General features: G+C 45.0%; 55 protein-coding genes. 32 read left to right on the plus strand and 23 right to left on the minus strand.

The annotated features are described in order from the left end of the window. Positions 1 to 442: 442 nt before the first annotated feature. The gene (locus tag QUB39_RS23835) at positions 443 to 3,595 is read right to left on the minus strand and encodes a PAS domain-containing protein (RefSeq protein ID WP_333211330.1); all 3,153 of its coding nucleotides are present in this window, start codon (positions 3,593 to 3,595) and stop codon (positions 443 to 445) included. A 580-nt stretch (positions 3,596 to 4,175) separates the two neighbouring features. Then, on the minus strand, positions 4,176 to 5,114 hold the full coding sequence (locus QUB39_RS23840; protein WP_333211332.1) for a glycosyltransferase: 939 nt from the start codon (positions 5,112 to 5,114) through the stop codon (positions 4,176 to 4,178). 308 nt (positions 5,115 to 5,422) lie between these two features. Here QUB39_RS23840 and QUB39_RS23845 point away from each other — a divergent pair, with 308 nt between their 5' ends. Beyond that, positions 5,423 to 6,631, plus strand: a complete 1,209-nt coding sequence (locus QUB39_RS23845) for an argininosuccinate synthase (RefSeq protein ID WP_333054600.1) — start codon at positions 5,423 to 5,425, stop codon at positions 6,629 to 6,631. Between the two features lie 360 nt (positions 6,632 to 6,991). After that, on the plus strand, positions 6,992 to 7,666 hold the full coding sequence (locus tag QUB39_RS23850; RefSeq protein WP_333054599.1) for a hypothetical protein: 675 nt from the start codon (positions 6,992 to 6,994) through the stop codon (positions 7,664 to 7,666). 249 nt (positions 7,667 to 7,915) lie between these two features. Here the strand turns inward: QUB39_RS23850 and QUB39_RS23855 are convergent, their stop codons facing one another. After that, on the minus strand, positions 7,916 to 9,364 hold the full coding sequence (locus tag QUB39_RS23855) for a GTP-binding protein (protein ID WP_333211334.1): 1,449 nt from the start codon (positions 9,362 to 9,364) through the stop codon (positions 7,916 to 7,918). Positions 9,365 to 9,740: 376 nt separating this feature from the next. Between QUB39_RS23855 and QUB39_RS23860 the strand changes: the two genes are divergently transcribed. After that, on the plus strand, positions 9,741 to 10,571 hold the full coding sequence (locus QUB39_RS23860; RefSeq protein ID WP_333211336.1) for a type II CAAX endopeptidase family protein: 831 nt from the start codon (positions 9,741 to 9,743) through the stop codon (positions 10,569 to 10,571). Positions 10,572 to 10,689: 118 nt separating this feature from the next. Here the strand turns inward: QUB39_RS23860 and QUB39_RS23865 are convergent, their stop codons facing one another. The 3 genes from QUB39_RS23865 to QUB39_RS23875 form a co-directional block, all read right to left on the minus strand. Then, a complete protein-coding gene (locus QUB39_RS23865; RefSeq protein WP_333141914.1) occupies positions 10,690 to 11,067 on the minus strand; it encodes a HEPN domain-containing protein in 378 nt (125 codons plus the stop codon). After that, the gene (locus QUB39_RS23870; RefSeq protein WP_333211338.1) at positions 11,057 to 11,521 is read right to left on the minus strand and encodes a hypothetical protein; all 465 of its coding nucleotides are present in this window, start codon (positions 11,519 to 11,521) and stop codon (positions 11,057 to 11,059) included. The genes QUB39_RS23865 and QUB39_RS23870 overlap by 11 nt, the downstream gene beginning before the upstream one ends. 420 nt (positions 11,522 to 11,941) lie before the next feature. Beyond that, on the minus strand, positions 11,942 to 13,717 hold the full coding sequence (locus QUB39_RS23875; RefSeq protein WP_333211339.1) for a bifunctional serine/threonine-protein kinase/formylglycine-generating enzyme family protein: 1,776 nt from the start codon (positions 13,715 to 13,717) through the stop codon (positions 11,942 to 11,944). A 56-nt stretch (positions 13,718 to 13,773) separates the two neighbouring features. On the opposite strand from QUB39_RS23875, the gene QUB39_RS23880 reads away from it, so the two are divergent. Beyond that, positions 13,774 to 14,139 (plus strand): S-layer protein, encoded by a 366-nt coding sequence (locus QUB39_RS23880; RefSeq protein WP_333211341.1) that lies wholly within the window; start codon positions 13,774 to 13,776, stop codon positions 14,137 to 14,139. A gap of 240 nt (positions 14,140 to 14,379) precedes the next feature. Here the strand turns inward: QUB39_RS23880 and QUB39_RS23885 are convergent, their stop codons facing one another. From QUB39_RS23885 to psbH, 6 genes are all read right to left on the minus strand, one after another. Continuing rightward, positions 14,380 to 14,709: a helix-turn-helix transcriptional regulator gene (locus tag QUB39_RS23885; protein ID WP_333211343.1), complete on the minus strand. Its 330-nt coding sequence runs from the start codon at positions 14,707 to 14,709 to the stop codon at positions 14,380 to 14,382. Positions 14,710 to 14,824: 115 nt separating this feature from the next. Beyond that, entirely contained in the window at positions 14,825 to 15,193 is a 369-nt protein-coding gene (locus QUB39_RS23890; RefSeq protein ID WP_333211345.1) for a type II toxin-antitoxin system RelE/ParE family toxin, read from the minus strand. Positions 15,194 to 15,369: 176 nt separating this feature from the next. Further along, positions 15,370 to 15,636, minus strand: a complete 267-nt coding sequence (locus QUB39_RS23895; protein ID WP_006633689.1) for a DUF3146 family protein — start codon at positions 15,634 to 15,636, stop codon at positions 15,370 to 15,372. Further along, on the minus strand, positions 15,633 to 16,295 hold the full coding sequence (pth, locus tag QUB39_RS23900) for an aminoacyl-tRNA hydrolase (protein WP_015176009.1): 663 nt from the start codon (positions 16,293 to 16,295) through the stop codon (positions 15,633 to 15,635). The genes QUB39_RS23895 and pth overlap by 4 nt, the downstream gene beginning before the upstream one ends. Beyond that, complete coding sequence (locus QUB39_RS23905; RefSeq protein ID WP_333211347.1) at positions 16,296 to 16,556, minus strand: TatA/E family twin arginine-targeting protein translocase; 261 nt, start codon at positions 16,554 to 16,556, stop codon at positions 16,296 to 16,298. A 151-nt stretch (positions 16,557 to 16,707) separates the two neighbouring features. Continuing rightward, on the minus strand, positions 16,708 to 16,911 hold the full coding sequence (gene psbH / locus QUB39_RS23910; RefSeq protein ID WP_015176007.1) for a photosystem II reaction center phosphoprotein PsbH: 204 nt from the start codon (positions 16,909 to 16,911) through the stop codon (positions 16,708 to 16,710). Between the two features lie 212 nt (positions 16,912 to 17,123). Here psbH and psbN point away from each other — a divergent pair, with 212 nt between their 5' ends. The 5 genes from psbN (at position 17,124) to QUB39_RS23935 (ending at position 21,073) form a co-directional block, all read left to right on the plus strand. Further along, positions 17,124 to 17,255: a photosystem II reaction center protein PsbN gene (gene psbN / locus QUB39_RS23915; RefSeq protein ID WP_190742515.1), complete on the plus strand. Its 132-nt coding sequence runs from the start codon at positions 17,124 to 17,126 to the stop codon at positions 17,253 to 17,255. A 247-nt stretch (positions 17,256 to 17,502) separates the two neighbouring features. Further along, complete coding sequence (aroC, locus tag QUB39_RS23920; protein WP_333054594.1) at positions 17,503 to 18,603, plus strand: chorismate synthase; 1,101 nt, start codon at positions 17,503 to 17,505, stop codon at positions 18,601 to 18,603. Between the two features lies 1 nt (position 18,604). Beyond that, the gene (locus QUB39_RS23925) at positions 18,605 to 19,516 is read left to right on the plus strand and encodes an MBL fold metallo-hydrolase (protein ID WP_333054593.1); all 912 of its coding nucleotides are present in this window, start codon (positions 18,605 to 18,607) and stop codon (positions 19,514 to 19,516) included. A gap of 413 nt (positions 19,517 to 19,929) precedes the next feature. Beyond that, a complete protein-coding gene (locus tag QUB39_RS23930) occupies positions 19,930 to 20,064 on the plus strand; it encodes a hypothetical protein (protein ID WP_333211349.1) in 135 nt (44 codons plus the stop codon). Between the two features lie 85 nt (positions 20,065 to 20,149). After that, a complete protein-coding gene (locus QUB39_RS23935) occupies positions 20,150 to 21,073 on the plus strand; it encodes a hypothetical protein (protein ID WP_333054592.1) in 924 nt (307 codons plus the stop codon). Here QUB39_RS23935 and QUB39_RS23940 read toward each other — a convergent pair. Continuing rightward, complete coding sequence (locus QUB39_RS23940; RefSeq protein WP_333054591.1) at positions 21,070 to 21,246, minus strand: hypothetical protein; 177 nt, start codon at positions 21,244 to 21,246, stop codon at positions 21,070 to 21,072. The genes QUB39_RS23935 and QUB39_RS23940 overlap by 4 nt on opposite strands. A gap of 825 nt (positions 21,247 to 22,071) precedes the next feature. On the opposite strand from QUB39_RS23940, the gene QUB39_RS23945 reads away from it, so the two are divergent. The 3 genes from QUB39_RS23945 (at position 22,072) to QUB39_RS23955 (ending at position 24,477) form a co-directional block, all read left to right on the plus strand. Next, the gene (locus tag QUB39_RS23945) at positions 22,072 to 22,683 is read left to right on the plus strand and encodes a class II aldolase/adducin family protein (protein ID WP_333054590.1); all 612 of its coding nucleotides are present in this window, start codon (positions 22,072 to 22,074) and stop codon (positions 22,681 to 22,683) included. 596 nt (positions 22,684 to 23,279) lie between these two features. After that, positions 23,280 to 23,834, plus strand: a complete 555-nt coding sequence (locus QUB39_RS23950; RefSeq protein ID WP_333054589.1) for an Npun_F5560 family protein — start codon at positions 23,280 to 23,282, stop codon at positions 23,832 to 23,834. Beyond that, a complete protein-coding gene (locus QUB39_RS23955; protein WP_333211353.1) occupies positions 23,827 to 24,477 on the plus strand; it encodes a hypothetical protein in 651 nt (216 codons plus the stop codon). The genes QUB39_RS23950 and QUB39_RS23955 overlap by 8 nt, the downstream gene beginning before the upstream one ends. Positions 24,478 to 24,521: 44 nt before the next feature. On the opposite strand, the gene QUB39_RS23960 is transcribed toward QUB39_RS23955, so the two are convergent. Then, entirely contained in the window at positions 24,522 to 24,866 is a 345-nt protein-coding gene (locus tag QUB39_RS23960) for an STAS domain-containing protein (RefSeq protein WP_333054586.1), read from the minus strand. A gap of 349 nt (positions 24,867 to 25,215) precedes the next feature. On the opposite strand from QUB39_RS23960, the gene QUB39_RS23965 reads away from it, so the two are divergent. The 7 genes from QUB39_RS23965 (at position 25,216) to QUB39_RS23995 (ending at position 28,990) form a co-directional block, all read left to right on the plus strand. Next, positions 25,216 to 25,839: a DedA family protein gene (locus QUB39_RS23965; protein ID WP_333054585.1), complete on the plus strand. Its 624-nt coding sequence runs from the start codon at positions 25,216 to 25,218 to the stop codon at positions 25,837 to 25,839. 271 nt (positions 25,840 to 26,110) lie between these two features. After that, positions 26,111 to 26,845 (plus strand): hypothetical protein, encoded by a 735-nt coding sequence (locus tag QUB39_RS23970; RefSeq protein ID WP_333211355.1) that lies wholly within the window; start codon positions 26,111 to 26,113, stop codon positions 26,843 to 26,845. A 254-nt stretch (positions 26,846 to 27,099) separates the two neighbouring features. Beyond that, positions 27,100 to 27,717 carry a Uma2 family endonuclease gene (locus QUB39_RS23975; RefSeq protein WP_333211357.1) on the plus strand — a complete coding sequence of 206 codons (618 nt, stop codon included), beginning with the start codon at positions 27,100 to 27,102 and terminating at the stop codon, positions 27,715 to 27,717. A gap of 32 nt (positions 27,718 to 27,749) precedes the next feature. Next, positions 27,750 to 28,178, plus strand: a complete 429-nt coding sequence (locus tag QUB39_RS23980) for a hypothetical protein (RefSeq protein WP_333211359.1) — start codon at positions 27,750 to 27,752, stop codon at positions 28,176 to 28,178. Beyond that, a complete protein-coding gene (locus QUB39_RS23985; RefSeq protein WP_333211361.1) occupies positions 28,179 to 28,307 on the plus strand; it encodes a hypothetical protein in 129 nt (42 codons plus the stop codon). A gap of 88 nt (positions 28,308 to 28,395) precedes the next feature. Then, entirely contained in the window at positions 28,396 to 28,596 is a 201-nt protein-coding gene (locus QUB39_RS23990; RefSeq protein ID WP_333211363.1) for a hypothetical protein, read from the plus strand. Then, the gene (locus QUB39_RS23995) at positions 28,580 to 28,990 is read left to right on the plus strand and encodes a hypothetical protein (RefSeq protein WP_333211365.1); all 411 of its coding nucleotides are present in this window, start codon (positions 28,580 to 28,582) and stop codon (positions 28,988 to 28,990) included. Before QUB39_RS23990 ends, QUB39_RS23995 begins: the two co-directional genes overlap by 17 nt. A gap of 108 nt (positions 28,991 to 29,098) precedes the next feature. Here the strand turns inward: QUB39_RS23995 and QUB39_RS24000 are convergent, their stop codons facing one another. Continuing rightward, positions 29,099 to 29,272: a hypothetical protein gene (locus tag QUB39_RS24000; protein ID WP_333211367.1), complete on the minus strand. Its 174-nt coding sequence runs from the start codon at positions 29,270 to 29,272 to the stop codon at positions 29,099 to 29,101. A gap of 56 nt (positions 29,273 to 29,328) precedes the next feature. After that, the gene (locus tag QUB39_RS24005; RefSeq protein ID WP_333211369.1) at positions 29,329 to 29,520 is read right to left on the minus strand and encodes a hypothetical protein; all 192 of its coding nucleotides are present in this window, start codon (positions 29,518 to 29,520) and stop codon (positions 29,329 to 29,331) included. A 214-nt stretch (positions 29,521 to 29,734) separates the two neighbouring features. Between QUB39_RS24005 and QUB39_RS24010 the strand changes: the two genes are divergently transcribed. After that, a complete protein-coding gene (locus QUB39_RS24010) occupies positions 29,735 to 30,568 on the plus strand; it encodes a pentapeptide repeat-containing protein (protein WP_333211371.1) in 834 nt (277 codons plus the stop codon). Between the two features lie 411 nt (positions 30,569 to 30,979). On the opposite strand, the gene purM is transcribed toward QUB39_RS24010, so the two are convergent. Next, positions 30,980 to 32,005: a phosphoribosylformylglycinamidine cyclo-ligase gene (gene purM / locus QUB39_RS24015; RefSeq protein WP_333211373.1), complete on the minus strand. Its 1,026-nt coding sequence runs from the start codon at positions 32,003 to 32,005 to the stop codon at positions 30,980 to 30,982. 494 nt (positions 32,006 to 32,499) lie between these two features. On the opposite strand from purM, the gene QUB39_RS24020 reads away from it, so the two are divergent. The 3 genes from QUB39_RS24020 (at position 32,500) to QUB39_RS24030 (ending at position 36,947) form a co-directional block, all read left to right on the plus strand. After that, positions 32,500 to 33,576, plus strand: coding sequence for a septal ring lytic transglycosylase RlpA family protein (locus tag QUB39_RS24020; RefSeq protein ID WP_333054576.1), 1,077 nt, complete (start codon positions 32,500 to 32,502; stop codon positions 33,574 to 33,576). Between the two features lie 325 nt (positions 33,577 to 33,901). Next, positions 33,902 to 35,518 (plus strand): bifunctional pantoate--beta-alanine ligase/(d)CMP kinase, encoded by a 1,617-nt coding sequence (locus tag QUB39_RS24025; RefSeq protein WP_333211377.1) that lies wholly within the window; start codon positions 33,902 to 33,904, stop codon positions 35,516 to 35,518. Positions 35,519 to 36,011: 493 nt separating this feature from the next. Continuing rightward, positions 36,012 to 36,947 carry a polysaccharide deacetylase family protein gene (locus tag QUB39_RS24030; protein ID WP_333211379.1) on the plus strand — a complete coding sequence of 312 codons (936 nt, stop codon included), beginning with the start codon at positions 36,012 to 36,014 and terminating at the stop codon, positions 36,945 to 36,947. Positions 36,948 to 37,462: 515 nt separating this feature from the next. On the opposite strand, the gene QUB39_RS24035 is transcribed toward QUB39_RS24030, so the two are convergent. Both QUB39_RS24035 and QUB39_RS24040 read right to left on the minus strand, forming a co-directional pair. Continuing rightward, a complete protein-coding gene (locus QUB39_RS24035; protein WP_333211381.1) occupies positions 37,463 to 38,530 on the minus strand; it encodes an FAD-dependent oxidoreductase in 1,068 nt (355 codons plus the stop codon). 64 nt (positions 38,531 to 38,594) lie between these two features. Then, on the minus strand, positions 38,595 to 39,347 hold the full coding sequence (locus QUB39_RS24040) for a class I SAM-dependent methyltransferase (RefSeq protein ID WP_333054572.1): 753 nt from the start codon (positions 39,345 to 39,347) through the stop codon (positions 38,595 to 38,597). A 101-nt stretch (positions 39,348 to 39,448) separates the two neighbouring features. Between QUB39_RS24040 and QUB39_RS24045 the strand changes: the two genes are divergently transcribed. From QUB39_RS24045 to QUB39_RS24055, 3 genes are all read left to right on the plus strand, one after another. Further along, entirely contained in the window at positions 39,449 to 39,571 is a 123-nt protein-coding gene (locus QUB39_RS24045) for a hypothetical protein (protein WP_333054571.1), read from the plus strand. A gap of 259 nt (positions 39,572 to 39,830) precedes the next feature. Next, complete coding sequence (locus QUB39_RS24050; protein WP_333054570.1) at positions 39,831 to 40,676, plus strand: YaaW family protein; 846 nt, start codon at positions 39,831 to 39,833, stop codon at positions 40,674 to 40,676. Between the two features lie 43 nt (positions 40,677 to 40,719). Continuing rightward, positions 40,720 to 42,255, plus strand: a complete 1,536-nt coding sequence (locus tag QUB39_RS24055; RefSeq protein ID WP_333211384.1) for an O-antigen ligase family protein — start codon at positions 40,720 to 40,722, stop codon at positions 42,253 to 42,255. 132 nt (positions 42,256 to 42,387) lie between these two features. Here QUB39_RS24055 and glmS read toward each other — a convergent pair whose 3' ends face one another. The 4 genes from glmS to QUB39_RS24075 all read right to left on the minus strand — a co-directional run bounded on the left by glmS (position 42,388) and on the right by QUB39_RS24075 (position 46,255). Continuing rightward, entirely contained in the window at positions 42,388 to 44,310 is a 1,923-nt protein-coding gene (glmS, locus tag QUB39_RS24060) for a glutamine--fructose-6-phosphate transaminase (isomerizing) (protein ID WP_333054568.1), read from the minus strand. A gap of 158 nt (positions 44,311 to 44,468) precedes the next feature. After that, positions 44,469 to 44,714: a photosystem I iron-sulfur center protein PsaC gene (psaC, locus tag QUB39_RS24065; protein ID WP_015175986.1), complete on the minus strand. Its 246-nt coding sequence runs from the start codon at positions 44,712 to 44,714 to the stop codon at positions 44,469 to 44,471. Between the two features lie 269 nt (positions 44,715 to 44,983). Beyond that, positions 44,984 to 45,889: a CoB--CoM heterodisulfide reductase iron-sulfur subunit B family protein gene (locus tag QUB39_RS24070; protein ID WP_333054567.1), complete on the minus strand. Its 906-nt coding sequence runs from the start codon at positions 45,887 to 45,889 to the stop codon at positions 44,984 to 44,986. A gap of 174 nt (positions 45,890 to 46,063) precedes the next feature. After that, a complete protein-coding gene (locus QUB39_RS24075; protein ID WP_333054566.1) occupies positions 46,064 to 46,255 on the minus strand; it encodes a hypothetical protein in 192 nt (63 codons plus the stop codon). A 160-nt stretch (positions 46,256 to 46,415) separates the two neighbouring features. On the opposite strand from QUB39_RS24075, the gene QUB39_RS24080 reads away from it, so the two are divergent. The 6 genes from QUB39_RS24080 to QUB39_RS24105 all read left to right on the plus strand — a co-directional run bounded on the left by QUB39_RS24080 (position 46,416) and on the right by QUB39_RS24105 (position 51,955). Further along, on the plus strand, positions 46,416 to 46,664 hold the full coding sequence (locus QUB39_RS24080) for a hypothetical protein (RefSeq protein WP_333054565.1): 249 nt from the start codon (positions 46,416 to 46,418) through the stop codon (positions 46,662 to 46,664). Between the two features lie 52 nt (positions 46,665 to 46,716). Next, entirely contained in the window at positions 46,717 to 47,295 is a 579-nt protein-coding gene (locus tag QUB39_RS24085; protein ID WP_333211387.1) for a hypothetical protein, read from the plus strand. A gap of 926 nt (positions 47,296 to 48,221) precedes the next feature. Next, a complete protein-coding gene (acpP, locus tag QUB39_RS24090) occupies positions 48,222 to 48,476 on the plus strand; it encodes an acyl carrier protein (RefSeq protein ID WP_333054563.1) in 255 nt (84 codons plus the stop codon). A gap of 97 nt (positions 48,477 to 48,573) precedes the next feature. Continuing rightward, on the plus strand, positions 48,574 to 49,827 hold the full coding sequence (gene fabF / locus QUB39_RS24095) for a beta-ketoacyl-ACP synthase II (protein WP_333054562.1): 1,254 nt from the start codon (positions 48,574 to 48,576) through the stop codon (positions 49,825 to 49,827). Positions 49,828 to 49,934: 107 nt separating this feature from the next. Continuing rightward, on the plus strand, positions 49,935 to 51,242 hold the full coding sequence (locus tag QUB39_RS24100) for an AAA family ATPase (RefSeq protein WP_333211390.1): 1,308 nt from the start codon (positions 49,935 to 49,937) through the stop codon (positions 51,240 to 51,242). Beyond that, positions 51,230 to 51,955 (plus strand): DUF4276 family protein, encoded by a 726-nt coding sequence (locus QUB39_RS24105; protein WP_333054560.1) that lies wholly within the window; start codon positions 51,230 to 51,232, stop codon positions 51,953 to 51,955. The genes QUB39_RS24100 and QUB39_RS24105 overlap by 13 nt, the downstream gene beginning before the upstream one ends. The last annotated feature ends 154 nt before the right edge of the window (positions 51,956 to 52,109 follow it).

Genomic DNA, 52,109 nt, shown 5'->3' on the forward strand with positions numbered 1-52,109 from the left:
GCCCGTCCTTTTTGGACGGGCGGGACGCCCATCCCACAATAACAATTAAAATTGTAAGTTATTTAATTCGCGATCCTAAATGACAGACCCTTCGCAGGAAATACGGGAGAAAATGTCAGGTTATCACGCACCCTAAAATAGGTTCTGATACACAATTAATATGATATCCGTTGCAATTGCCCCCCATCTGACCACGAATTTCTTCATGTGGTACCCGCCACGTGATTTATCCGTGGAATCAATCCAAAATCGAAAATCGAAAATCACTTATTGCCCCCGCATTGATCCCTGGGGTCAATCTAAAATCGAAAATCTAAAATCTAAAATCGATTGACGGTCGAGGGGGTTTACGCTCATCTGTGAGTAATATTATAGATGGTTGGTGAACCGGCCCCTACCAAGAATTATGGTTAATTTACCGCCCATGATTTAACAGCTTATCCTAACTTTTAACTTTTAACTTTTGCGAAATCGGCAGTTCGATCGCAAATTCTGTTCCTCGGCCAACTTCTGAATGACACTCCAACTTACCGCCGTGGGTGTCTTTAACTATTTGGTAACTAATCGATAACCCCAAACCAGTGCCGGTGCCCACAGGTTTGGTAGTAAAAAATGGGTCAAACATCCTTGACTGAACTTCGGGATGGATACCGGGCCCGCTGTCAGAAATCCGCACACACACTTGATTTTCGCTGCTGACTTCAGTAACAATGCGAATCTGGTTAACTTTGCAAGTACAGTTTGCTGATGACTCTTCCACAGCGTCGATCGCATTTACCAGCAAATTCATAAATACCTGGTTTAATTGAGCCGGATAACACTCGACTTTGGGCAGGTTTCCGTAATTTTTAATAACTTGAATCTCCCGATGTTTTGGCTGTGACTGGAATCGGTGCTGCAAAATCACCAAAGTGCTCTCTATCCCTTCATGAATGTCTATTACTTTGCGATCTGTTTCGTCGAGTCTCGAAAAGTTTCTCAAAGACAGCACTATCTGCTTGATTCGGTTAGCACCTTCTTGCATTGAAGCCATTATTTTCGGGAAATCCCCAGCAATAAAATCTACCTCGACTTCTGCCAATTCTTCCTGTATTTCGGGAACTGGTTCAGGATAGTATTGCTGGTAGAGTTCAATCATTTTTACCAAATCGCGAGCATACTGTGCTGCAGGAATAATATTGCCGTATATGAAGCTGATGGGGTTATTAATTTCATGGGCTACTCCCGCTACCATTTGCCCGATACTTGACATTTTTTCGGCTTGAATGAGCTGAGATTGAGCTTTTTTTAAGTCGGCCAGAGTTTGTTCTAACTGTTGCGCTTTTTCTCGTTCTCGCTGTTCGCTAAATTGCAACTCTACTTCGGCTTGTTTGCGATCGCTAATATCAATATGCGTACCCGTCATCCGCAAAGGATTTCCCGAAGCGTCGTGTTCCATCACCTTCGCTTGAGCTAAAATCCACTTCCACTCGCCGGATTTTGTCAGCATCCTAAATTCCACTTCGTAAGTAGGATTTTTGCCTTCCAGGTGAGCATTGAGCGCTGCTTTAGCCGGAGACAAATCCTCTGGATGTACCAGTTGCTCCCAGGATGCAAAACTATTTTCTACCTCCTCTACTTCATATCCCAGCATCATTTTCCACCGTGGATTAAAATAGACTTCTCCCGTGGCAAGATTCCAATCCCACAAGCCCATCGCACTGCCTTCAAATGCCAGATAAAAACGTTCTTCGCTAATTTGCAAAGCTGCTTCGGCTTGTTTGCGATCGCTAATATCCATCACTGTTCCCAACAGTTTTATTACTTCCCCGGTTTCGCTAAAAACAGCTTCTCCCCTTCCTTCCACGTATATAATTTGACGGCTAGGATGCAAAAATCGGAACTCTCTTTTGTAGGCAATGCCTTGTGAGATAGTTAGGCTGACTGTTTCTTGAAATAATTCTCTGTCGTCGGGATGACACATCTTTAAAAGTTTGGCAGATGTCGGTTCAGTTGCACTTGAGTCAAGACCAAAAATGCGGAATACTTCTTCTGACCAAGTAATTTTATTGGTGACTAAATCAAATTCCCAACTGCCGATGTGGGCAATTTTCTGGGCGGCTGCTAGACTAGCTTCGCTTTGTTGAAGTTTAAGTCGCTGTTGTTTATCTTGTTCCAGAAGTGTTGCTTGAGCGATCGCAATTCCCATCTGTGCCGCCACAGCGCTCAATAATGTGATCTCCTCCTGCGTCCAGTGGCGGGGGCGATCGTACTGATGCAAGCATATCATTCCGTTGGCTTTTCCCTGGTAGGAAGTGCGGATGGATATCATCGATTTTAAGCCTATTTGACAGCACAAATCTCGGGCGTTTTCTAGCAGCGGGTCGGAAAAAACATCGTCAGAAACTACAGCTTGATCTTGGGATAATAAAAACTGAACGTGAGGATTGCCCTGTACGGGGATTTCTAAATCTAAAAGCGATTTGGATGCGGATTTTTTGTACTCAGCGACATTATTAATTCTGGGAATAGGGTGTTCTGTGTAGGTATGAACCAAGCAGCAATCAGCATTAAAAATTCTACCTATTTGGGCAGTAGCTGTTTGAAAAACTTGATCTTGATTTAAACTGTATCGAATTTCAAGAGTAATTGTTTCTATTAAAAACCTTTGTTTGATTTGCCGTTCTAAAGCAGATAAAGCTGTTTTTAGTTCTAGTTCAGCTTGTTTGCGATCGCTAATTTCAGTAGCCGTCCCCAAAATTTTCCAAGGTTTGTCGTCTGCGGTTCTGGCAAACACGGTATCCACGCTAACAAACCACCGATATTCACCATTTTTGTGCTGAATTCGGTACTCACACTCAAAGCTTTCACCGTCTTTTGCTGCCTCAATCCTGCTGAGGTGTTCTGAGAATCCTGGCAAATCGTCAGGGTGTATTAAGTTAGGAAGAAATCCTCCTGCCATTTGCTGGATTTCTTCAAAAGAATAGCCAATATCGCTATATATTTCGCGGTTGATATACAAAGTTCGCTGTTCAATCAAATCGGAAACGTACAAAAGATTAGGATGTGTTTTAATTACTGCCGACAGCCAGCGTTGGCTGTCTCGGAGTTCTGCTTCGATCCGCTTGCGTTCTTCTATTTCTGCTTGCAGCCGTGCATTTTGTGCTAAAATTTGTTTATAAAGACGGCTCAGAAGCAGTTGATTTTCGATCCGGCTCACCACTTCTTCTGTTTGAAATGGTTTACTAATGTAGTCGGCTCCTCCCACCGAAAAAGCTTTGACTTTATCAAAAACTTCATTTAAAGAGCTAATAAAAATCACAGGAATATGTTTGGTTTGCGGACAAGCTTTTAACTTTTCGCAGACTTGATACCCATCCATACCGGGCATCATGATGTCCAGCAAAATCAAGTCTGGTGGACTCGACATAGCAAAGTTAAGAGCCAATTTGCCATCTCGTGTCGGTCGCACTTTATATCCCCGCTTAGACAAAAGCTGGGATAAAAGCCGCAAGCTTTCTGGATGGTCGTCCACCATTAAAATATTTTCTTGTAAGACAGTGTTTTCAAGTCTAACTGTTTCTAGTCTTGGATTTTTATCGTCAGTTGTATTCACAGCAAACCCTCAAACTATTCAAGTTGTATATGTGGGAATATTTTTAAAGTCATTAACCGCTTGTAGCTAACACTCTCAGATAAACCAGCACAACTATTGGCTCTCTAGCACACTCTTAAATTATCTCTCATTATATCAAAAGTAACGATCTTTTGAAAATATTGGTAGCTCAAATTATCGGACTCTGGTGAGAAACCAGCCTAGATTCCTCTAATCACAGGCTAACCAAGCAATTTTGATTAAATAAAGGTAAAATTTTTATTCTTAGACTTTATACGACCATGCTTGCAGCCATTGATCGGGTGCTTTGTGTTGAGATTTTTCATTAGATATCCTCAGTAAAAAGGTTAATTTAAACAAGCCGGAACATTGGTGTCAACTTAAGACTAAAAATTATTTTTTTCTGGTTGGTATCCAAGTTGTGAGTTCCCTAAATTTCCCTTATTAAGCAGCCCTAGGGCAGTGTAGGCATAATTGTCAAACAGTTGTTACCGTTACTAATTATGAGCTTAAGTTGACACCAATGGGCCCTAAAAAACTCCTACAATATCTTATATCTTATTTGCGGGATGGGGCTGATTTATGGTATCTTTGTCTCGGCTTGCAATTCTCCGCAAGCGGCGTAAACGGCTTTCACGTTATACCAATTCAGAAAAATCCGAGCAATTTCTAAAGCTAGCTGGGGCTTGCCTTGGTCAATCAACCACTGTAAAAAAGGAGTCATCGTTCGCTCGTTCAGCATCCCACCTAATGATAAAATTCCCCACAAAATTTGGTGCAAAAAAGTCATTTGAATCATCATCCGTACTTCCCAACTTGGGTGTTTTTGATAAAACAAAACTCCCATTCTCCCGCGCTCAATTTCTCGGTTAATCATGCCTGGAATTTGCTCCAAACTAAAAGCTGGATGCCAGTGATAACCGACCGCAGCGGGACATTTAATGAGTTTTAAACCTAATTTTTTTAACCTAACTCCCAACTCTAAATCTTCCCATCCGTACAGTTGAAAGCGAGTGTCAAAAAGTCCAGCGGCCAGCAGCCAGTGGCGGGCGATCGCCACATTTCCCGTAGCAAAATAAGCCGCCGAAAAATCGGTGATTTTGTAAGGTTCTGAGGTAGGATTGTCGAAATTGCAAGTATTAATCACGCTGCCGTAAGTAAAAACAGCATCAGTATCTTTGTAACCCTGTAGTAAAGCATCGGCGTGTGCTTGCAAAAAATGCTCTGTTACCACCAAATCGCTGTCAATAAAAATAATCGTATCGCCCTTAGCATCTTCAACGCCCAAATTCCGGGCAGCGGCCGGGCCCTGGTGAGATTGACAGATCGATCGCACATGAGGCAACAAGTCAGCATTTGCGGCCAACCACTCCAGCGTCCCGTCCGTCGATCCGTCGTCCACGACAATTACTTCATAGTCTCTGACAATCTCACCGAACTGCTGATTTTCCAAAGCCAGTAGACATTTTGCCAAAATCGGTTTACGATTATACGTCGGAATTACAACACTAAAAAACACGGTTTTTCCCCATCGCCACAGTTACCGTATCCCACGGTAGCAGATTTTCCGCAGCAACTCCTCCGGTAAATAGCCAAGTTTATCAAAAAAAGAATATATAAATCTGTACTATTTCTGACAAGAATCGATCTCAATTAGGTGCATAATGAAAAGTCGGTTAAATATCACATCTTGCACCATTCTCCAGAACAGGCAAGATGCCTGTTCCACAAAAATGATATTTTTTTGTGGGGTGGGCATCTTGCCCGCCCTTAAAAGCTTAGTGACAAGGGTGCAAGATGTCAGTTAAATTCAGGATGTAAAGAGCAATGAGTCGCGCTAAAAAAGTTGTCCTAGCATATTCCGGCGGAGTCGATACCTCCGTCTGTATTCCTTACCTCAAAAACGAGTGGGGTGTTGAAGAAGTAATTACTCTGGCCGCGGATTTGGGACAGGGAGACGAATTAGAACCGATCCGCAAAAAAGCTTTAGCATCCGGTGCTTCGGAATCTTTAGTTATTGATGCTACGGAAGAATTTGTCAAAGACTATGCGTTTCCAGCGATTCAAGCTAACGCACTTTACGAAAACCGTTATCCCCTTTCGACTGCCCTCGCTCGCCCGCTGATTGCTAAATTGTTAGTAGAAGCTGCGGAAAAATACGGTGCAGATGCGATCGCCCACGGTTGCACAGGTAAAGGAAACGATCAGGTGCGGTTCGATGTGTCGATCGGCGCGCTCAACCCCAAGATTAAAATCTTAGCACCAGCGCGGGAGTGGAAAATGAGCCGCGAAGAAACGATCGCATACGGCGAGAAATGCGGTATTCCGTCGCCCGTGAAAAAGTCTTCGCCTTACAGTATCGATCGCAACTTATTGGGAATGGCAATTGAAGCCGGAATCCTCGAAGATCCTTGGGCGGAACCGCCGGAAGAGGTGTATTTGATGACAAAGGCGATCGAACAAACTCCCGACACACCCGAATACCTAGAAATCGGTTTCGATTGCGGAAATCCTGTCAGTTTAAACGGCACAAATTTATCACCAGTCGCCTTAATTACCCAACTCAACGAAATAGTTGGAAACCACGGAGTCGGCCGGATTGACATGATTGAAAACCGCCTCGTCGGGATTAAATCGCGGGAAATTTACGAAACACCAGCGATTTTAGTTTTGATGCACGCGCACCGAGACTTAGAAAGTTTGACGCTGACAGCAGATGTAACGCGGTACAAGCGAGGCATCGAAGAAACCTACAGCCAAATGATTTACAACGGTCTTTGGTACAATCCTTTGAAAACAGCTTTAGACGCATTTATTCAGGACACGCAAAAGCGAGTAACTGGAACCGTGCGGCTCAAACTGTTCAAAGGAAATGCGACTATTGTCGGCCGCAAATCTGACAATTCTCTGTACAGTTTCGACTTAGCAACCTACGGCGCAGAGGACGAATTCGATCACAAAGCTGCCGAAGGATTTGTCTATGTTTGGGGACTACCAACCCGCATTTGGTCGGAAAAAAATAGAGGTTACAAATAGGAGGCAATTAGGGTTAAAAACCTGATGTTCAGCCGCCAAATCGAATTCGGATTAACAATTCGATGTTAACCCACCGAATCGAATTGGCGGCTACACAAACAAAGTCCGCCTTCGCGGAATTAGAGTAGGGTGTGCACGTCGCACCTTATCTGTCGCAATCGCCCAACCTGTGCCAGTTGCGTAAGTCTTGTTATTATTAAAATCTGTATATGATTATTAAACTCGGTAAATAACCTGAAAAGTTTTAGTCTCATCACTCACATCGGGGTATTATACTGAAAAAGTCAGTCTAATTAATAGTTAGACCTCAGCATATTTGAAGCATAATATTTGAAGCATAAGATCAGGAGAAAATTGGCTATGTCTGAAGTATGTTTTAATGTGAGCGGTCATAAAATACAATTAATTCTAAGCCTGTCGGGTCAACAAAGTATTGTTCATGATAACAAAACGATTTCCGAAAAAGGCAGCTCTCTCGCTCCGACCTCTAACCACTATTTTAAAGTCAGTGAAGATGGAAAGATGTCAAGCTATGAAGTGGTTTTCAAAGCCAACTTTTCGGGTGTAATAGAATATAGTGTTAAACGAAATAATGTGCTGGTTAAAAAGGGTATATTAAGTGCATTCACACCCGGACTAATGAGGATATCCTTTTTTTCCATTGGTCTGGCTCTGTTCTTAAATACAATATCTTTAATTTTTATTCCACAATTTAGAGAAGTTTTCCTTCAGTCGCTTTTCAATTATATTGATGTCGGAATAAAATTGCTGTTTTCTATTGCTTTTTTGGGATTTGGAATCTCCTTAAAGAGAGTTCTTTTAAGAAACTTGCGCTTTGTGACCACAGTGCTCTGGATTCATATAGGTCTAATGATTTTCGGCTCCTTATCACTTATTTTCCGCTACCTACAAGAAGGAATTATTTTGAGTAACATTTGGGTTATTGCTATGAGGCTTGGATTTATCTGGCTGTTTTGGTTTCTTTTGAACAATTGTGAGGCGCTAGCTCAAGAATTTAAGTCCCAATCTTCCTAATGTGAGAGTTATCCGGCGATCGTCAAAGCAGGGGGTAAAGTACGCAGGGCCACCCTTGTCAAAGTCCGAGCGAGCGATTTGCGTCATCAAAGGCGATAGTAATAATTGGTAATTGGTAATTGGTTGTTATCTTAATAATTTGTTAAATTGTCTTCAGACAAATTTAGCTTTGAGGCAGGGGTTGAAACCCCTGCCGGATTGCGGCAGGGCTGCGCCAGGATTGCTGGGTCAACGTAAAACAGCCGATCGCTAAGATTTCTGTTTTTCCACACTGCCCAAATCCAACTTAGCCCGCAACTCCTCCTTAATCCGATTTAAAATAGAATCCTCATCCAAAGAAGACAAAATCTTGCTCACCACAGCCTTTGGCCCATCATCTCCCCAAGAAGCACCATTAGCCAAATAAGCCTTAGTAACTTGACCGATACCATAGGAAGAAACCCCCGCGATCGCAGCTTGCGTCACCGCCACAGACAAATAAGGCCCTAAAGCCAAACCCCCCGTCGCCGGCGTCGCCAAACCCAACAATCCTTTCAAAGAACTTAAACCAAAATTAGCCAACAATTCACCCGCCGTAATTCCCCCCATACTAATCGCAATCTTTTGCAGCAATTCCACCGCGCCCGCTTCCGTCATCGCAATGCCGTAAACTTTAGATAAAGTTAATATCATCACCACATCAATTACCGCACCGCTAAGAATATCAACTACAGTAATTGGATTAAGTGCGATCGCCACCGATTTCGTCATTACGCCGTTCCAGATAATTCGATTAGCTGCGTCATCTCGAATCTCCATTTTTCGCTGCACCAAATGCTCGTTAATATCCCCCGCACAGAGCATCGTATTCAGCGCGACCAAAGATTTGCCTTCCCGGTCTAAAACCTCCAAAATCTTTAATTTTAAATCTTGCACTTGTGGCAAACTGCGAGTCATTTGCACCCCCATACTTCCGTCGGGACGGCGCACCGCCCTCGCCGTCAAAGGCGAAGCCGCCGCCATCACAATTTCATCGGGAGACAACAATTCTTTCACGCGATCGTCTCGAATTTTATGATAAATTGCCAGCCTGTCTGCATCAGGATATTGGTCAATTTTATTAAACACTAATAACATCGGTTTTCCGGCTTCCCGCAACTGCGAAAGTGCTGCGTATTCCACCTTCGTAATGTCGCCAGCAACTACAAACAAAATCAAATCTGCTTGTTGAGCAACGCGGCGCGCTAAAAGTTCGCGAGTTTCGCCGTCAACTTCATCTATTCCCGGAGTATCGATTAATTCCACTTGCGACAAACGGTAAATAACTGGCGAAAGTCTATCGGGCAACTTCTCATCAATTCCCTCTCCGACATCCCACTGCCCGATAGTCGTCGTGCGAGTCACCCCGTGAGTCGGGCCAGTTTCAAACACATTTTGACCTAGCAGCGCGTTCAAAACCGAAGATTTTCCCCTTCCCACCATCCCAAACACAGCTATTTGCACGCAAGCGCGCTCTAGCTTGTCGAGCATTTTCTCCAACCCGCCAATTTCCGGTTCCAGTCCAGTTCGCTCTTGAACTGTCAAGTCGAGATTTTCTACTATATCTCGCAGAGCATCTTTAGCGTGGCGCAGGTTGAGTTCTGCCTGAATGTCTGCGAAGCTTAAAATTGTGTCATCTAATTCTCGATCGACATTTGAAAAATCCGAGGCTTCAGTCATTGTTCCCTTATTTTATAGTTCTGTTTTGTTTAAAGTTTCAGCGAATACAATGCTATTCTAGCTTTCTCTGTCTGCTTTGTACATTCTCTCGGATTTATCCAACTCTAACTCTCGGATTTACCAAATTCTAACTCTCGGATTTACTCAAGCCTGACTCAGCCAAAAGTTCTCGCATTCACCCGCAAGCCCGCCGGGGATTTAAATCCCCGTCTTATAGCAAAAGTCGGTTAAAACCGACTGCCAACCTAAATTAGATTGTGATAAATTTCAGTCCTCTTTGAGAGGACTTTCGCTATGAGACAGGGGTTTTTAACCCCTGTCGGACAGTGCGACAGACCACTAAGCCGATTTACCCAATTTCAACTCATTTACAACAATGATTAACCGCCTCCAAATAATAGCCAGTTATCCCTTTCCTTTACGTGTGATAATTTTCCTATTAATCTTGCTAGCAATTTGGCTGCCCCTAGCAGCACCAATTTACTTGTTAGTTAAAGATAGCAACCTTGCAACTATTCTCACTATGGCGCTGTTGTTTACAGAGTTTCTATTTTTGGTGCGGATCTGGGGAAAAAAGGTTTACGGACAAACCCAATTACTCAAAAGTTACGGTTTAATCAATACGCGAAAAAACGGTTTTGAGCTTTTAATCGGATTGGCGATCGGGCTTTTGCTCACTTTTAGCTTATTTGCGGTGCAAGGACTGTTCGGCTTAGTCGCGTGGCAAAATTCTGATAATTTGCCGAGAATCATCGCAGAAGGGCTGTTAAGCGCCCTTGGAGTCGGTTTTGCGGAGGAGTTGGTATTCCGAGGTTGGTTGCTGGACGAGTTGCAGCGGGATTACAATTATAGAATATCTCTGTGGGTGAATAGCCTGGTGTTTGCCCTATCTCATTTTATCAAACCTGTGGCGGCCATGCTGCAGAGTTGGCCGCAGTTTCCGGGGTTGTTGTTGCTGGGTTTGATTCTGGTTTGGGGAAAACGATCGCGCCAAAATCGCCTCGGTTTGTCGATCGGGCTTCATGCAGGTTTAGTCTGGGGATATTACATTATTAACATCGGGCAGTTAGTGCGATATTCGGCCTCTGTTCCCGATTGGGTAACAGGAGTTAACGGCAATCCGCTAGCTGGGGCGATCGGGCTGTTGTTTTTGAGTGTCTTGGCCTTGGGAATGCGAAAAATGTCCCAACAGTCCAAAGGTTTGTAATATATCCATCAGGTGCGTCGCTATGAGATTGTTGGTATTTAGTTAGGAATTTATCGCAGGCGACACACCCTACAACTAATGCTGTTTTAGCAAAGGCCTTATCAGATTAAATTGATATTTAGAGATTATTTAGGTTATAAATTATTTCTTGAGAACGCTTGAGCGCAATAGTAGCAATCGCAGATAATAAGGGAAAATTATCGTCATAGTCTGCTTGATTTCGATATCGGCGCAACACTGCTAAATTATCGGCAATTAATTGATATCTTGAGTCAGGATTAATATCAAATTCTTGCCAAACATAGCGGTGAATATCGCTAGTTTTTGGCAGGGAATGACCTTGTTTATCTCGCAAATAGTTCCGCGCTAAGATAAAAGCAGCATAATATGAACGACTGATAGCATCCCTCAATCGCGCCTCCTGTTCAGCAGGAATAGTTGCTTGACCAGCAAGTTCTTTTGCTAAATTTAGGTATTGCGACCAATCAAAACTCATCAGTATATTCCAAAATCGTATAAAAATGCTCCCGAATTTCATGGGATAATCCCCTAGACCAATTTTTACGCAATTCGTCTTCTCTATCCATTGCTTCATCGGGAGCGAGGTCTGTTAAGATGATTGAGAGAACCAGATGAACATAGTTAGGGATTTCCGGGTCATTGATGACTTGAAGTAATAGTTTTTGTTCGTGAAAATAATTGCTAATCTGAACTGGTGCTTCTAGCACAACGGGAAGTAAAAACGGATATTTGTTAATAAAGTCAATGACTTCTGTCTTGTCTCGGAAAATGTATAATTTTTCTAGGGTTTCGATGTCTGATTGGGAAATGAGGAAAGGCGCGACTCTTGGTGCTGATATCTTGTCTAAAATTAAGGATGCTATGGCATTTTGTTCTGCTTCTGGTAGTTGAGAGACGGTGGCAAAAGTTTCTTCTAATAGGTTATTCATTTTGTAAATCTCCTATGCGACTATTCGTGAGAAAAATCAATATTTCTAATTATAATCTGTTCTGCCGTGAATCTGAAAAAAAAAATAGTTTACTACGCTGGAACCCATCCTAAATCAGCACCAACTCCTCCGTAAATAAACCAGACTATTTCAGCAGACTTGTCTATACAGAAAGCATTGACACAATGACAGTGATTTTCCCAAACAGAACTTACGCACAGGTGGCCAGAAACCGGGTTTTTTGAGGATATCCTTCGCTGTACTCCACAGATTAAGTAAAAAACCCGGTTTCTTTGTCGGGAGTGCATCCAGGAGTGCCAAAAATAAATCGAGTCACCAGAGACGACGAAAAAAGTAAAAAAGAAAGAAGAGTAAAGAGCAAAAGAGGAAAAAAGCAAAGAAGAGTCCTCGCGAGGAAAACTAGGACGACGAAGAAACCGAAGCAACCGCAACACGAAAACCCCAGTACCTGTACAAGTAGCCCACAGAGTAGTAGAAGCGGATGGCAGCACGGCAATCGACCGCATAGCTGCCCCACGAACCACCACGCCGCACCCGGTTTTTACTATCTCCACCACTTTCCCAAGCACTTCCGTCAGTCGGCGCACCATCATAATCATCGTGCCAAATATCTTGACACCATTCCCAGACATTCCCGTGCATATCGTAAAGTCCAAAGCTATTAGGCGGAAAACTACCCACAGCAGTTGTTTTTTCACGATAGATTCCCTTCGGTGCAGAACCGTAGGGATAATTGCCGTCATAATTAACTAAATCCGGGGTAACTGTGTCCCCAAAATGAAATGGAGTAGTTGTCCCAGCCCGACAAGCATATTCCCATTCCGCCTCACTAGGAAGGCGATAGCTTCTACCCGTCTTCCGAGATAATCTGGCACAAAATTCAACAACATCATTCCAAAAAACCGTTTCTACAGGCAGGTTTTTACCCTTGAAGTGAGAAGGGTCAGGTTTAAGGTCATACTGAATTTTGGGCAATTTAGCCACTGCTGCCCACTGTGCTTGAGTAATCGGGTATTTCCCCAGCAGAAACGGTTTGATTGTCACCTGATGTTGAGGTTTTTCATAGTCATGACTTTCTACTTCAGTTGCAGGTGCACCCATTTTGAAGCTGCCTTTGGGGATAGAAACCATCTCTAAAGTAATGTCCTTGGCGATAGTTTCTGTAAAAACCTGTGCTTGACTTTGGCTACGGTTGGTGATTTTCCCCTTTGAATTCACTGTCACCGTTTGAAATTGAACTGTTTTTAGGGGATTTGACAATACTTTTACAGGTTGAGGCGATTTGTTCCCCAAACTTTGATACACAGTTGGTGTTGGTGTTGGTGTTGGTGGCGGTGGTGTTGGTGTTGGAGGCGGCGACAAAGATAAAATTGCTTGCAATGCTTGCTCCGCATTTTGATAACGCTGACTGAAATGGTCGCGCACCATTTTATCTAACACATTTGCTAAATTATTACTAACTTGCGCTTGATTTCGCCAAATAACTTCTCCCGTCTGCGGATCTTCTGGTAAGGTATAAGGAGGTTGACCAGTCAATGCTTGAATCCCAATCATCCCCACTGCATAAATATCGCTACACAGTTTAGGTTTGCCGTTCGCTTGTTCGCTGGGCATATAACCCGAAGTACCAATGCCAACGGTGAAGCTAGTTTGTCCTTGAGCATTAACAATCATTGTGCTAATTTCCTTGACCGCCCCAAAGTCAATCAAGATAATTTTACCATCATCTCGGCGCATTAAATTAGCAGGTTTCAAGTCACGATGAATCACATTTTGCTGATGAACAATGGCTAAAATTTCTAAGATATCGTGCAATAATTTAATAGTATGGGATTCGCTTGATTTTTTACCTATAATCAGTTCTTTGGTAATGTCATGTCCTTCGATAAAATCTTGCACCAAATAAAATTCGCCATTTTCCTCAAAGTGGGCGAAAAGGCTGGGGATTTGGTCGTGTAGCTTACCCAATTTATACAGCGTTTGGGCTTCTTTGTCGAATAAGCCTTTGGCAATTAGTAAATGGTCGGGATTGGGATCTTTTGGTTTAAGATGTTTGACGACGCACTGGGGCTGTCCGGGTAAGTCTAAATCTTTGGCGAGGTAGGTGTCGCCAAAAGCGCCTTGTCCCAAGTCTTTGATAATTTGATAACGATTGCGGAGAATAGGACTCGGCATAGTTTTCAGGGAATGCAGTGGAAGGTAGGATCTATTGTCGCACAAAAAGTAATGAGATGCTTAAATTCAGAATCGTTGCCGCATTTATACTGCTAATTAGTGCCAGTTGTTCATTTCCCGTACAAGCGCAAAATCCTGCACAAATAAAGCAAAATAACTCTTTAGTTCAAGTGCAGGTAATACGAGAACAAATTCTCAATGCTTGCGTGCAGAATCAGGCTGAAACTTTGCCAAATCGTTTTACCGATGTGCCATCAAATCACTGGGCTTACAAAGCAGTTTTGACAATGTATTATTGCGGCGCTTACCGAGAAGCAACTGCGCCTGCTTTAATTAAAGAATTACTGGAATCGGGAGATACTACTAGAGAAAGTTTGCATTCTCCATTACCTTTTCCCAATTTCCCATTACCAAGATTTTAAAACTCAGCTGCAGGCAACGCCAGAACAAATTCTCCCTGCTTGCGTGCAGAATCAGGTTGAAACCCTGCCAAATCGTTTTACCGATGTACCTTTTGATCACTGGGCTTACAAAGCTGTTTTGACAATGTATTATTGCGGGGCTTACCGAAAAGCGACGCCACCTGATTTGCTGACAAACCGCCCATTTATAAAAGTGAATGCAAAGAAGGTGAATTATACAAAAAAGTGACTATTCAGATATTAGATGCTAACAACACTAATTTCTGCGGCCGCGGGCGAGTCGAGATTTTGCTTCACCACAATTTGCACATCGCACCCTAACGCATTTAAAAATCGAAACAACCTTTCTGTTGAAAAACCAGTCAGCTTTCCTCTCATCAACGCTGACACCTTTGGCTGGTCAATTCCTAATACTTCTGCTGCTTGAACTTGATTCAGTTTCCTTTGACTAACGATCTCAGTTATCTGTCGTACCAGTTCCGCCTTCATCAGCATTTCAGCAGAATTAGGCATCCCCAAATCAGCAAATATATTGCCACTACTAACTTGAATATCGATCTCTTTACTCATGATTTCCCCCTTTTTTACCTGGTCTTAGTTATTCCTGAAAAAGTAGTGATAAGAAGCCGTCTATTTCCAGCTTATTTAGAAATATAAGCTACTCTTATCACTACTGATTCCAGTTTTACTTACTCTTGAACTTTTCGTAATGCTCTTGAGCTCGTTTTAGCCTTTCTTGGATTAACTTAATATCTTGTTGCGGTGTAGCAATTCCTTTTTTAGACTTTTTCTGAAAAGCGTGCAAAACATATACTGTATCTCCAAACTTTATCGTGTAAACTGCTCGATAGGTATCCCCATCATAGTCATCGCTAATTTCTAAAACTTTTGCACCTCCAAACCCTTTGAGAGGTCTAGCAGATTGGTGTTTTCCTCCTGTTTGTGCTAGATACAGAGCATAGCCCATGATGCCACGTACATCTTCAGGAAATTCTTTAAGATCCTTCTGAGAACTTCCGACCCATTGAATAGCTTGGAGTGATATTTGTGTCATTTTTATAGTATTTTATTAAGAATTTTCTATAGTTTTGAGTGATATTTGTGTCATTTTTACAGTATTTTATTAAGAATTTTCTCATGCTTCACCACTTCCTGTTGTTTATAGCTACACTTCTATTATGCTATATTTAGCATAAAGTGTCAAGAGTTATTCCCAAATAAATATCAATATTAAAACTGAGCCCGAACCGTAAACGAATAATCCCCGCCCGGTTCAAGCTGATAATCCCATTTTTCCAGAAAACGGTGCAGCGGTTCCTGAATCAATGCCCTACCCTGAGAAGGCTCAAGAATCAGTGTTTTTTCTGACGTGAAACGCCACTGAAACTGCCACTCAAAATTGCCGGCAGTCACTTCACCCTCAATCGTGCCTTTTTGCCAAGATTGGCCAGTAACCCGGACATATGCAGTTGTTTCAGGCAAACGTCTCGAACTCACCTTTTTGTTTCCGCGTTTGTTTCTGCAATTGTGCGACTATTGTAAAGGCTCATGGCTTTTTCTACTCCTTGGTGCAGACTCAGTTCCACAGCTTCTACAACCAGTTTAAGCACTTTCTCTACTAACTGACTTTCCTCTGAGGAAAATTTTCCTAAAACGAAGGAAATCGTATCTTTCTCATTTTTAGCAGCATCGTTTTGAGGTTTGCCGATGCCAATCCGCAAGCGAGGAAATTTGTCTGTACCCAAATGAGAAATTGTCGATTTCATGCCGTTGTGTCCGCCGGCAGAACCGGCAAGCCGCATTCTCAATTTCCCGATCGGCAAATCCATATCATCGTATACTATTAATACCGACTCCGCAGGTATCTTGTACCAATCCGTCGCCGCCCGAATCGCTTGACCCGACAGATTCATGTAAGTAAGCGGTTTCAGCAAGCGGATTTTCTGTCCCCGCGGCCGATTTCCCTCGCCAAATATGCCTTGAAATTTGCGATTTTCCGACAGCGAAATCTGCCAAGATTTAGCCAAGGCATCGACAGCATTAAAGCCTATGTTGTGTCGGGTGCGATCGTATTTAGGTTCGGGATTGCCCAAGCCAACAATTAGCTGGGGAATCACTAACTCCGCTGGTGTTTCCGACTTCTGAGTGTTGTTCATTTAAATGTCTGTGCTATCTTCCTTGGGAGTAGCCGCCGTGAGTTTTTCAGTTGCCGGTTTGCTGCTAGTTGCTACTGCTTCTTCTAACTGCTTAGCTTCCCGCGTGAACTCGGATTCAAAATCCCGCGAAGCGTCTTGAAAGCCCCGAATTGCCTTCCCCATACTCCTGCCAATTTCTGGTAATTTTTTCGGGCCAAATACCAATAGGGCGATCGTAAAAATAACTGCCATTTCGGGCAAACCAATGCCAAAAATATTCATGGTTTTTCTCCAGCAATTTGTTTAGTTACTTTTTGTTTATTTATGGCAAAAGTAATCGGAAAGGGTAAGGAAAAACGGGAAAACTTAGCTTTTGCCCTTTCTCCTCAACCCTCAGCTTTTACTTTTAGCCTTACTGTTTTGCGATCTAGTTTTAGCGGCCGAGACTCGACCAATCCATATCCACACTCTCCAGAATCAGAGAAGAGTTGTAGATTTGCAAAATAATCAACAAGAACACGAAAAACAGTCCAATGAACACGCTCATCAATAGCGTGGTTCCCCAGCCGGGGGCTACCTTGCCGTATTCCGAGTTAAGGGGTTTGAGTATATCTCCTAACCAAGTCCGTTGTGCCATAAGTCACCTGAAATGAATCTCTACAGAAAAGTTTGACATATTTCTACCGCTAATTGCGATCGCAATTTCTCAGAAATGCCACCGGGGGACTCGCAAAACGGGGAGTGGGGGCTGGCTGCCATACCGTACAGCGCCTAAAATCACGAGACTTTCAGACGGATTGTTATTTTTTGTAATATTATAGAGTGGAGCACTCATAATCGATCAAAAATATGGAACCTGCAGCAGTTCTTGGCATTTCACTGGGCGTGTGTCTGGTGGCTATCACCGGTTTCTCGATCTACACGGCTTTCGGCCCTCCCGCTAAGGAATTGAGAGATCCTTTTGAAGAACACGAAGACTAAAGAAGAAGGAAGGCACAACACGGATTCGGACACGGATACACGGATGAATTTAAGTGTGTTTCCAGATATCTCCTATTCTCGGTCTCTCCCTCTCTCCCTGGTAGATATTCTTCTAGGGGCGGGAAGGGAGTGATGCTGTGAGGCGATCGCCTGTCGTCGTCTACTCGTCAATGGTATATTTTTCATAAATACAGTAAATCTCTATTCCATTTAAGCTAAAAATTATTAGGTTTCAGGGCAAAGCATAATGGGCAATACCTTTGGGCATTTATTTCGGATATCGACATTTGGGGAATCTCACGGCGGCGGTGTGGGAGTAGTAATTGACGGTTGCCCGCCCCTGGTGTCGATCGACGCATCGTTCATTCAAGCCGAACTCGATCGCCGCCGCCCTGGTCAAAGCAAAATTACTACGCCCCGCAAAGAAGCAGATACCTGCGAAATTCTGTCGGGGGTGTTTGAAGGCAAAACTTTGGGAACGCCGATCGCAATTTTAGTCCGCAATCAAGACACTCGCCCCCAAGATTACGGCGAAATGGCGACAACTTACCGCCCTTCTCACGCTGATGCTACCTACGATGCTAAGTACGGAATTCGTAACTGGCAAGGCGGAGGTCGCAGTTCGGCGAGAGAGACAATAGGTAGAGTAGCAGCAGGGGCGATCGCCAAAAAAATTCTCCAACAAGCAGCAGGAGTAGAAATAGTCGGCTACGTCAAACGCATCAAAGACTTAGAATGTGTCGCCGACCCGGACACTGTTACCTTAGAACAAGTAGAAAGCAACATCGTTCGCTGTCCCGATGCCGAATGTGCCGAAAGAATGATTGAACTGATCGAAAAAGTTCGCGACAGCGGAGATTCGATCGGCGGTGTAGTCGAATGCGTCGCCCGCAATGTACCAAAAGGGCTGGGAATGCCCGTATTCGATAAACTCGAAGCCGACTTGGCCAAAGCCATCATGTCCTTGCCCGCCAGCAAAGGCTTTGAAATAGGTTCCGGGTTTGCCGGGACTCTGCTCAAGGGCAGCGAACATAATGATGAATACTATACTGATGATAAGGGTGTAATTCGTACAGTGACGAATCGCTCTGGCGGAATTCAGGGTGGCATTGCTAACGGCGAAAATATAATTTTGCGGGCGGCATTCAAGCCGACTGCGACAATTCGCCAGCAGCAGCGCACCGTTACCCGAGAAGGCGAAGAAACGCTGCTGGCTGCCAAGGGACGGCATGACCCTTGTGTTTTGCCAAGAGCTGTGCCAATGGTGGAAGCAATGGTAGCTTTAGTGTTGTGCGACCATCTGCTGCGCCATCACGGACAATGTGGAACCTTAAAGCCTGAATTTTAAAATGGAAATCAGCTTGTCCTCAGTAGCGGCAAATCCCCTTGATTGCCCTCAACCCTCCGAATCAATAAAAGGTATAGATGATTTTGTAGTACAGTTTTGGGGCGTGCGGGGCAGTGTTCCGACACCCGGACAGGAAACTGTTCGCTACGGCGGCAATACTTCTTGTTTGGAAATGCGAGTCGCTGGCAAACGCTTGATTTTTGACGGCGGAACAGGCTTGCGGATGCTGGGAGACCAGTTGGTGCAAGAAATGCCTGTGCAAGCTTATATGTTTTTTACTCACTATCACTGGGATCACATTCAAGGTTTCCCGCTGTTCGCCCCAGCTTTCATCCGCGGCAATAGCTTTGATATTTACGGCGCGACTCCGCCGGATGGAGATTGCATGAAAAGGCACTTCGTTGAACGGGTGCTCCACTCGAATTCGCCGGTGCCGCTGATGGGTTTGCAGGCAGATTTGAATTTCTACGAACTCAATCACAACCAGACGATGATGCTGGACGATATTGAGATTAGGACGGGTTCTCTGAATCACCCGAATACTGCTATGGGATATCGGGTGACTTGGCAGGGACGATCTGTGGTTTATTGTTCGGATACTGAGCATTTTCCCGATCGACTAGATGAGAATGTCTACAATTTAGCCCTCGACGCTGATGTGCTGATTTACGATGCGATGTACACAGACGAGGAATATCACAACCCCAAGTCTCCGAAGGTGGGTTGGGGACACTCGACTTGGCAGGAAGCGGTGAGAATGGCTAAGGAGGCGCGGGTGAAACGAGTGGTGATTTTTCACCACGATCCGGCTCACACAGACGATTTTCTCGATCGCATCGCCGAAGATGTGCAAATTGCTTTTCCGAAGGCTGTCATGGCCCGCGAGGGTCTGATTTTGCCGATCGGCTTCTGAAAAGTCGCCCTTGCCAGAGCGATCGAACCATCAACCGATCGAACCATAATTGTTATGTGAATATGTGGATCTGGGGCGAAACCAGCTCCACAATTTTTTTGAATACGCAGCAAACTCTTAAGTGCATGGTATAATTCTTGCTTGTTAAGTTTTTAGGCAGATTATTTAAGGTTTTTTTTATTCTTCAACCGCGTCCGCAAGACGCCAAGACGTAAGATAATTGGAGGATTGCCAAGGGTGAAAAGGAGACAGTTTTGAATGTCAACAAACACGGGGAGGCGAGGCTCTCGCACGCCTGAGTGCTAGTCTGAGGCCAGTAGACTTCCAGAAGCCTTGTTACAGATTAATTATTAAGGACAAAAACTGAAGTTATAGCTCGGATCAAATAAAAGCGCGATCGGTTTTTTGGGCTCATGAATATTGACAACTCTCAAAAGCTAATAGCTTTTAGGTACAAACTGAGAAAATTTTCAGCAGTCAATTTGACTAACCAGAAAGAAACGATCGCTCTGGCGTTTGGCAGTAGCTGCGGCAAGCGAATGTTATGACTTGACTATCAAAATGGGAAATTTACGTTTTAGATCTTCAGCACATCAATACAGATGGATTGCCCTAGGCAGTTTTGCTGTAATTATGGGTATTTCAGGCGCCCTGGCCTACCGCCTCGCCCCGCCCCCCGGATTCATGGCTCAAGGCACTCTCAGTTCTAATAATCCGCCAGTCAAATTTTCGACCACGGGCACGACAATTCTCAAGCAGGGAGAGCAACTCACCCCGGAGGTTCTCCTAGCAGATAATGTTGTCAAAGCAGTGGCAGATGCAGTTAAGCTGTCGCCCCAGCAAGTTCGACAAAATGCTATTGTCAAAATTTCTAAGCCGGAACAACCCCTAGAAATTGTGGTTGGGTATCGCTCGCTAGATCAGGAGCAAGCAATCAAAACGGCGGATATGTTGATGAAGGGCATGGTTGAAAAAAGCCGCCTGATTAACAGATATCGGTGGCAATCAGTCAATCAGTCACTCAACCAACGCTTGGCACAAGTCACTCAAGACCTGAAACAAGCTCAGCAAAAACTCGACCAATACGAAAGAGAGCGCGCTCGTCTGTTGCAGCAAATGAAGCTTCAGCAAGACTTTTACAACAAAACTCAGCTTGCAATGGCGGATACGCAAGCGTCGGAAAAAGAAATGGTTAGCAGTTTGGCCGCCGCTACAGTGCCGCAAATTGTGGCGACGCCTACGAGCGATCCGACAGTGCCTCTGATTTTGGGAATTGGCTTGCTGCTAGCAATTTTGGTCAGCCGCGGTTTGATTCCTTCTGTGGCGGATTGGAGGTACAAAGCAGCTTTTCAGCGAGAAGAGAGCGAAAGGCTCCAAAGTGCTTTGTACCGATTGATCAAAGAAGGCCGGGGCGAAATCACTCTGGTGCGGTTTGCGATGGAAACGCGGCTGTCGCCGGATGTCGCTCAGCGTTTTTTGAACCAACAAGCTGAAGTTTTTAATGCCAATTGCGAAATTAAAGACGACGGCAGCATCTTGTATCACTTCCACATTTAAAGGGCTGGGGGCGATCGCGCTTCCCAGAAAAATTTAGCCGATCGAGTCATCACTGCTCGATCGGCTTGTTTTTTTCTTAATCTGATATCTTGCACCATTGTCAGCAACAGGCTTTTCGGCCTGTTCCACAAAATATAAATTTTCTTGTGGAACAGGCCGAAAAGCCTGTTCATAAAAGACTAATGGAGAATGGTGCAACATCTCAGTTAATAGGACTTATATCAGGTTCGGTCGATCGACTATCCCCCTCTAGGTAGGCGCGGGTTTACCGGATCTATAACTTATACTACTACTACAGATTTTGGTGAACCCGCCGACGCGAGCTGGCGTTGCGGTGATTTTACGTGACATAATATTAGGCTCAACCCGGTTTCTTAGGTTGTAGGATGCCCCGGAGCTAAAAATTGCTCGATCGACAGAGGTGTTGAATAACGTAGAACACCCGAAGATTGTGCCAGTGCGTCCCAGACTGGCTAAAAAATATTTTTTTTGTGTTCCGCTTGCTTTTTTCTTAAATATATGTACACTTATAAAAAATAAGTAAATCTACGGTTGCTTTTTACCGGACTTACCGGATTAAGGGTACTTTATCCTTAAATATTTCTTAAGGTAGAGCTCAACTCAGTAGAAATGCTGTAGTATAGAACAATAAGCGATTCAGGGATGTTATGTAGTTTCACATCAGAAACTCGATCGGGCAAAAGCCTAGAATCAAACTCCCCGACTGAAAGGGTACATTTTCATATTGAACTTTTGTAATCACCTAGAGGCTAAATCATGATTTTTGGAATAATTGGTTCAACTTTCCTAGCTTACTTTTTGCTAATGTCGGTAGCTAATTACGGCGACACTGGAATGTAGATTAGTTAAGGCACTTATGCACGGAGACATAAGGCAGCAAGCAAAAAAAGCTGTTTGACAACTTCTTGACAAGTTCGATTAAGTCTCAGCTTCAGCCAACTCTGTCGTGTCACAGTAGTGTCCGATCAAACAAAAAAATGGATGAAGGAGTCGTTAAGTACCGTTGTGATTGGGAAGAGGCAGGCCCTGTAGCTGCCACCAACATAACAGATTTGATGGACTGGCGCGATCGGCTCCACTCTTGGGGATTAATTGGCGTCTACGAAAATGGCATAGGGTTTGGCAACGTCAGTGTCAGACTCGGTAATTCTTGCCAATTCGTGATTTCGGGAACCCAGACTGCACACTTGAGGAATCTGGGGCCAGAATCATACTGTACTGTTACCGAATTTAACTTAGAACAAAATTACCTTGGCTGCCGGGGGCCCGTACAAGCTTCGTCGGAGTCCCTAACTCACGCGGCCCTGTACCTTCAGAGAGAGGAGGTGGGCGGGATAATTCATGTCCACAATCCTAAGCTATGGCAGCAACTGCTGTTTAAGATTCCTACTACTAGAAAAGAAATACCTTACGGCACTCCCCAGATGGCCTTAGAAATGTTTAGACTTTTTGAGGAGGAGAATTTGGCCGATCGCAAAATTCTGGCGATGGCCGGTCACGAGGACGGCATTATCTGTTTTGGCGGCACCGTGGACGAAGCTGGCAAAGTGCTTTCGGCTGCGATTAATGAGATTGGAGTTGAGCGTTGATCTCTCGAACGGTTGATCCATCGCCTCGGTTGTGGTAAAGATCGAGCATCAAACTCTCGCAACCAGCTCAAAAATTGCCAAGTGCCTCTTGCCTCTGTGGTAATGGAAAGATATTCTAAATAGCAGATATATACTAGATTTAATCGTAAAAGCTGAGAGTCATTGTCAGTAACCCAGCCCTAAAGGGACTGAGCTTGGTCGCGACTGATTGAGCAAGCTGTACTGACCAGCCTAAGACTTTAGAGGTCTACGTTATTTGGGTCACGACACCGGAGAATGCGACGCTAGTTTTCCGCTCTGTCGCTTGTAGTTAAACAGCCTTAAGGTCACTGAGGCAGTGCTGCAAGCTTAACAAGCTCTTATAACATTGGCGAAGCGAACATTACCCCGAAAGGGAGCCGGAGATAACCATATCTCCACAGAGGGGTAATTATACCCCTCTACCCCTCGCCGGAGGGGAAAGCGGATTCAAGGCTGTGGTCACGCTCGCCCTTCGGCTTCGCTCAGGATAAACTCCGTCGAATGTATTGAAACCGCCCGTGTCGTTTACCTCTCAGGGCTAAAGCCTCTGAGTTTCCCACTTACCGAGCATTCTTATGAATCAAACTAAACTTGTAAGCTCAAAAGAACTGCAATCAGAGGTATCTCGTCTCACCGAAGAGCTGCAAATGCGCGACCAATTGGTGCAGCAGTTGTCTCAAGAACTTTTCCGGCTGGTGAAGGGCAATTCTAATTTTGTGCCGGCGCCGGAAGTTTCCGATCGCCACCAAGCTCAAATGCAGGCAATGCGGGAACAACTCCAAGCTGTTGAAGAACAGGTGGGTTTTTATCAGGAACAAATCGCCGAACGGGATGCTGAGGTTTACCAACTGCGGCAGTCGGTGCAAGAATTGACGGATCGCTCTCGGATGCTAGAACAGGTAGTGCAGGAATTGCCGGGGGTTTACCGCCAGAAGTTTGCCGAGCGGCTCGATCCGATTAAGGAAAAGTTGGATCAATTGCAAAAGGAAAACCGTCAGTTGCACACTGAGTTGCAAAGCGTAACTTACCGTCTCGCGGTGCGGAGCCGCAAGGCTAAGGGCCTGGATCTGCCGAGCGTCGATGAAACGGACGATCGGGGAATTCAAATGCCGAGCTTTGGCAATGTCTAAGGTTTTGATTGTGGCGGGTGGTGAGAAAGATTCGGCCGCAAGTCTCTCCGCGGCGATCGCTCAATCTGATCCTTTAACTGAAGTCAATATCTGTGGGGTTTCTGAACTCGATTCTGGCGAGATCGCTCCGGGTGGGGCGATCGTTTGTCCTTTGACGCTGGATGTGCCAGAAAATCTGGTTTTTCCTGCTCAAGATGTGTTTCGATTTTGTAGCAATGTTTCCGCAGCGCGCGATCGAGTGTCCCAGGAGTTGCTTTTTCCCGTCGGCGGTGGCAATTTTTGGCTGCCTGTGGTGTTGACGGCAAAGGGCCCACTGTATGCTGAGGCGATCGGTGGGGAACCTTCTAAGCAGTCTGGCGAGTTGAGTTACTCTCAACCGGTGCATTTGTCGGATGTTTGGCGACAGCAGTTGTATGAGTTGGCTTACCGCTTGCTGAATCTTTTAAATGCGCCGCCAGCGACTTATTTGATGCAGTTCGGGTTTGTAGGGGAAAGGATTTGTTTCGATCGACTTTTGCCTTTTCCTGCTGCACCTGCGATCGCTTCTGTCGGCGTTCAAGTGCCGGATTTATTTCTTTGTCATTGGTATTGCTTGACAAATAAACCTATTTATGATATTGAGATTCACTCTGCGGTTGCTTGAAGTCTCTGGGAAACTTGAGATTTAAACTCGGTATCTCATTTTAATCAAGCAACTAAAGCCGGAGTTTCAGTGGAGATAACTTGCTCGAAACTGTCGAAGATTTCAAAGAGTTGGTCGAGTTGAGTAATTTCAAAAATTAGCTTGACTGTCGCTGAGAGGTTGCAGATGACGAGGCGGCATCCCCGGTGGCGGGCGGCGTTGAGTCCGCCGACTAAGGCGCAGATCCCGGAACTGTCGATGAAATCTACGGCAGCCATGTCTATTACCCAGAGTTTGTGGCGATCGGGCACAATCTCGGCTAGCTGTTGCTGGAGGAGGCTGCCGGCTTGGGAGTCGAGGCAGTTGTGAGGTTGAAGGACGATGGGTGGGTTGAAGTTGGGAGATTCCATAGCAGTTATCCTAGGATCGTAAAGTATGAATAAGTTAGTTTAGTTGCTGACTCTCTTGAGAGACTCAGGGGATTTCAGCGTATGTTTTAGGATTGGCGATCGCCCTTGTGGGAATCGGTGGGGAGAGCCGTTGTGATAAATTTAGGAGGAAAACTGGCTGGCGATCGCGCGGAACGCAACTGCAACAATTCTCTATTCACCTAGTATGCCTGAAAGCCTAATTTTTAGTTGGGCCAGCGATCGCGACAACAGTGTGTTTTTCATCACAGCGAAAGATTGCACTATTGGCTGAATCGAGCCAATATATAAATGTATTGAGCTTTGCAAAAGTTTACGAAGGCAGTATCGAATGTCTTTTGAGTTTTTATCGTTAGAGACTATTCAGCAGTTTGCGCGTGATTACGGCTACTGGGCAGTATTTCTGGGAATTTTGCTGGAAAATCTGGGAGTTCCTCTTCCAGGCGAGACTATTACGATTGCTGGCGGGTTTTTAGCTGGCAGTGGGGAACTGAATTACTGGTATGTACTCGGCAGTGCGATCGCTGGTGCTACATTGGGCGGGAATTTTGGTTATGCGATCGGCAGGTACGGCGGCTGGCCGCTGCTGCTGAAGCTGGGACAATTTTTCCGCTTTCGAGAAGAACAACTGTTTGACTTAAAAGAACAGTTTAGCAAAAATGCAGCTAAAGCCGTATTTTTGGGCCGTTTCATCGCATTGCTGCGAATTTTTGCTAGCCCCCTAGCAGGTATTGCAGAAATGCCTTTTTGGAAATTTTCGCTGTTCAATGTTCTGGGTGCTGCAAGCTGGGCATCTGTAATGGTAAGTTTATCCTACTTCTTGGGACAAGTTGTGTCTTTAGAGAAATTGGTAGCTTGGGCTGCTCAATTTGCGGTATTTGCTTTGCTGTTAGCAGTTGCTTGGATTGCAATTCCTATTTGGTTGGAGGCGCGGACTTTGGACAAGACTAAGTAAGATTGGTGGTTAGACTTTTTGCAAGAGTTCGGGATTTTCTGTTTTTAACCGCAGATAAAAGCAGATGCAATGTATTTTTGCAATAAGTCTATCTAATCATTCGTAGGTTGGGTTAAGCGAAGCGAAACCCAACTATCTAGCGAAACCCAACTTTCTGGGAACCTCAAGTTGGGTTTCGTTCCTCAACCCAACCTACAACTTTTTTCCTTTTAGTCAGTTCGCTAACATAGATTTATAATAGTAAAAATCAATTATATAATAGATAAGAACTATGGGATACACTACAATTTTTGACGGAACATTTCATTTAAATAAACGGTTATTAGACAGCGAAGCTATTTACTTATTAGAGTTTTCTCGCACTCGACGGATGAAGAGAAATTCGGCGATTTTGCAAAGTATTCCAGATCCGGCGAGAACAGCGGTGGGTTTGCCTGTGGGCGAAGAAGGCTGCTATTTTGTCAATGAAAAATGGGATGAAGACTCCGAAATTTCTGTTGTTAATTACAACCGCCCGCCGAAGACTCAGCCCGGATTGTGGTGTAACTGGATTCCTACTGCTGACGGCGGGGGGATTAAATGGAGCGGCGTAGAAAAGTTTTATGATTATGTCGAATGGTTGCAGTATCTGATCGACAATTTTCTTAAACCTTGGGGTTATGTTTTAAATGGCGAAGTGAATTGGCAGGGGGAAAGAGAAGAAGATGTGGGTATGATTTGGGTTGAGAATAATGTGATTATTTCGCCCGAGGGTGCAGAGGAATTGTTGAGGTATGCGGTGTCACCGGTATCGGTGCCAAAGTTTGTTTGGGATTGTTTCAAGACGATGGAAGCGACGGGATTTTCTTTGAGGGATTGGAAGGAGGTAATTGATAAAGCTGTGGAGTTGGGACACGGGGAAGCTGCACTGTGGATCAAGCCTAATTTTGACAAGTATTTTGATGGTATGGAGCGGGGTTTTGAGTTTGAAGGAGAGGTAATGGAAACACAAGATGAGGATTTGTGAGCTGTAGTTTCGATTCATGGAGGCTCAGAAACCGGGTTTTTTACGAAATACTTCGTTAGATCATCGCAGATTCGGGAAAAAAACCCGGTTATGAAGGTCGGAGTAGTTAATCCGTAGGGTGCGTCGCTGCGAGATTTTCGATATAACTTGCAGATTCTAGATAGCGACGCACCTTACTTGCCATCAGATTATAGGTACTACATACACAGGTCATATGCTATATCATTGTAAGTACGATCGTCCGAGGATGTACTATGACGGCATTAACAGAAATCCGCGAAGCAATCGAGAAAGCACAGCCTTATTACTCTCCATTGGAGTATTTTGAATTAGAAGAAGCAGCAGAGTATAAAAGTGAATATCATAGCGGTAAAATATTACCAATGGCGCTTGATTCCGCCAATCACAACCTGATAGTAGGTAATTTGATTGCTCCTTTGAACTTCGCTTTGAAAAAACAGAGAGATTATCATTTATTTGCTTTAGGTTTGCGTTTGTGGATACCGCAGAAGCAAGTTTGTACTTATCCTGATGTGATGTTGGTTGCGGGGAGGTTGGAGTTTGCGGAGGGTAGGAAAGATACGATTACTAATGCGGTGATGGTGGCTGAGGTTTTATCGGAATCGACGGCGGATTATGACAGAGGTGGCAAGTTTAAACTTTTTCGCACGATTCCTACTTTTCGAGAGTATGTTTTGATAGATCAATACGAGATGCACGTCGAACAGTTTGTGAAGACGGATGATAATAAGTGGGTTTTGTCTGAGTATGATGGTGCTGATGCGTTGTTGAGATTGAGTTGCGTGGAGTTTGAGATTTTGTTAGGTGATATTTACGATCGCGTGGATTTTGAGTCTGAGTCTGAAGAGTGAAGTTCTACTAGAAGTAGAATCCCGGAAGCATTATGGAATGTGAAAAGTTGGCTATTACTTCTAATATCGGTCAAAAATGGGCTGTGACTCTTTGCTGCGAAGCCGAAGAAAAACTGGAATTGAGAGTTGCAAAAATTCTTGAGTATTTAGACAAAAATTATCTGTTAAAGCAATGGGCAATATCTGATATTGAAGCTACGGGCAGTTACGGCAATTGCTGGACTGCGCGGTGTAATAATCTGGAAATATTTCAGGTATCTACTTCTGATTTGTTGGAGGTAATGAGGGAAGAAGGTCAAGTTATTGAGTTAGATGCTAGTTTGATAAAAGACGACGAGGAATTGTTTAAAATATTGATTAGAGATGGGGTTTCAATTGATTTACTTGGCAGCGGGGAGATGATGCCGCTGACGGTTTTGGGGAAATATGTTTATGTTGACAAAGAACTGTTTATGTGGTAGATGACGTGGGTGCGATCGCACTTCAAAAAGCTCGATCGCCCTTTGTCAGAGAATGTTGAGATGAAAAAGGGCGATCGTAATTATTTGGCGTGTTTGCTGAAAGGCGATCGCTCCTTTTTGTTTCACTAATTTAATTTTATTTAATACTAGACAGTTGCGATCGTCTAAAGAAAAGGCGGTATAATTAGGCTGTGGCGTTCAATTCCAGGGTGGTAAAATGTCCGAAACTGACCCGTCCGAGAAAAAGCGATTTACAAAACCGGCAACCGATCCAGATAAATGCGCGGAAATGGCTAAAAAATACGGCTGGGATTATCAGAGATTTATTCCTAATAACGACCCGATTTTGAAGGTAGACTGCGAGTTTGTAGGAGAAGAGATTAACTTTCAGGAGTTGTGGTATGACCACCAAGATTAACTCGCTTAAAAGCAAGCCAACACTGAAGATTTACCGCACTGACGGTGCACAGACTGGATGGGAAAAAAGACTCGATGCAATAGGTTCTGGTACTTACTTGCTGCACGAAGAGATGGACTATTCCAGAAACAGAACTATACCCAAAATTGGCGATCGCTTGGGAGAGTCTAAACGTTTCCCAGACGGAGAAATTTACCACCGCCAAAGCAATTGGTCGATCGTAAAAGTACAGTGCTATCCTGCTGTTGGCGAAGACTGCGACTGGGATGAAATCATCCTTTGCTACTGCCAGTTTGAGCCAATAGAGTCTAAGTGGGAGAGAGTCGCTACTTTGGAGGAAATTGTAGCGGAACAAGTAGCTAAAGATACGGGTTTGGAGGTAGTTAATGGTTGAGCGATCGCACTAGCGATCGCAATTATCTTTATTGTTAAAATTTTTCACTATGGAATACAGAATTCCCAATCAAATAATTGGGAATTCTAACATAATCAATCAAGGATTTTACCGATCTTTACTGTTTTCTCTTTCTAAAAATTCCACCCCTTTTTCAAAATTAGTAGCAGTGTTAGCTGCAGCTAATCCATCAATAATGTTCTTGCCTTTCTTTCCAACTACTGCTCCTGCTATAGCAGAGAGGACTATAGTAGCGGTAACAGGGTCAATTATCGCGAGCATAAAACCTCCATAGTGCGATTGAGCTAGAAGTATTTAACGTAACCCAAAGACTAAAGCTAGGACTGCTTGGGAGGTTGCTGACCTGCTAATCCGCAAGTACCTCCAATAATCGCACCTGTTGCAGCTCCTTTTAAAGCTCCTTTAAGAGGAGCTTTAGTGTCTTTTGCCGCGCCACTTACACCACCAGCTATAGCTCCAACAACAGAGCCAATAACCATGAGACTAATTGGGTCAACTATAGCAATCATGGAACTTTCCTCGTTTAAGTTATTAACACCATAACGAATCTATATGAGCTTTGACAGTGAGAAAAGCAATAAAAAAGTAATAAAAAAGTAATAAAAAAGTAATATTTTTGACTAATTGCAGTAAAATCTATATCTGACGATGGATTTCATCTATAAGAGTGTCGCTAAGTGTTACGCCAACATTAACGTTTCCATTGTTTAGGGAGTTTAACAAATGACAGTTGAGGAAGCAATAACACTTGTAGAAAGTGTACTAGACTACCAAAGTCTCAATAAAGTTCAAGAGCTAGTGTTTCGGCAATCTTGGGAGGGGCTGTCTTATATAGAAATTGCTAAAAGCGCAGGCTATGACTCAGATTATATCAAAGATGCTGGTGCTAAGCTCTGGAAACAACTATCTGAAGCCTTTGGAGAGAAAGTCAAAAAAGATAATATTCAGTCAGTCTTAAAACGATACACGCGACGACACAAAGTGAATTTACAGCGAAATTTGACGATCGAAGTTAACCTCAGCGGTGCAAATCTAAGTGGTGCGAACTTAAATGGAGCTAGAGTAGTTGCTAACTTCATTGAAACAGATTTGTCTCAAGCTGACTACAAAGGATCGATCGCACCGGATGACAACACAGCATCATCTGAAGAATTCACAGATATTGAAGATGAACAAAATCAGGAAACTCAGGCTGGCTCAGAAAACGAAATTAACTGGAATGGTTTTCGCCTTAACTCCGACGCACAAGTGAAAATTGCCGAAATACTCGATCGCACTTCCACTCTCTTCATCCCCAACTCCCAACTGCGACTGACAACACCCGCCGGGAGACAAAACCAAGAAGCTGACTTTCTGATATTCCACCAAAACAAGTTAGGGATACTGAAAATTGACAGTGGATCATCCCATCCAAACGCAACAGAAGATGAAATGTGCCAGCTTTTCATAGATTCTGGCATCAGTCTTGTCAAACATTACGATGCTACCCGATGCAGCGAACAACCCGATCTAGTTGTGCAGGAGTTTTTGGAAAATTTGAGTCAGGTACAAGCCTAATCAGGTGTTTTTTATTTAAACTGTGATACAAACATTACCTTGGCTTTTGATATTTTCTCACTTCAACAATTAACAATCCTTCATTTTATAGTCGATGTAATAAATAGTATAGCTGTTCAATTAATTTAAACCTTCTGGGTAAAATTTTACACTAATTCACGGAATTAGTTTTGAATTATACCGTATTTAAAGGCACAACAGCTTATTTCACTTTCATTTAAATTTGTAGCAACGAGTCATCTGTTGTGAATTCCTTTTTCTCTTTCTTCCTCTGTGTCCTCTGCGTCCTCTGCGGTTACTTTCATAATTATAAATTTAACCGCAGATATACACAGATGAAGGCAGGTTGAGATTGTCTGTTAACGCATAAAACAAAGCCAAGCAATCTTCACCCCCTGCGATTGCTTCTTACTAATTATCCACGATCAATTCTCCTTTCCCCTCAATCACTTCCCCGATCGCGAACGCACCAATTCCCTGAGACTCAAACCATTTAACAGCCTGTTCTACTTCCCTCGAATCGAGCAACAGCACAAAGCCAATCCCCATATTAAAAGTATTGAACATATCGGCTGTAGCAACTTGGCCCGCTTCAGCAATCCACTGGAAAATTGGCAAATTTGGCCAGCTATTGCTGTCAATTTTCACAGATTGATTAACTCCCAAACAGCGGGGCAAATTTTCCGGCAAACCGCCGCCGGTAATGTGAGCCATGCCGTGAATTTCTAAACCGCTCTTAATTGCTTCGAGGACTGGTTTAACATAAATCTTAGTCGGAGTTAGCAGCACTTCTCCTAAAGTTTTGCCACCTAACTTTTCGGGTTGGGAATCCCAGCCAAAACCCCCATCGCCCGCAATTTTTCTCACCAAACTAAAACCGTTGCTGTGCACGCCCGAACTTGCCAGCCCCACAGCCACATCTCCCACCTGCACCCGCGAACCGTCCAACAATTTGCTCTTTTCGACAATTCCCACACAAAAACCGGCCAAATCGTACTCACCCGCTTGGTAAAAACCGGGCATTTCTGCCGTTTCTCCTCCGAGTAAAGCACAGCCCGCTTGCTTGCAACCGTCAGCAATGCCGGCCACCACCGCAGCTAATTGTTCGGGATTTAACTTTCCCGTGGCTAAATAATCGAGAAAAAAGAGGGGTTCGGCCCCGGATGTCAGCACGTCGTTGACGCACATCGCCACCAAGTCGATACCTACCGTGTCGTGCCGATCGAGATTGTGGGCCAATTTTAACTTAGTCCCAACGCCGTCAGTACCCGAAACCATAATCGGCTCTTTTAAGCCCTCCGGGACGCTGAAAAACCCGCTAAACCCGCCGAATCCGCCCAAAACTCCCGATCGGTGCGTGCTCTTAACCATACTCCCGATGCGCGAGACAAAAGCTCTGCCCGCCTCAACATCCACACCTGCTTCTCGATAATCCATAAGTCCGCCAAATCGATTTCTTCTAATTTTTAGTTTATTCCCATAACAGTTGACAAACAGCTTTTTTAAGACTAGCCATTCGGCAGCCCACAAAATACACTAAAGTTTTGTAAAGTTTTGTAAAGTTTTCCGTAATGGCTGAAACGGCTGTAAGCCTTGGAACTAAAGGATTTTATGATAGAGGGTTTTGAGAAGATTTGATGAAGATTTGGTGAAAATCGCGATCCCAGCGATCCCCAAGCACAAAAGTTTGTGGTAGTCTGTTGCAGTTCGTGAACAAAACACAAATTGCGAATCGAGTATGAGTTGTCAAGTGTCAGGGAAGTTTGCGCCAATTTTTTTGGGGCGGAAGCATTAAAGCAAAAACGCACCCGGATACTTTGCTTTGACTCACGGGGGAATGGCGAAGGGCAAGAGAGAAATCCTTGACGCCCGCCGCCAAATGGCCAATCCTCCAATCTCGGTTGGCAATGGCTATTCACAAAAATGGACGTATGAAGGAAAAATTTGTTGGTGGTCTACTCGCTGTCCTGTTAGTTCCTATGGTAGGAACGGCATCCTCTTGTCACGCACAAGCCACAGGTGCCGACAACCAAAACTCTCAGGTTTCCGAGCAAGTAATTGCCACCCAACCGTCCCGGCAGTTAAACGCTACTCGGGTCGAAGCGCAAAAAGTCGGACAGTATCAGTATCAAGCAAGAGCTGAAATTGCCCGAGACTCGATCGCCAAAATTCAGCCCCACGACTTAGGCGGGCGACAAGCAGCGACAGTCTACGTGCGAAACATTCCAGTCATCACCTTTCTGAACGCCAATCCGGAAACAAACACCCCTTTGGGAGAAACTGGCAACAGCCAAGTCGGTGCTAGCAGTCCGTCAAAAGTAGCGGGCGCAAGAGAAAATCCCAAAGTCGGAAACATTGCCAGCAACTCTAGCAACCAAGAACCCGATCCAGTTTGGCGGGCATCAAGCTTAGCAGCAAGACTCAATCAGCTAGCCCGCAACAACATCGATCCCAACAGCATTACCGTTAAGTGGGAAAAAGGCGATCGCTACATTATCCAGGCAAACGGCGAGGACTTGGTAAAGATCAACGCCGAAACCATCCTCCCCGACACCACCAGCAACTTTAGCCGAGACGCCCTGCAAGCAACCAATCGCCTCCGGCGACTTCTGGGCAACGCCCCACCCCTGGAAGAAGTCGCAGGCAAACCCCAACCAGAACGCTCCGTGCTGTCTCTGGGCCCAGTTCAAGTGCGGCTTAGCGGCTGGGCTTCCTGGTACGGCCCGGGATTTGACGGCAACCTCAGCGCCAGCGGCGAACGTTTCAACCAAAATGATATGACCGCAGCCCACCCAAATTTGCCTTTTGGAACGAGAGTCATGGTGAGAAATCTCGACAACGGCCGCACCGTAGTCGTCCGCATTAATGACCGCGGCCCCTATGTGGGCGATCGGCTCATTGACTTGTCCGCAGGCGCCGCCAACGTGCTAGGAATGATCAGCAGTGGCGTAGCCAGAGTGGAAATCGAAGTGATCGAACCGCCGCAGCAAACAACTGGTGGACGCTGAACGGTAGTCTAAGGCAGAATACAAAACTTATCCGCAGTGTAGAAGGCAGAAAGTAGAATAAAACTGACATCTTGTACCATTGTCAACAACGGGCAAGATGCCCGTTCCACAAAGAATGAGTTTTCTTGTGGAACAGGCCGAAAAGCCTGTTCCTAAACAAGTAATTGAGAAGGGTGCAAGATGTGAGATAAAACTGACATCTTGCACTATTCTTTGTGGAACAGGCCGAAAAGCCTGTTCTTGACGGTGGTGCCAGATGTCAACTCGAACAAATTCTGACAAATAAACTCTGCATTCTGCCGAATGCCTTCAGGAGATTCTACCGGTGCGCCTGTTTACTACCATTGCAGCACTTCGCTGCTACTTAAATTTACAAAAGTCTGCTGCACCTCATTTGACAGTCGGTTTAGTGCCGACGATGGGAGCTTTGCACGCAGGACATCTGAGCTTGATCCAGCGGGCCAGGCAAGAAAATGCGATCGCCCTGGTCAGCATTTTTGTCAACCCGCTGCAATTTGGGCCGACAGAAGATTTTCAAGATTATCCTCGGAATTTCGAGCAAGACCGGCTGTTGTGCGAACAAGCAGGGATTGATGCCATATTTGCTCCCTCAGCAACGGAAATGTTCGGCCATCAAGCAGTCGATTCCCTACGGGATAGCTTCGCTTCACACACAGAAACAGAGAAAACCGCCCAAAAACAGATAGAGATTCACCTTTCATCCTTAACTCAAGTAGTGCCGCCACCGGCGATGACATCTGTTTTGTGCGGCAAAGCAAGGCCCGGTCATTTTCAAGGCGTCGCGGCAATTGTTACTAAACTTTTGAGTTTGGTGCAGCCGACAAAAGCTTATTTCGGTCAAAAAGACGCCCAGCAGCTAGCAATTATTCGGAAGCTGGTCTTTGATTTTAACTTGCCTGTAGAGATTGTCGCTTGTCCGATCGTCCGCGAAGAGTCGGGACTGGCAATGAGTTCTCGCAATCAGTATTTAACAGCAGAGCAAAAACAGCAAGCCTCCGTACTCTACCGCGCCCTGCAACAAGCCTCGAAAACTTTTTCTTCAGGCGACCGCACCGCAGCAGCAGCACTCGCCGCAGCCCACGCAGCAGTCGCAGGAGAGCCCGCAGTCAAGCTCGAATACGCCGAACTCGTCGATCCCCACACTTTGACGCCCTTGCAGGTTGTGGAAACAGCCGGACTTTTAGCCGTGGCCGCCAGAGTTGGCTCTACTCGTTTGATTGACAATATAATTCTCAGGAACCGCCGGCCCATTGTGGCGATCGACGGCCCGGCGGGAGCAGGCAAATCTACCGTAACTCGCCTTGCAGCAACAGCTTTAAACTTGTTTTATCTGGATACCGGCGCGATGTATCGGGCGCTGACTTGGCTGGCCTTGAAAACAGACACGCCGATTTCCGACGAATGCGCGATCGCCGAATTAATCAGTTCCAGTTATTTAGAATACAACCTCGATCCCGCATCAAAGATGTTGAAGATTAACGGCGAAGACGTAACCGAGGCAATTCGCAGTTTGGAAGTGACATCCCGCGTCTCGGAAATGGCGGCAATTCCCGCCGTGCGGCAGTTTCTGCTGGAGGAACAGCGGCGCTGCGGCACAAAAGGCGGAATTATAGCAGAAGGCCGCGATATCGGCACTAACGTGTTTCCCGATGCGGAAGTGAAGATTTTTTTGACGGCTTCGGTACAAGAGCGATCGCGCCGGCGGCTGTTAGAACTTAAAGATAGCGATCGGGCTAATATTAGCTTGGCCCAATTGGAACAAGACATCGCCTTGCGGGACGAAAAAGACAGCACCCGCGAGGTTGCACCTTTGCGTAAAGCGGCAGATGCTGTGGAAATTCAAACAGACAATCTGACTGTTGCTGAAGTTATTGATCGGATTGTCGGCTTGTACAAAGAGAGAACTGGCCCTAAAAATTAATTTTAGGAGTGGCGGGCGGGCGATCGCCCTCATATCAAATTTGGTTAAACTCACATCTTGCACTATTCTCGCTTAACAGGCTTTTCGGCCTGTTCCACAAAGACTAGATTTTCTTGTGGAACAGGCCGAAAAGCCTGTTCCTAAAAAGCTTATTGACAATAGTGCAACATCTGACGTTAAACCAACTTGCAGTGTCAGGTAGGGACGCGGGTCGAAGCCAGCCCAGTCCCTAAGAATATCGTGCCATTAATCCGATTTGAGCGCCGTCCCCCTAGCTGGGGAAAAAGTTCACCCATCCCGCGTTTTCATGGATTAGGGCATTTCTGGCACACAAATCTTAAATTTTTTTATCCGGGCGGACTTCCCCACGATCGGTTATTTCCAGTAGCATTTTTACGGACTGTCCAATTTAAGATTATCCTCTTAAGTGGATTAACTTGATACCAACATAAAATCTCAAATTAACTGTACAAGGTGTGAAGGAGACAATGACGTGACAAAATTGAAACTGCTGTGGAGGCGGCGAAAAACTTTAATAGTTGCTTTTATGGCAGCAACAGGAAGTTTTTTGCTGGGTGTGACATGGCCGATTAACTTGCGGGCCAATCAGCCATTGCAACCGATTCAGGCGCAAGTCTTGGCCGTATCCCAGTCGCCAGAACAACCGCCGATGTCCAATATTAATAAGTTCTCCGAGGCGATCGCCCATCGAGTTGAATTTTCCCAAAATGCTCTAGCCCAAGTGCAAGCAATCCGATTTCAATCAGCCGTACCGGATCAGTTTCAAGGTACAACCCTTCGTCACGCGAAACTCGACTCCCAGCGCAAGGCGATCGCCCTGACATTTGACGACGGCCCCTGGCCGAAAACAACTACACAAATCCTAGATATTCTCAAGGAAAATAATATTAAGGCTACATTCTTCTGGGTAGGAAAATACCTAAAAAATTCTCCCGAAATAGGCCAACAGGTCGCAGCCGCCGGTCACGCGATCGGCAATCACACTTGGAACCATCAATACCTTCAGTATAACGAAGACGGTGCCGCTCGCGAGATCGATCGCACTTCATCCTTAATTGAGGACTTGACCGGCATCCAAACATCGATGTTCCGCCCGCCAGGAGGCATTTTAAACAATGGATTGACAGCTTATGCTCAAAAGAAAAATTATGCAGTTGTGATGTGGTCTGCTGATTCTTTTGATTGGCGCACCCTTACGGAATCTTTGATAGACAACGTGATGAGGCAGGCAAATTCGGGCGGCATTGTGCTGATGCACGACGGCGGCGGCAATCGAGCAAGAACTGTAAAAGCTTTGCCTGATATTATTGCTCGATTGAGAAATGAAGGGTACAGTTTCGTAACAGTTCCCGAGTTATTGCAGATGCAAGAACAAGACTTACAACAACAGGAAACAGCACAAAAGTAACAATTTGGAAAAGTGGGATTTTACACCATTTCCCCCTTTTTTTGTATGTCGATAGATTAATTTTTCAGAACTCTAGCGGAACGAAGAAGGAAGAAGTAGTAACTGCGGCCGATTACCAGCGACGTTCTTGACTGCTGAAATCATTGCATTTCCCTTCTTCCTTCTTCCCTCTTCCTTTTTCCTTCTTCCTGACATCCGTTACATCCGTCGAGCGAATCCGTTGCCGAACTTCCTTATTCCTTCTTCCTGACCGAAAGCATCCAGGATACAATCCCCCGGATTCATCCGTGGAGAAATAAAAAACCTGTATCCGATGAAACTTGCCGAACGTATTTATCTCGCGCAAGTCAATGCTTCAATCGAAAATCGAAAATCGAAAATCGAAAATCGATTGACCTCCGTTATTCATGCCGGACGGTATTATCATGTTCGAGGGCAAGGTAATCTTCGGGGCTAAACCCAGACGGGATGGCCATAGCGTTAGAGGCAAAATTGATACCTTAATTGTAGCCATATTACCAATTTAGGCTTGAATCTAACGGCAAATCCTGCAACTGAGAATTCACCCAATTAGCTGCCGCCCAACCAGATCGCAAAGCACCCTCTATTTGACCTTCCCCGCACAAATCCCCCGCACAAACCAGTGGCAAATTCCCATCAGCCACCAAACAAGAAACAGGCAAAGGATTTCGACAAAAAGCATAGCGCCAGCGGTGAACCTGCAACCATTCCGGCTGTTTCAGCCAAGGGATTAAATATTCAGAAGTGCGATCGAGCAATTCTTGACCGACTGTTGGCAAATCGGCCGATTCTAGATGGCGATCGGCAAAATTTGCGCTGCTGTGAACCACAAACACAGGCTGCTGCGACTCAAGCCGTTTGCTGCTGTCCCAACCAACCCAAGCTAAATCAGAATTATCGGCAAAAGAAACAGATTTCCACTGCAGATTTAGATTACTTAAATCTTGCTGTTTTGCCGCAGGATAGCCAGCCATAACCGTAATGCAAGGCTCGTACTCCACAGAACGCAATTTGTCAAGAAAATCAGATTGAAAACCGATTTCCGAACTCAAAAACATTAAAGCTTGAGGTGCAGGAATTGCCACAACCACAGCCTTAGCAATCAATTCTTGAGGTATCTCTAAATTGCTGTCAGTGACTTCTAGGGAAAGACGCCACCTTTGGTTATCTGTAGTAGAAATAGCTTGTACGCGGCGGCCAAACCAAATCTCTAAATCCTGGGCCAGATACTTACCGATAGCATTCATACCCGCAGGTGCGACATAACAACAGCGAGGAATAGCAGAAAGTTTTCCCTGTCTGAATTCCCAGACAGTATCAGTCCAGAGTTTGAGGATGTGGCGATCGACCAAAACCTCAATTAACCCCTGCACCGCATCCCCCTGCGGTTCCAGATACCGCGCCCCGTGATCTGCCCTAGCACCCTGTACGCGGCGGGTAGCAACACGTCCCCCCGCCCCGCGAGATTTCTCAACAACAGCCACAGAATAACCAGCTTGACGCAACCGTTGAGCGCAACTCAGCCCCGCCATACCCGCACCAATCACCGCAACATCGAACATAATGGGACTTTCAGATACATTACTTACCGGACTTTTTCTAGGAAATAAGCCTTAAGATGATTTCTTAACTTGCAGTTAATTTGCGATAGCAACGAGCGGTGATTAAATGAGGATGAAAAACCTCCATAAAATTAGACTGAAGTTTAGTAAAAAATGTGTTCATCTCTTGCTTATCTTCTAAATGAAAAGGAAATTCTTGATTAAAACCTTTAAAGAAATACCAGTTAAGGATAATCTTCCCTGACGGAGCCAGCATTTTGTGAAAATCCATCAATTGCTGACTTGGCTTTAGTAAATGTTCCATTACATCAAAACAAATAATCGAATCGAAAACTTCCGTCGGCGATACTTCCAGACAACAGGAAATTTTCTCACTCAATCCTAACTTAGCAGCTCGGCTTTGAACAAAATTGCAATTTATGGGGTTAAGATCGCAATAGACTACTTGTTCTACTTGAGGACAAAGAGCTGCTGCAATAGCATGAGTGCCAATACCGCCGCCAAAATCTAAAACTCGACCGGCAGCCATATCTGATATTAATGTTAAAGTACCTCCTATGTAATCCTGATTGGACATATGCCAAGCTCCGAGGTCAAATAGGTAAGCTTGGCCGACTCGATCGCGATAAAACTCGCTAGCTTTTTCCCAATCAAAATCCCGATGGCCTATTTCTTTTAGGGATTGTTGACCGACAGCGAGCTCTTGTTCAATTGTTTCTAAATCTAAATTTAAAAAATCCTGTAAATGCTGCTTGAGATTGAAAGTATCTTGCCAATATCCCTGCAAAAAAGACGGTGCGACAGAAGAAGACATCATTTACTTTGTTCTAAAAAAACCAAACTCATTATAGGATTAACTGACATTTTTGAACAGAACTACACTAAATTATTTTTCTTTTCTTTATAGCGAATAAAATAGTGGGCGTTCATGGCGACGGTTTGACTCCTCAAGCTGCGGGGTTGCAGACGTACCGAGGGGTTCCGGGTTTGCTGTTGGGCATCCAAATTGTATTTTTAGGATCGGTGGGACACCAAACTTGACTGTAAAATTGAGATGCGCGTCCGCCGATCGATGTAGCTGCTGAGGTTATAGCTTCTAGCAGTCGGATCTTCTGTGCAAATCCTGCCGATCGTCCTGCGCCCGGTAGTAGAATAAGGGACAGCACGAATCCATGATTAAGACCCGATAAAAAATGCCACTGTAGGTAAATCCTAAATCCCACGGGTTGTCAACCAGCAGCAATCTAAAATCTAAAATCTAAAATCTAAAATCTAAAATCGTATACGGGAGGGCAAAATTTTGGACGAACTCAGAGCAGCACTAGAATTAACAACAGAAGAAGAATTGCAGCAACTAACAGAACTTCTGTTCAGCCGCAAGTTTAACCCTTTAGATTACGTGCAAACCCCCGCACCGATAGATGTACAAAGTCGCGATCGCGAAGCATGGCTCGACGCCGTAGAACAGCGGTTTCGCTATCTTGCAGCCGACGGGTTGACGGTACTCAGAGGGCGAACCCAACAAGTAACTTACAGACAAGCACTAATTCAAGTTTGTCGCTATCTCAAAATCCCTTATCCCAGACAGTTGTCAACCACCGACTTAGAGGCAGAAGTATTTCTGCACTTAATGGGCCGCGCGTGGAAGCGTTTACCAGCAGACGAACAGCAAGCGCTGACACTGCGCGTACAGCGAGCGATCGTTGATTCTAAACTCTCAGAACCCCTGCCAATTTCTGCTGAAAAAGACCCGCTGGGTTTACTGTTCAAAGGTGGCAGCGCTTTAGCTGTTAGTTCCATCTTAAAACCAATGCTGCTCAAACTAATGGCTAATCAATTTGCGCTGCATTTTGCCACCTATCAAATGGCAAAACAAGGAGTGCTTGCAGGCACTGCAACTGCAGCAACCCAGTTTCAAAATTATGTCGCAATTCAGACGGCGCGGCGCGGTATGGCTGTGAGTGCCGCTCGTTACGGTGCGACGCGCAGCGTGTTCTCGTTTCTCGGCCCGGTGATGTGGACTTGGTTTTTCGCGGATTTGGGTTGGCGATCGATTTCCACGAACTACGGCCGCATTATCCCGACCATTTTTGCCCTAGCTCAAATTCGATTAACGCGATCGGAATGCGTTTGGGAACTAGCTTAACGATGGTAGATTGTAGATTTTAGATTTGAGATTGGGAGTGTGGGTGAATATCAAAAATCGGTTGAAATTAGCGGCCAAACAGACAGCAGAAAATCTCAAGTCTCGCCTCCAAAAACATCCAGATCCCCGCCTGCAAATTCCTTGGAATTTCGCCCAATTGGGGATGCTGATTTTTCCCTTAATTCCGATTTTGGGAGCTTTAGGTTTATTCCTGGGATTGGCCGGCACTTGCAAGCAAAAGTTCCGTCAAATTAGTCGCCGCCCGTTGAATCGAGGATTCGCAATTCTGAGCGCGCTGCTAGTCATCACAGCGGTTTTTGCTAACAACCGTATCGAGGCTTTTGTAGGGTTATACAATTTCTTGCCGTTCTTTATATTGTTTGCCGTTTTCAGCAGTTTAATTCAAACTTTGCCTCAATTGCGGCAATTGTCTTGGGTGATTGTAATTAGTTCAATTCCAGTGATAATTTTAGGCCTGGGACAGCAATTTTTCGGTTGGAGCGGCATCGCTCAATTGCAGCCTGTTTTTGGCTGGGTACTCGAACCCCAAGGCAATCCCCCCGGCCGTATGGCTTCTGTATTTATGTACGCTAATATTTTAGCTTGCTATCTGACAATTGCTTTTATTTTAGCACTGGGACTGTGGATGGAAGAAGGCAGAAGGCAGAAGGCAGAAGGCAGAAGGCAGAAGGCAGAGGGAAGAAGGCAGAAGGAAATAATTAATGAATTGCAAATTACCAATTCCCAGTTACCGATTCCCAATTCCCAATTCCCAATTCCCAATTCCCAATTACCGATTCCCAGTTACCGATTCCTATTTTTAAGTTTGGCCGTGGTGGGAAATGCTGTTGCTTTGATTTTTACTAATTCTCGCAATGCCTGGGGGCTGGCAGTTTTTGCAGTTTTGGCTTTTGCATTTTATGCGGGTTATAAAAAAATATTAGCTGCAGTTTTTAGTGTGGCTAGCACAGTTTTTTTGTCTGCCTTTGGCCCCGAACCATTACGGCAGTATTTGCGAAGAATTGTCCCTGCTTTCTTTTGGGCTAGACTCACCGACGAGATGTTCCCAAATCGGCCGACAGCTACTTTGAGAACTACTCAATGGCAATTTGCTTGGTCGATGACGCAGCAGCGTCCTTGGACTGGTTGGGGATTGCGAAATTTTACGCCTCTCTATCAAGCTCAGATGCAAGAATGGCTTGGTCATCCTCACAGTTTGATACTAATGTTGACTGCGGAAACGGGAATACCGGCAACGCTTTTGTTGTTTGGTTTAGTTGGCTGGGTTTTGGCTAGGGGTGTTTTGCTGCTGGCAAATTGGCCGCATTTTCCTGGGGATATTAAGCAGGAAAAAATAGACGCAGAGGAAACTGAGAAAAATTCTATTTTACACAGCACGAATCTGGTGAATTGTCAACAGGAAAATTCAGGCGATCGCCTAATTTTTTTCAGTTATTTATTAGCCTTCGCCGCCTGTACGCTTTTTAACACTGTAGACGTGACGCTGTTTGATTTCCGACTCAATACTACAAGCTGGTTGCTGTTAGCCGCAATTTGCGGAGTCAGCCAGAGGGAATAGGGAATAGGGCATTGGGCATTGGGCATTGGGCATCGGGCATCGGGCATCGGGCATAGGTTATTGGTTATTAGAACGAACAACCAACAACCAATAACCAACTACTGACTAATGACTACTGACTAATGACTTCCTTTATTCCACTGTCACCGACTTCGCCAAATTTCGTGGCTGATCCACATCCAAACCTCGACGCGCTGCAATGTGGTAAGCCAACAATTGCAGCGGAATCACTGTTACAATCGGTGACAACAATTCATCCACCAAAGGCACGGGCAAAACGTGGTCAAAAATGTCGGCTTCCGCCACACCTTGCTTCGGCGTAACGCCAATTAAACGGGCGTCGCGGGCCTTGGCTTCCTGAGCGTTGGAAAGCACCTTTTCGTAGACGCTTCCTGGCATGGCGATCGCCACTACAGGCACTTTCGCATCCAAAAGGGCGATCGGGCCGTGTTTCATCTCTCCCGCCGGATATCCTTCGGCGTGAATGTAGCTAATTTCCTTCAGTTTCAGCGCCCCTTCCAAAGCAATCGGAAAGTTAATTCCCCGCCCCAAAAAGATAAAATCTTGGGTGTCTGTAAACTGGTGGGACAATTCCTCCACATACTGTTCTTGAATCTCCAAAAACTTCTCAATTTCTGCCGGCAACTGGCGCAAACCAGTAATAATTTCTGCCAATCTCTCAGTGCTGATTGTTTGCCGCTGGTGCGCCAAATCCAAAGCTAAGAAATAGAATGCCATCAACTGAGTGACAAAAGTTTTAGTCGCAGCAACGCCGACTTCTATACCGGCGTGGGTGTTGATTACCTGCGGCATCATGTGGGCGATCGAACTTTCGGTTCTGTTAGTAATGCCTAACATTCTCGCCCGGAATTTATCAGTAAAACCCGCGCGGCGCTGCTGTTCCATCCCCAAAGCAGCCAGCGTGTCCGCCGTTTCTCCCGACTGAGTTACCCCAATAGTTAAAGTATTTGCTGTCAGCGGTGCCGGTGCGTAGCGGTACTCAGAAGCGTACTGCACCGCAGTCGGAATATTAGCTAATTGTTCCAACAAATATTTGCCAATTAGCGAGGCGTGCCAGCTCGTTCCGCAGGCGAGAATTGAAATTTGTTCGACATCGGCGCAAAGTTCATTGGGCAAGTTGAGATTGATGGGAGAGTTCGGATTTCCTGGCTGCCAATCGCTGTCTAAATAAGCCTCCAAACAAGCTCGGACTACGGCGGGCTGTTCATAAATCTCCTTGTGCATGAAGTGTTTGAAGCCTTGTTTTTCGACTAAAACCGGACTCCAACCAAGGATGCGCGGGCTTTTTTTCAGCCTTTCCCCTGCAAAGCTGTAAACTTCCACTCCCATCGAAGTTAGCCTTGCCAATTCGCCATTTTCTAAGGACAAAACAGTGCGGGTGTGAGATACTAAGGCCGGCGTGTCGGAAGCGCAGAAAAATTCACCAGCACCAAACCCAATCACCAAAGGAGCTTGCTGTCTGGCGACAATTATTTCCTCTGGAAAATCTGCACAGATAACGGCGATCGCAAAAGCTCCTTCTAATTTATTTACCGCATTTAAAACCGTTTCCAAAAACGATAAATCAGCAATCTTTTCTGTTTTTTTATCTTTTTCTTCTTCCTTCTCCCTTCTTGCTTCTTTCAAAAATTCAGCTATTAAATGAGGGATAACTTCTGTATCGGTATCGGAGACAAATTTATGTCCCTTCGCTTTCAATTCTTCCCGCAACTCGCGATAATTTTCGACAATTCCATTTTGAACTACCGCAATTCGCCCGCTATTATCTAGGTGAGGGTGAGCGTTATATTCTTCTGGTTTGCCGTGAGTTGCCCAGCGGGTGTGTCCGATGCCGATGGGAGCCAGAGAGTCTATCTCTGCTAACTTTTCCCGGAGGTTGTGCAATTTGCCCTTTGCTCGGATGCAGGTAATTTCTCCTTCGGAGATGGTAGCGAGGCCCGCTGAATCGTAGCCCCGGTATTCTAGTTTCTCCAATCCTGCTAGCAAAATCTCGCTTGCTGCTTGCGTGCCGATATAGCCAACGATTCCGCACATTTAACGTACTACTCCTGCTTAGCGATCGCAATAAAACTCAAGTTTTATCATTTTTACCTTCTTCCGGCCCCGAATGCAGATTCCGCGACAAAAAAGAGGGGGCAATTTAATCGCCCCCTCTTTTGTGCCCGTAATTCGATCGGCGTGTCGATCGATATTTAGTAGGCTAGACCCATACTGCGAGTGGTTTCTGCTCCCAGGTAAACCCGGATGCTCAGAAAATCGGTGGGACAAGCAGTTTCGCACCGCTTGCAGCCTACACAGTCTTCGGTGCGGGGAGATGAGGCAATCTGAGCTGCTTTGCAGCCATCCCAGGGCACCATCTCCAAAACGTCAGTCGGACAAGCGCGGACGCATTGAGTGCAGCCGATGCAAGTATCGTAAATTTTGACTGAATGAGACATTGAATAAAGGCTCCCAACGAGTCACTAAAAATTTGCTGCCTCTGCGAGTGAACAGATTTGACGGCGAGGTGACACCGCTATAGCCTGCACAGAGAATTAAAGGTTAGTCTACCGCAGTGCCTGGAAGCACTTCGCGAAAAAGCGACAAAACTTCACAGTTATTCACGCGGAGAGTCTTATCAAAGTAGGTTCCTACTGAGCAAGTCTGTGGTTAGAGGGGAGTTATCAAGGACGGACTTCTTTACTACAAATCTGTGCAAATCGATCGACTAAAAGCCTAATTTTTCTAACACGGGCTTTGTGGAAACAATATGTCGATCGAGTCCTAGTTTTTTCGGTTCCACACCCAAAGCCAAAGCCACCAATTGCGGTAAATGCAGCACCGGCAAACCCAATTTGCGCCCGATTACTTTTTCTACCTCCGGCTGTCGCGAATCCAAATTTAAATGACAAAGCGGGCAAGGCGTTACCATACAATCAGCGCCATTGTCAAGAGCATCTTGAATATGTTTGCCTGCCATCTGAAAAGATTGGTTAGTGGCATAACTCGCCAACGGCCAGCCGCAGCACTGCGTCCGCCCTCGATAGTAAACCGGAGTTGCCCCGATCGCCCGAAACACATTTTCCATCGATTCCGGTTGGTGCGGGTCATCGTAAAGCAGCTTATCCTGAGCTCGCAGCAGGTAGCACCCGTAAAAAGACGCGCACTTCAAACCCGACAGCTTGCGGGTGACACGCTTCTGCACCTCGTCGAGCCCGTAATCTGCCACGATCGCCCACAACAGATGTTTCACCTCGGTACTGCCTTGATAAGGCGAACAGCCTTGTTTTTCCAGTAAACCGTTGACTTTTTCTACGTAGTTGGGATCGGTTTTCTGAGATTCCTTGAGGCGATCGTCCACATGACCGATTACCCCTTGACAAGTGCTGCAATGCGTGAGTAAAGGCAGATTAAGTTCCTCAGCCAAAGCAATATTGCGGGCGTTGACAGTATCTTCGAGTAACTGCGAATCTTCCTTGAAAGTGCCAGAACCGCAGCAGGAAGCTTTCTTTAGTTCCACCAGTTCAATCCCCAACGCTTGAGTCAGTGCTTGGGTAGACAGGTAAAGTTCGCGGGCGGCTCCTTGGGCGACACAACCGGGAAAATAAGCATATTTGAGATTTGGGGATGGCATAATCGTTTCTGCAGGGGAGAAAAGGCAAGGGAAAAGAAACGAGAGCGCTGGAGGTCGGGATGCTTCCTGCTTCGTTTCTCCTCTCCATATCCTTACAGAAAACTAGCGTGAAAGCCCCCCTCTTTTAAGGCACAGATGAAACGCAGTTTTCAGGTTGGTGGCGGGGCGATCGCGCTAATTTGCTGAAGGCGCTTTTGGAAAAATCCCATCGCTGATGGTTCGTCTAGACACTGGAATCAATCGCACCGTCAAAGTTATGTATCTGCGATCGCTGCTGGGCAAGCAAAAATGAGTTACTAAGTTTGCCAGTTCGCAAAGGCGAAGGGCGAGCACATTAGCATAAGTAATTGTTAGGCGATCGAGCATAACACATCGTTACACCCGACCCATTAGAGTGTTATGATTCAAGAGTAAATAAGCCAAGGTGGCTGAACTACACCGTTAGCTTGCTGGGTTATCAGTGCGATTGTACTTCAATGCTGTCGGTAGTTGCAAAATCATCTGGTTCCAGACATAGCGGTAGTTTATGATACTGCTTTCATCTCACCCAAAATGTCAAATCATGCAGTCGGGTCAAGCACAATTCCCCCAAGCCGTCACAATTTACAAAGCTCCTCACAAATATCGAGGGCAACAGAGGTATTGCCGAGGAGTTCAATCAAAACTTCAAGAAGGCGTTCTTGAAGTTTTGATGATCGGGCAAGCTACGATCGATATTTCAAAACGTTTGAGTATGGCTAGGATAAAAATGACAATTTTGAGCGGAATGAGGTAGTCCTTAGCCGCCCATACTGCCTAAACATGAATGATTTGGAGGGAATTCAATAATGTTAAACTCAATAAGGTTCGACTGGCAACAGTTAGCCATGATCGAAGAGCTCAAAGAGTATTGTGAAACTGATTTCCACGGATTTAGTAAACGGATTGAGCATCATATTCATGAATTGCAGAAAATCGATTCAAAAGAGCTTGATAACCTCGCAATTTTACGAGTTCTTGAAGTTACAAATGGTTGCACTCAATGGGGATTTAGAAGAAAAGATGAGGGATGCTTATCAGTTGAACAAACCCGTGAATGCATGAAGAAGGTGATTGGATTTATTCAAGATAAAAAAATCGACTTCCCAAGTGGAGAGTCGATTCATTTTACTTCATCCATTCAACAATTGATTGAGGAGGGACGTGGGCTTTACCAAGATGCCTTCAAGAAAAATATTGTCGGTAAAGAGAAAGAATACTATGCCTATTCGACGGCTCAGTTTTTAGTATACGGTCGCCCACGTTTGAATGCTGCACTTCAATTAGTAAAACAGGAGTTTGAATCTCTGTTTACAAAGTACTATATCGAAAAAGGTCGCAATTATATTGCCCCATATATGGAGGCGCTTCTTCCTGAAAATCCATGAAATGACGGGAATCATCCACAATTGATGGACAAAGTGCAATCTCTGATCTTGTAAGTAGAGTTGATGTTAAGCTTTCTAACAATTCGCTTGGAGCCGACTGGGGAAAGTCAGTGGTGTAGATGCAATGGTTTTGACAGCCCCTCAAGCACACCGTTAGGCGGAACAGATCGCGCCTGTTAAATTTGTCGTTTTTCAGCCGAGATTAAGCAAAAGCAAAGATGGTTGGCTCCGTTGTTGAGTCCAGAGAAGCTATGGGCGATCGCGAAACATAAGTAATTGTGAAGTGATGGGTGTATAACATATCCTTGGCTCTGACAAAAGTGATATTTTGGTGTTGAGATCGAGGCGCTCGTTTGCCGCTCAATTCAGCCGTTATGTGTAGGTTTTTATCGTAGGCGCATCCGGGAAACTCGGGGAGTACATGGTGCAGCAGGCGCTAAATAGGGGCTAAGAGGTGGTTTGTGTTTGTCGGGAACGCAGCGTAGGCAAACTCCATCGTTGTACAGATGCGATGTACAGATGCGATACTTCCATTGAGTCCGTTGAGGTTATCTGAGTGCGAGCGCAAGTAGGAAAGCAAGACGGATCGTATGCGTTTGGGCGTTGCTTTTGAGAATTTCTAGGGGACAAGCAGTCACTAGGGCATGATCTCTTGCAGATAGTCATTCAATCAGTCCGGGACGCAAAAATTGCTTTGCAACACTATTGGTAGCGGTAAGGTACGGTGTGCACCGCCAGATAGAGTTTATGCCTCCAGAACTATTCAAATAGCGATCGCCACCCCATAACAGTCCTAGAGTTGCTGCGATCGTCCGTGTCCCAATTGTCCCTGGCCCGTGTCACTTAGAAAAGCGGCCAGCCTTTGTCCTGCAGATCCCCCTTTCGGATAAGATTAGATACGCAGCAACCAATGAGGACACGATGTTATGAGCCAAGACGACATTTTTACTAGAGTCCAGAAAATTGTGAAAGAGCAACTGGAAGTCGAGCTGAGCGAAGTCAAGCCCGAAGCCAACTTTGCTAACGATTTAGGAGCAGATTCCTTAGATACAGTAGAGCTGGTAATGGCCTTGGAAGAAGAGTTTGATATTGAAATTCCCGACGAAGCAGCCGAAGGAATTACTACGGTTCAAGCTTGTGTAGATTACATCAGCAGCCAACTTGCAGCTCCAAAAGCATAAAATACCTGTTTTTTCCCCTAAGAGGAGAGAAGTTATAAAACTGGAAACTCCTCTTTTGTTCTGCGTTCTGGGTGTTTAATTTTTTGAAACTGAAATCATGACAAATTTAGAGCGTAAGCGCGTTGTTATCACGGGTCTCGGCGCGATTACACCGATCGGCAATACCTTGTCCGAATATTGGGACGGGTTGCTTGCCGGCAAGAATGGTATAGGCCCGATCACCTTATTCGACCCGTCGCGGCACGACTGCCGCTTTGCCGCAGAGGTGAAGGGTTACGACCCACACGACTATTTAGAGCGCAAGGAAGCAAAGCGGATGGATCGCTTTGCTCAATTTGGGGTGTCAGCGAGCAAACAAGCTCTTGCTGATGCGAAGTTGGAGATTAATGACCTGAACGCAGAACAGGTGGGTGTCATTCTTGGCACTGGCATTGGTGGCCTGAAGGTTTTGGAAGACCAGCAAGAGATTTATCTGAATCGCGGCCCCGATCGATGCAGCCCGTTTATGATTCCCATGATGATTGCGAATATGGCCGCGGGCCTGACGGCGATTCAAACGGGCGCTAAGGGGCCAAACTCTTGCACGGTGACGGCCTGCGCTGCCGGGTCGAATGCCGTGGGCGATGCGTTTCGCTTAGTTCAGGCGGGTTACGCCCAAGCCATGATTTGCGGCGGTACAGAAGCTGCGGTGACACCTTTGTGCGTGGCGGGTTTTGCTGCGGCGAGGGCGCTTTCGACTCGCAACGATGACCCGACTCATGCTTGCCGTCCGTTCGATCGCGATCGTGATGGTTTTGTCGTCGGCGAAGGTGCTGGCATTCTGATTCTAGAAGAAATGGAACACGCTCTGGCGCGTGGCGCGAAGATTTACGCAGAAATCGTCGGCTACGGTTTAACTTGCGATGCGTATCACATGACTTCTCCGGTACCGGGGGGAGAGGGTGCGTCGCGGGCCATGGCTTTAGCGCTCAAGGATGGGGGTTTGACGCCGGATATGGTGAGCTATATCAACGCTCACGGCACAAGCACGCTTCCCAACGATTCTACGGAAACCAAGGCGATTAAAAAGACTTTGGGAGACCATGCTTACAAAGTAGCAATTAGTTCTACCAAGTCAATGACCGGTCATCTTTTGGGCGGTTCTGGGGGAATTGAGGCGGTGGCGACGGTAATGTCGATCGCCAATGACAAAATCGCGCCGACAATTAATCTGGAAAATCCCGATCCTGAGTGCGATTTGGACTATGTTCCTCATACAAGCCGCGATCTAAAAGTTGATGTGGCGCTGTCGAATTCTTTTGGATTTGGCGGCCACAACGTGACTCTGGCATTCAAGAAGTTTGTTCAGTAACGGCTAATCCAAAATCGAGAGTTAAAAGGTAAAAAATTAATTTTTTACCTTTGTAGGGTAGGCATCTTGCCTGCCCTAACTTTCTGAAGTATAACCGGAGCGATCGTATGAATCAACCAATTATTCGATTTTTGACAACAAAGAATTATAAAAATCTGCACTTAGATCCATCTGTAAATTTAAACAACCTTAATATATTTATCGGCTCAAACGGTTCAGGCAAAAGCAATTTCATCAGTTGTTTAAAATTTTTAAAAGATTGCCTAATAGCTATTCCTGACGCAAATCGGGACGTGAGTAGTTTTGAGGATGCTGTTTCTAAAATTGGTGGTGGTAGAATTTTAGATGTCAATGTTGAAAGTCCAGCAAAGGTCAGTATAGCTTGCTGTTTTTCGCAAATTAACCACACTGGTAATCTTCAAAAAGACAGCGCAATTCTTGATTTCAAACTTTATACCGATAGACAAAAAGTAAGGGCGAGCATCTCTGAAGAATATCTATATGGCGGAGAAGATTTGCAGGAAACTTCCAGCAGGCAACCTTTCTATTACTATAAATTGCATAACAGAGAATTAGGGCAAGGAGTTTTATCTGTTTACAAGTCTCTCGGTCAAGAGCCAACTCAGTTTGAACCTTTAGATAACATTCCTACCAATTCTTTTGGTTTGTTGACAATTCCGACACTGCTTGAAAATAGTCTATTACCACCAGAAACTACACCTATTTACAAAATTAGAAGAGAATTAATTGAATTTATTTCAAAATGGCAATTTTATAATGCCAATAACATGAATTTGAATTCAATTATAACCGCCGAACCTAAAATAGGTGGCAGTGATATTTACTTATCTGCATCGGGAGATAATCTGCCTTTAGTATTGTACAATTTAAACCAAAAATCTATCAATTTTGAAGATAGCATTAACGAGGCAATGAAGTCCATCCTGCCAAAAACTCGTCGCCTTAGAGCTTTACCTTCGGGTCGCCTATCTCTCACTGTAGAATGGTATTTTGAAGGTATTGATGATGAAGCATTCTACCTAAATGAAATGTCGGATGGAACTGTCAGGATGCTTTGTTGGGCAACTATATTACATTCTCCACTTCTTCCTTCTTTGATAGTCATTGATGAACCTGAATTAGGATTGCACGTCTCGTGGATGCCAATTTTAGCTGAGTGGATTAAAAAAGCTGCCACCAGAACTCAGATAATTATTACCACACATAGTCCCGACCTTTTAGATCACTTTACCGATCGTTTAGAGAATGTTCTTTGTTTTTATCCCGAAAACAGAACGTATTTCTCAGTCAAATCTCTTTCAAAAGAACTGCTGAAGCCAAAACTTGAAGAGGGATGGCAATTGGGCGACTTATACCGTGTTGGCGATCCAAGTATTGGAGGATGGCCGTGGTAGTGTGGGTTTTCTCTGGTGGCGGTGAGGCTGAGGTTAGAGGATTCTTTCCTTTTTTAGAAAAAACTTTTCCGGGCTGTAGATTTGAACGAAAAACACCAGTTCGCCAAAAACCCGGCCCTAAAGCTAATAAAGCAGGTAGTTATGGAAGAACAGGTCAAAGCTTAATCGAGCAAATAAAGCAAGAATTACCGATCGCCTTAAAAGCGGAAGCAAATAAATGCGACTTGATTTTAGTTTTTGACGATTTGGATTGTCGCGATTCTCAGACACAAAAATCAAAAATATTGGTAGAGTTATCAAAAATACCCGAATGTGCTGACATCGAAAAATTTGTTGGGTTTGCCGCGCCGGAAATCGAAGCTTGGATTATTGCTGATTGGAATAATTCAATAGCTAAACATTCAGATTTTCGTCGAGGCAAAAGACATGAACGGATGCGTTGGTGGCTAAGTACACAAAGAAAAGTTTCTTTTGAGAATCCAGAAGCATTTAGTGAATACGATGCTGAAAAAGATTGCTGTCGAGAAAAACTATCAGAATATTTAATTGAGTCAAGTGTTCAAGATGAACTCGATCGCGATAAAGCACGCTTTTCTAAAGGAGATCATACTCCTTTGCTATTGAGGGAAATCGATCCAAATGAAGTCCAGAAAAAATGTCCCTTATTTCGCGAACTCTATAACTATCTCAATAATTTTTGTCGTTGTCCATAAAGGGTCAGATAAAAATTTATTTAAGTAAACTGTAAGCCAACTTTTGCAAAGCATTAGTAGTGTTAAATTAGATTTTCCCCAAACAAAAAGCGCCCCTATTTCTAGGAGCGCTTTTTGTCAATCTCAGACTAAAACTTAGCCATTGATAGAAGGA

The sequence above is a fragment of the Microcoleus sp. AT8-B5 genome (assembly GCF_036705565.1).
In the GTDB taxonomy this organism is placed as follows: Bacteria; Cyanobacteriota; Cyanobacteriia; order Cyanobacteriales; family Microcoleaceae; genus Microcoleus.

Excerpts from the sequence above, each read along its gene's own strand:
- QUB39_RS23845 (WP_333054600.1), top strand. The coding sequence starts at position 5,423 with ATGAGTCGCGCTAAAAAAGTTGTCCTAGCATATTCCGGCGGAGTCGAT.
- QUB39_RS23850 (WP_333054599.1), top strand. The coding sequence starts at position 6,992 with ATGTCTGAAGTATGTTTTAATGTGAGCGGTCATAAAATACAATTAATT.
- QUB39_RS23855 (WP_333211334.1), bottom strand. The coding sequence starts at position 9,364 with ATGACTGAAGCCTCGGATTTTTCAAATGTCGATCGAGAATTAGATGAC.
- QUB39_RS23860 (WP_333211336.1), top strand. The coding sequence starts at position 9,741 with ATGATTAACCGCCTCCAAATAATAGCCAGTTATCCCTTTCCTTTACGT.
- QUB39_RS23865 (WP_333141914.1), bottom strand. The coding sequence starts at position 11,067 with ATGAGTTTTGATTGGTCGCAATACCTAAATTTAGCAAAAGAACTTGCT.
- QUB39_RS23870 (WP_333211338.1), bottom strand. The coding sequence starts at position 11,521 with ATGAATAACCTATTAGAAGAAACTTTTGCCACCGTCTCTCAACTACCA.
- QUB39_RS23875 (WP_333211339.1), bottom strand. The coding sequence starts at position 13,717 with ATGCCGAGTCCTATTCTCCGCAATCGTTATCAAATTATCAAAGACTTG.
- QUB39_RS23880 (WP_333211341.1), top strand. The coding sequence starts at position 13,774 with ATGCTTAAATTCAGAATCGTTGCCGCATTTATACTGCTAATTAGTGCC.
- QUB39_RS23885 (WP_333211343.1), bottom strand. The coding sequence starts at position 14,709 with ATGAGTAAAGAGATCGATATTCAAGTTAGTAGTGGCAATATATTTGCT.
- QUB39_RS23890 (WP_333211345.1), bottom strand. The coding sequence starts at position 15,193 with ATGACACAAATATCACTCCAAGCTATTCAATGGGTCGGAAGTTCTCAG.
- pth (WP_015176009.1), bottom strand. The coding sequence starts at position 16,295 with ATGAACAACACTCAGAAGTCGGAAACACCAGCGGAGTTAGTGATTCCC.
- QUB39_RS23905 (WP_333211347.1), bottom strand. The coding sequence starts at position 16,556 with ATGAATATTTTTGGCATTGGTTTGCCCGAAATGGCAGTTATTTTTACG.
- psbH (WP_015176007.1), bottom strand. The coding sequence starts at position 16,911 with ATGGCACAACGGACTTGGTTAGGAGATATACTCAAACCCCTTAACTCG.
- psbN (WP_190742515.1), top strand. The coding sequence starts at position 17,124 with ATGGAACCTGCAGCAGTTCTTGGCATTTCACTGGGCGTGTGTCTGGTG.
- aroC (WP_333054594.1), top strand. The coding sequence starts at position 17,503 with ATGGGCAATACCTTTGGGCATTTATTTCGGATATCGACATTTGGGGAA.
- QUB39_RS23925 (WP_333054593.1), top strand. The coding sequence starts at position 18,605 with ATGGAAATCAGCTTGTCCTCAGTAGCGGCAAATCCCCTTGATTGCCCT.
- QUB39_RS23930 (WP_333211349.1), top strand. The coding sequence starts at position 19,930 with ATGAATATTGACAACTCTCAAAAGCTAATAGCTTTTAGGTACAAACTG.
- QUB39_RS23935 (WP_333054592.1), top strand. The coding sequence starts at position 20,150 with ATGGGTATTTCAGGCGCCCTGGCCTACCGCCTCGCCCCGCCCCCCGGA.
- QUB39_RS23940 (WP_333054591.1), bottom strand. The coding sequence starts at position 21,246 with ATGAACAGGCTTTTCGGCCTGTTCCACAAGAAAATTTATATTTTGTGG.
- QUB39_RS23945 (WP_333054590.1), top strand. The coding sequence starts at position 22,072 with ATGGATGAAGGAGTCGTTAAGTACCGTTGTGATTGGGAAGAGGCAGGC.
- QUB39_RS23950 (WP_333054589.1), top strand. The coding sequence starts at position 23,280 with ATGAATCAAACTAAACTTGTAAGCTCAAAAGAACTGCAATCAGAGGTA.
- QUB39_RS23955 (WP_333211353.1), top strand. The coding sequence starts at position 23,827 with ATGTCTAAGGTTTTGATTGTGGCGGGTGGTGAGAAAGATTCGGCCGCA.
- QUB39_RS23960 (WP_333054586.1), bottom strand. The coding sequence starts at position 24,866 with ATGGAATCTCCCAACTTCAACCCACCCATCGTCCTTCAACCTCACAAC.
- QUB39_RS23965 (WP_333054585.1), top strand. The coding sequence starts at position 25,216 with ATGTCTTTTGAGTTTTTATCGTTAGAGACTATTCAGCAGTTTGCGCGT.
- QUB39_RS23970 (WP_333211355.1), top strand. The coding sequence starts at position 26,111 with ATGGGATACACTACAATTTTTGACGGAACATTTCATTTAAATAAACGG.
- QUB39_RS23975 (WP_333211357.1), top strand. The coding sequence starts at position 27,100 with ATGACGGCATTAACAGAAATCCGCGAAGCAATCGAGAAAGCACAGCCT.
- QUB39_RS23980 (WP_333211359.1), top strand. The coding sequence starts at position 27,750 with ATGGAATGTGAAAAGTTGGCTATTACTTCTAATATCGGTCAAAAATGG.
- QUB39_RS23985 (WP_333211361.1), top strand. The coding sequence starts at position 28,179 with ATGACGTGGGTGCGATCGCACTTCAAAAAGCTCGATCGCCCTTTGTCA.
- QUB39_RS23990 (WP_333211363.1), top strand. The coding sequence starts at position 28,396 with ATGTCCGAAACTGACCCGTCCGAGAAAAAGCGATTTACAAAACCGGCA.
- QUB39_RS23995 (WP_333211365.1), top strand. The coding sequence starts at position 28,580 with ATGACCACCAAGATTAACTCGCTTAAAAGCAAGCCAACACTGAAGATT.
- QUB39_RS24000 (WP_333211367.1), bottom strand. The coding sequence starts at position 29,272 with ATGCTCGCGATAATTGACCCTGTTACCGCTACTATAGTCCTCTCTGCT.
- QUB39_RS24005 (WP_333211369.1), bottom strand. The coding sequence starts at position 29,520 with ATGATTGCTATAGTTGACCCAATTAGTCTCATGGTTATTGGCTCTGTT.
- QUB39_RS24010 (WP_333211371.1), top strand. The coding sequence starts at position 29,735 with ATGACAGTTGAGGAAGCAATAACACTTGTAGAAAGTGTACTAGACTAC.
- purM (WP_333211373.1), bottom strand. The coding sequence starts at position 32,005 with ATGGATTATCGAGAAGCAGGTGTGGATGTTGAGGCGGGCAGAGCTTTT.
- QUB39_RS24020 (WP_333054576.1), top strand. The coding sequence starts at position 32,500 with ATGAAGGAAAAATTTGTTGGTGGTCTACTCGCTGTCCTGTTAGTTCCT.
- QUB39_RS24035 (WP_333211381.1), bottom strand. The coding sequence starts at position 38,530 with ATGTTCGATGTTGCGGTGATTGGTGCGGGTATGGCGGGGCTGAGTTGC.
- QUB39_RS24040 (WP_333054572.1), bottom strand. The coding sequence starts at position 39,347 with ATGATGTCTTCTTCTGTCGCACCGTCTTTTTTGCAGGGATATTGGCAA.
- glmS (WP_333054568.1), bottom strand. The coding sequence starts at position 44,310 with ATGTGCGGAATCGTTGGCTATATCGGCACGCAAGCAGCAAGCGAGATT.
- psaC (WP_015175986.1), bottom strand. The coding sequence starts at position 44,714 with ATGTCTCATTCAGTCAAAATTTACGATACTTGCATCGGCTGCACTCAA.
- QUB39_RS24070 (WP_333054567.1), bottom strand. The coding sequence starts at position 45,889 with ATGCCATCCCCAAATCTCAAATATGCTTATTTTCCCGGTTGTGTCGCC.
- QUB39_RS24075 (WP_333054566.1), bottom strand. The coding sequence starts at position 46,255 with ATGCTCGATCGCCTAACAATTACTTATGCTAATGTGCTCGCCCTTCGC.
- QUB39_RS24080 (WP_333054565.1), top strand. The coding sequence starts at position 46,416 with ATGATACTGCTTTCATCTCACCCAAAATGTCAAATCATGCAGTCGGGT.
- QUB39_RS24085 (WP_333211387.1), top strand. The coding sequence starts at position 46,717 with ATGTTAAACTCAATAAGGTTCGACTGGCAACAGTTAGCCATGATCGAA.
- acpP (WP_333054563.1), top strand. The coding sequence starts at position 48,222 with ATGAGCCAAGACGACATTTTTACTAGAGTCCAGAAAATTGTGAAAGAG.
- fabF (WP_333054562.1), top strand. The coding sequence starts at position 48,574 with ATGACAAATTTAGAGCGTAAGCGCGTTGTTATCACGGGTCTCGGCGCG.
- QUB39_RS24100 (WP_333211390.1), top strand. The coding sequence starts at position 49,935 with ATGAATCAACCAATTATTCGATTTTTGACAACAAAGAATTATAAAAAT.
- QUB39_RS24105 (WP_333054560.1), top strand. The coding sequence starts at position 51,230 with ATGGCCGTGGTAGTGTGGGTTTTCTCTGGTGGCGGTGAGGCTGAGGTT.